The organism is Novosphingobium sediminicola, assembly GCF_014196525.1.
In the GTDB taxonomy this organism is placed as follows: Bacteria; Pseudomonadota; Alphaproteobacteria; order Sphingomonadales; family Sphingomonadaceae; genus Novosphingobium; species Novosphingobium sediminicola.
In genome coordinates, this window is record NZ_JACIDX010000017.1 from 52780 (window position 1) to 109572 (window position 56793).

The 56793-nt window shown below is 63.5% G+C and carries 51 protein-coding genes, 3 tRNA genes and 1 other RNA gene (2 of these 55 cut by a window edge); 37 read left to right on the forward strand and 18 right to left on the reverse strand.

What is annotated here, in order from left to right; all coding sequences use genetic code 11:
- The 3 genes from glmU to GGR38_RS19160 form a co-directional block, all read left to right on the forward strand.
- Positions 1–802, forward strand: the 3' portion of a protein-coding gene (gene glmU, locus GGR38_RS19150) for a bifunctional UDP-N-acetylglucosamine diphosphorylase/glucosamine-1-phosphate N-acetyltransferase GlmU (RefSeq protein ID WP_183627750.1). Its footprint begins 563 nt before the window's first position; 802 of the gene's 1365 nt are visible here — the last part of the coding sequence; its start codon lies off the left edge, out of view; it ends in the stop codon at positions 800–802.
- Positions 803–902: 100 nt separating this feature from the next.
- Positions 903–2726, forward strand: a complete 1824-nt coding sequence (gene glmS, locus GGR38_RS19155; RefSeq protein WP_183627851.1) for a glutamine--fructose-6-phosphate transaminase (isomerizing) — start codon at positions 903–905, stop codon at positions 2724–2726.
- Between the two features lie 143 nt (positions 2727–2869).
- The gene (locus GGR38_RS19160) at positions 2870–5260 is read left to right on the forward strand and encodes a putative bifunctional diguanylate cyclase/phosphodiesterase (RefSeq protein WP_183627751.1); all 2391 of its coding nucleotides are present in this window, start codon (positions 2870–2872) and stop codon (positions 5258–5260) included.
- 43 nt (positions 5261–5303) lie between these two features.
- Here GGR38_RS19160 and purQ read toward each other — a convergent pair whose 3' ends face one another.
- The 7 genes from purQ to purC form a co-directional block, all read right to left on the reverse strand.
- Positions 5304–5975, reverse strand: coding sequence for a phosphoribosylformylglycinamidine synthase subunit PurQ (purQ, locus tag GGR38_RS19165; protein WP_183627752.1), 672 nt, complete (start codon positions 5973–5975; stop codon positions 5304–5306).
- 3 nt (positions 5976–5978) lie between these two features.
- Positions 5979–6209: a phosphoribosylformylglycinamidine synthase subunit PurS gene (gene purS / locus GGR38_RS19170; protein ID WP_168604598.1), complete on the reverse strand. Its 231-nt coding sequence runs from the start codon at positions 6207–6209 to the stop codon at positions 5979–5981.
- A 146-nt stretch (positions 6210–6355) separates the two neighbouring features.
- Positions 6356–7780 carry an efflux transporter outer membrane subunit gene (locus tag GGR38_RS19175; RefSeq protein ID WP_183627753.1) on the reverse strand — a complete coding sequence of 475 codons (1425 nt, stop codon included), beginning with the start codon at positions 7778–7780 and terminating at the stop codon, positions 6356–6358.
- Positions 7777–10935, reverse strand: a complete 3159-nt coding sequence (locus tag GGR38_RS19180; protein WP_183627754.1) for an efflux RND transporter permease subunit — start codon at positions 10933–10935, stop codon at positions 7777–7779. The genes GGR38_RS19175 and GGR38_RS19180 overlap by 4 nt, the downstream gene beginning before the upstream one ends.
- An 18-nt stretch (positions 10936–10953) precedes the next feature.
- Positions 10954–12144, reverse strand: coding sequence for an efflux RND transporter periplasmic adaptor subunit (locus tag GGR38_RS19185; protein WP_246405036.1), 1191 nt, complete (start codon positions 12142–12144; stop codon positions 10954–10956).
- A gap of 160 nt (positions 12145–12304) precedes the next feature.
- The gene (locus tag GGR38_RS19190) at positions 12305–15262 is read right to left on the reverse strand and encodes a M16 family metallopeptidase (protein WP_183627756.1); all 2958 of its coding nucleotides are present in this window, start codon (positions 15260–15262) and stop codon (positions 12305–12307) included.
- A 236-nt stretch (positions 15263–15498) separates the two neighbouring features.
- The gene (purC, locus tag GGR38_RS19195) at positions 15499–16278 is read right to left on the reverse strand and encodes a phosphoribosylaminoimidazolesuccinocarboxamide synthase (protein ID WP_183627758.1); all 780 of its coding nucleotides are present in this window, start codon (positions 16276–16278) and stop codon (positions 15499–15501) included.
- Positions 16279–16588: 310 nt separating this feature from the next.
- On the opposite strand from purC, the gene GGR38_RS19200 reads away from it, so the two are divergent.
- From GGR38_RS19200 to GGR38_RS19250, 11 genes are read left to right on the forward strand one after another with little or no spacing between them, the layout of a single operon-like run.
- The gene (locus tag GGR38_RS19200; protein ID WP_281379461.1) at positions 16589–16879 is read left to right on the forward strand and encodes a TrbC/VirB2 family protein; all 291 of its coding nucleotides are present in this window, start codon (positions 16589–16591) and stop codon (positions 16877–16879) included.
- Positions 16876–17187, forward strand: a complete 312-nt coding sequence (locus GGR38_RS19205) for a VirB3 family type IV secretion system protein (RefSeq protein WP_183627760.1) — start codon at positions 16876–16878, stop codon at positions 17185–17187. The genes GGR38_RS19200 and GGR38_RS19205 overlap by 4 nt, the downstream gene beginning before the upstream one ends.
- The gene (locus GGR38_RS19210; protein ID WP_425497073.1) at positions 17160–19490 is read left to right on the forward strand and encodes a VirB4 family type IV secretion/conjugal transfer ATPase; all 2331 of its coding nucleotides are present in this window, start codon (positions 17160–17162) and stop codon (positions 19488–19490) included. Before GGR38_RS19205 ends, GGR38_RS19210 begins: the two co-directional genes overlap by 28 nt.
- A complete protein-coding gene (locus GGR38_RS19215; protein ID WP_183627764.1) occupies positions 19487–20662 on the forward strand; it encodes a TrbL/VirB6 family protein in 1176 nt (391 codons plus the stop codon). Before GGR38_RS19210 ends, GGR38_RS19215 begins: the two co-directional genes overlap by 4 nt.
- The gene (locus tag GGR38_RS19220) at positions 20659–21489 is read left to right on the forward strand and encodes a VirB8 family type IV secretion system protein (protein ID WP_183627766.1); all 831 of its coding nucleotides are present in this window, start codon (positions 20659–20661) and stop codon (positions 21487–21489) included. Before GGR38_RS19215 ends, GGR38_RS19220 begins: the two co-directional genes overlap by 4 nt.
- Entirely contained in the window at positions 21486–22160 is a 675-nt protein-coding gene (locus tag GGR38_RS19225; RefSeq protein WP_183627768.1) for a TrbG/VirB9 family P-type conjugative transfer protein, read from the forward strand. Before GGR38_RS19220 ends, GGR38_RS19225 begins: the two co-directional genes overlap by 4 nt.
- On the forward strand, positions 22157–23173 hold the full coding sequence (locus GGR38_RS19230; protein ID WP_183627770.1) for a TrbI/VirB10 family protein: 1017 nt from the start codon (positions 22157–22159) through the stop codon (positions 23171–23173). Before GGR38_RS19225 ends, GGR38_RS19230 begins: the two co-directional genes overlap by 4 nt.
- Positions 23173–24135 carry a P-type DNA transfer ATPase VirB11 gene (gene virB11, locus GGR38_RS19235; protein WP_183627772.1) on the forward strand — a complete coding sequence of 321 codons (963 nt, stop codon included), beginning with the start codon at positions 23173–23175 and terminating at the stop codon, positions 24133–24135. The genes GGR38_RS19230 and virB11 overlap by 1 nt, the downstream gene beginning before the upstream one ends.
- Positions 24132–24860 (forward strand): sulfotransferase family protein, encoded by a 729-nt coding sequence (locus GGR38_RS19240; RefSeq protein WP_183627774.1) that lies wholly within the window; start codon positions 24132–24134, stop codon positions 24858–24860. Before virB11 ends, GGR38_RS19240 begins: the two co-directional genes overlap by 4 nt.
- Positions 24861–24875: 15 nt before the next feature.
- Positions 24876–25463: a TetR family transcriptional regulator gene (locus GGR38_RS19245; RefSeq protein WP_183627775.1), complete on the forward strand. Its 588-nt coding sequence runs from the start codon at positions 24876–24878 to the stop codon at positions 25461–25463.
- A gap of 10 nt (positions 25464–25473) precedes the next feature.
- Positions 25474–26592, forward strand: coding sequence for an aminotransferase class I/II-fold pyridoxal phosphate-dependent enzyme (locus GGR38_RS19250; RefSeq protein ID WP_183627777.1), 1119 nt, complete (start codon positions 25474–25476; stop codon positions 26590–26592).
- A gap of 262 nt (positions 26593–26854) precedes the next feature.
- On the opposite strand, the gene accC is transcribed toward GGR38_RS19250, so the two are convergent.
- The 5 genes from accC to GGR38_RS19275 form a co-directional block, all read right to left on the reverse strand.
- Complete coding sequence (gene accC, locus GGR38_RS19255; protein WP_183627779.1) at positions 26855–28198, reverse strand: acetyl-CoA carboxylase biotin carboxylase subunit; 1344 nt, start codon at positions 28196–28198, stop codon at positions 26855–26857.
- Positions 28199–28205: 7 nt separating this feature from the next.
- On the reverse strand, positions 28206–28712 hold the full coding sequence (accB, locus tag GGR38_RS19260; RefSeq protein WP_246405039.1) for an acetyl-CoA carboxylase biotin carboxyl carrier protein: 507 nt from the start codon (positions 28710–28712) through the stop codon (positions 28206–28208).
- Positions 28713–28859: 147 nt separating this feature from the next.
- Positions 28860–29294, reverse strand: a complete 435-nt coding sequence (gene aroQ, locus GGR38_RS19265; RefSeq protein ID WP_183627781.1) for a type II 3-dehydroquinate dehydratase — start codon at positions 29292–29294, stop codon at positions 28860–28862.
- 95 nt (positions 29295–29389) lie between these two features.
- On the reverse strand, positions 29390–29680 hold the full coding sequence (locus tag GGR38_RS19270; RefSeq protein WP_183627783.1) for a 3TM-type holin: 291 nt from the start codon (positions 29678–29680) through the stop codon (positions 29390–29392).
- A 117-nt stretch (positions 29681–29797) separates the two neighbouring features.
- Positions 29798–29874: transfer RNA gene (locus tag GGR38_RS19275), tRNA-Pro, on the reverse strand.
- 298 nt (positions 29875–30172) lie between these two features.
- Here GGR38_RS19275 and yajC point away from each other — a divergent pair.
- The 3 genes from yajC to secF all read left to right on the forward strand — a co-directional run bounded on the left by yajC (position 30173) and on the right by secF (position 33168).
- A complete protein-coding gene (gene yajC / locus GGR38_RS19280; protein ID WP_343059175.1) occupies positions 30173–30508 on the forward strand; it encodes a preprotein translocase subunit YajC in 336 nt (111 codons plus the stop codon).
- A 113-nt stretch (positions 30509–30621) separates the two neighbouring features.
- Positions 30622–32196: a protein translocase subunit SecD gene (gene secD, locus GGR38_RS19285; protein WP_183627785.1), complete on the forward strand. Its 1575-nt coding sequence runs from the start codon at positions 30622–30624 to the stop codon at positions 32194–32196.
- A 15-nt stretch (positions 32197–32211) separates the two neighbouring features.
- Complete coding sequence (gene secF, locus GGR38_RS19290; RefSeq protein WP_183627787.1) at positions 32212–33168, forward strand: protein translocase subunit SecF; 957 nt, start codon at positions 32212–32214, stop codon at positions 33166–33168.
- A 51-nt stretch (positions 33169–33219) separates the two neighbouring features.
- Here the strand turns inward: secF and GGR38_RS19295 are convergent, their stop codons facing one another.
- Entirely contained in the window at positions 33220–34398 is a 1179-nt protein-coding gene (locus GGR38_RS19295) for a glycosyltransferase (RefSeq protein WP_343059176.1), read from the reverse strand.
- Between the two features lie 10 nt (positions 34399–34408).
- The gene (locus GGR38_RS19300) at positions 34409–34981 is read right to left on the reverse strand and encodes a helix-turn-helix domain-containing protein (RefSeq protein ID WP_172341450.1); all 573 of its coding nucleotides are present in this window, start codon (positions 34979–34981) and stop codon (positions 34409–34411) included.
- 108 nt (positions 34982–35089) lie between these two features.
- On the opposite strand from GGR38_RS19300, the gene GGR38_RS19305 reads away from it, so the two are divergent.
- Positions 35090–35563 carry a DUF6456 domain-containing protein gene (locus tag GGR38_RS19305; RefSeq protein WP_183627789.1) on the forward strand — a complete coding sequence of 158 codons (474 nt, stop codon included), beginning with the start codon at positions 35090–35092 and terminating at the stop codon, positions 35561–35563.
- Between the two features lie 225 nt (positions 35564–35788).
- Here the strand turns inward: GGR38_RS19305 and GGR38_RS19310 are convergent, their stop codons facing one another.
- Positions 35789–37582 (reverse strand): ABC-F family ATP-binding cassette domain-containing protein, encoded by a 1794-nt coding sequence (locus tag GGR38_RS19310; RefSeq protein WP_183627796.1) that lies wholly within the window; start codon positions 37580–37582, stop codon positions 35789–35791.
- Positions 37583–37725: 143 nt separating this feature from the next.
- Between GGR38_RS19310 and GGR38_RS19315 the strand changes: the two genes are divergently transcribed.
- The 3 genes from GGR38_RS19315 (at position 37726) to GGR38_RS19325 (ending at position 40217) form a co-directional block, all read left to right on the forward strand.
- Positions 37726–38055 (forward strand): PepSY domain-containing protein, encoded by a 330-nt coding sequence (locus tag GGR38_RS19315; protein WP_425497072.1) that lies wholly within the window; start codon positions 37726–37728, stop codon positions 38053–38055.
- A gap of 83 nt (positions 38056–38138) precedes the next feature.
- Entirely contained in the window at positions 38139–38807 is a 669-nt protein-coding gene (locus GGR38_RS19320; protein ID WP_172341453.1) for a response regulator transcription factor, read from the forward strand.
- Between the two features lie 93 nt (positions 38808–38900).
- Positions 38901–40217 (forward strand): sensor histidine kinase, encoded by a 1317-nt coding sequence (locus GGR38_RS19325; RefSeq protein ID WP_183627864.1) that lies wholly within the window; start codon positions 38901–38903, stop codon positions 40215–40217.
- Positions 40218–40293: 76 nt separating this feature from the next.
- Here GGR38_RS19325 and GGR38_RS19330 read toward each other — a convergent pair whose 3' ends face one another.
- Positions 40294–40614, reverse strand: a complete 321-nt coding sequence (locus GGR38_RS19330; RefSeq protein WP_172341454.1) for a chorismate mutase — start codon at positions 40612–40614, stop codon at positions 40294–40296.
- A gap of 74 nt (positions 40615–40688) precedes the next feature.
- Between GGR38_RS19330 and GGR38_RS19335 the strand changes: the two genes are divergently transcribed.
- The 9 genes from GGR38_RS19335 (at position 40689) to GGR38_RS19375 (ending at position 51165) form a co-directional block, all read left to right on the forward strand.
- A complete protein-coding gene (locus tag GGR38_RS19335; RefSeq protein WP_183627798.1) occupies positions 40689–41720 on the forward strand; it encodes a polyprenyl synthetase family protein in 1032 nt (343 codons plus the stop codon).
- A 253-nt stretch (positions 41721–41973) separates the two neighbouring features.
- Entirely contained in the window at positions 41974–44421 is a 2448-nt protein-coding gene (gene hrpB, locus GGR38_RS19340) for an ATP-dependent helicase HrpB (RefSeq protein ID WP_183627800.1), read from the forward strand.
- A gap of 33 nt (positions 44422–44454) precedes the next feature.
- Entirely contained in the window at positions 44455–44733 is a 279-nt protein-coding gene (locus tag GGR38_RS19345; protein ID WP_183627802.1) for an ETC complex I subunit, read from the forward strand.
- 48 nt (positions 44734–44781) lie between these two features.
- Positions 44782–44874, forward strand: an RNA gene (ffs, locus tag GGR38_RS19350) — signal recognition particle sRNA small type.
- A 323-nt stretch (positions 44875–45197) separates the two neighbouring features.
- Positions 45198–46985 carry a DNA polymerase III subunit gamma/tau gene (locus GGR38_RS19355; protein WP_246405041.1) on the forward strand — a complete coding sequence of 596 codons (1788 nt, stop codon included), beginning with the start codon at positions 45198–45200 and terminating at the stop codon, positions 46983–46985.
- A complete protein-coding gene (locus GGR38_RS19360; RefSeq protein ID WP_183627806.1) occupies positions 46986–47321 on the forward strand; it encodes a YbaB/EbfC family nucleoid-associated protein in 336 nt (111 codons plus the stop codon). It abuts the gene before it with no gap.
- 35 nt (positions 47322–47356) lie between these two features.
- Positions 47357–48085: a trypsin-like peptidase domain-containing protein gene (locus tag GGR38_RS19365; protein WP_183627808.1), complete on the forward strand. Its 729-nt coding sequence runs from the start codon at positions 47357–47359 to the stop codon at positions 48083–48085.
- A 136-nt stretch (positions 48086–48221) separates the two neighbouring features.
- A complete protein-coding gene (gene lon / locus GGR38_RS19370; protein ID WP_183627810.1) occupies positions 48222–50663 on the forward strand; it encodes an endopeptidase La in 2442 nt (813 codons plus the stop codon).
- A 229-nt stretch (positions 50664–50892) separates the two neighbouring features.
- Complete coding sequence (locus tag GGR38_RS19375) at positions 50893–51165, forward strand: HU family DNA-binding protein (protein ID WP_183627812.1); 273 nt, start codon at positions 50893–50895, stop codon at positions 51163–51165.
- A 131-nt stretch (positions 51166–51296) separates the two neighbouring features.
- Here the strand turns inward: GGR38_RS19375 and rlmB are convergent, their stop codons facing one another.
- A complete protein-coding gene (gene rlmB / locus GGR38_RS19380) occupies positions 51297–52127 on the reverse strand; it encodes a 23S rRNA (guanosine(2251)-2'-O)-methyltransferase RlmB (RefSeq protein WP_183627814.1) in 831 nt (276 codons plus the stop codon).
- A 167-nt stretch (positions 52128–52294) separates the two neighbouring features.
- On the opposite strand from rlmB, the gene GGR38_RS19385 reads away from it, so the two are divergent.
- The 3 genes from GGR38_RS19385 (at position 52295) to GGR38_RS19395 (ending at position 52710) form a co-directional block, all read left to right on the forward strand.
- Positions 52295–52380 (forward strand) — tRNA-Tyr (locus GGR38_RS19385).
- Positions 52381–52403: 23 nt separating this feature from the next.
- Positions 52404–52550, forward strand: coding sequence for a hypothetical protein (locus GGR38_RS19390; protein ID WP_183627816.1), 147 nt, complete (start codon positions 52404–52406; stop codon positions 52548–52550).
- A gap of 74 nt (positions 52551–52624) precedes the next feature.
- A tRNA-Tyr gene (locus tag GGR38_RS19395) sits at positions 52625–52710 on the forward strand.
- 66 nt (positions 52711–52776) lie between these two features.
- Here the strand turns inward: GGR38_RS19395 and GGR38_RS19400 are convergent.
- Complete coding sequence (locus GGR38_RS19400; RefSeq protein WP_183627818.1) at positions 52777–53415, reverse strand: FKBP-type peptidyl-prolyl cis-trans isomerase; 639 nt, start codon at positions 53413–53415, stop codon at positions 52777–52779.
- Positions 53416–53570: 155 nt separating this feature from the next.
- Between GGR38_RS19400 and GGR38_RS19405 the strand changes: the two genes are divergently transcribed.
- The 4 genes from GGR38_RS19405 to GGR38_RS19420 form a co-directional block, all read left to right on the forward strand.
- Positions 53571–54596 (forward strand): sensor domain-containing diguanylate cyclase, encoded by a 1026-nt coding sequence (locus GGR38_RS19405; RefSeq protein ID WP_183627820.1) that lies wholly within the window; start codon positions 53571–53573, stop codon positions 54594–54596.
- Positions 54597–54726: 130 nt separating this feature from the next.
- Positions 54727–55998: an SAM-dependent methyltransferase gene (locus tag GGR38_RS19410; RefSeq protein ID WP_183627822.1), complete on the forward strand. Its 1272-nt coding sequence runs from the start codon at positions 54727–54729 to the stop codon at positions 55996–55998.
- Positions 55999–56121: 123 nt separating this feature from the next.
- Positions 56122–56442, forward strand: a complete 321-nt coding sequence (locus tag GGR38_RS19415; protein WP_183627824.1) for a hypothetical protein — start codon at positions 56122–56124, stop codon at positions 56440–56442.
- Between the two features lie 65 nt (positions 56443–56507).
- Positions 56508–56793: the 5' portion of a transferrin-binding protein-like solute binding protein gene (locus GGR38_RS19420; protein WP_183627826.1), read on the forward strand. It continues 542 nt past the right edge of the window; 286 of the gene's 828 nt are visible here — the first part of the coding sequence; the start codon lies at positions 56508–56510; its stop codon lies beyond the right edge, outside the window.

Here is a 56793-nt window from a genome sequence, read left to right on the forward strand (position 1 = left end):
GCTGGCGCGGGTGGGCAATGATAATGCGCAGGGCGAATATTACCTGCCCGATATTGTGAACATCGCGCTGGCCGATGGGGATCACGCCGCTGTGGTCGTGACCACCGACCCGGACGAGGTAGCCGGGATCAACAGCCGCGCCGAACTGGCCGATGCCGAGCGCCGCTGGCAGGACCGCCGCCGGGCGCAGGCCATGGCCGACGGCGCGACGCTGATCGCGCCCGAAACTGTGTGGTTCAGTTGGGACACGCAGATTGGCCGCGATGTGCTGATCGAGCCCAATGTAGTGTTTGGGCCGGGCGTTACTGTGGCCGATTATGTCACGATCCATGCCTTCAGCCATCTGGAAGGCGCAACCGTGGGCAGCAAGGCGCAGCTTGGCCCCTATGCCCGCCTGCGCCCCGGCGCGGATGTGCGCGCCAAGGCCAAGATCGGCAATTTCGTCGAAATCAAGAAAGCCGTTATCGGCGAGGGCGCCAAGGTCAACCACCTCTCCTATGTCGGCGACGCCGAAGTGGGGGCGGGCGCCAATCTGGGCGCGGGCACGATCACCTGCAATTATGACGGCTATTTCAAATACAAGACCGTGATTGGCGAACGCGCCTTCATCGGTTCAAACAGCGCGCTCATCGCCCCGGTGCGGATCGGCAAGGACGCCATCGTGGCCGCAGGCAGCGCGGTTTCGCGCGATGTGGGCGATGGCGAATTGCGGCTGGTGCGCGCCGAACAAATGGTCAAGCCCGGCTGGGCCGACCGTTTCCACGATGCGATGAAGAAGAAAAAGGCCGAAAAGCAGGGCTAAGCCCGCTTAATCGGACAGAAAGCGTTTGGCCCTTAATAGGGGCCGCAAGCAATGACCGGGCATGTCCCGGTCACGGATGGATAAAGGGGCGGCTGAACATATGTGCGGGATTATCGGCATTGTCGGCAAGGAAGAGGTGGCGGATCGTCTGGTCGATGGTTTGCGCCGGATGGAATATCGCGGCTATGACTCGGCGGGCGTTTGTACGGTGCATGACGGCGAATTGATCCGCCGCCGCGCGCCGGGCAAATTGCTCAATCTGGTCAAGGAACTGGCAGTTAATCCCGCGCCGGGCCTGGTGGGCATCGCCCATACGCGCTGGGCCACGCATGGCGCGCCCACGGCCGCCAATGCCCACCCCCATGCTACGGAAAAGCTGGCGCTGGTGCATAATGGCATCATCGAGAATTTCCGCCCTTTGCGCGAAATGTTGCAGGCCAAGGGGCGCGTGTTTGAATCGGAAACCGATACCGAGGTGGTGGCCCATCTGGTGTCGGATCTGGTCGAAGGCGGCCTTTCGCCGGTCGATGCGGTCAAGGCCGCGTTGCCGCAATTGCGCGGGGCTTTTGCGCTGGCGATTGCCTTCCGTGAATATCCCGACATGCTGATCGGCGCGCGTCTCGGCTCGCCGTTGGTGCTGGGTTATGGCGAGGGTGAGACGTTCCTCGGCTCGGACGCGCTGGCTCTGGCGCCTTTGACTCAGCGCATCACCTATCTGGAGGAAGGCGACTGGGTCGTCATTCGCCGCGAAGGGGTGGAGATTTTCGACAAGGACAACAATCCTGTCACACGTCCGATCGTGGCCTCGGGCGCTTCGGCGGCAGCGGTGGAAAAGGGCAATTTCCGCCACTTCATGCAGAAGGAAATCTACGATCAGCCGACCGTGGTGGCCCAGACGCTGCAAAGCTATGTGCGCCGCGACGATGAGAGTGTGGCTCTGCCCCAGATCGACTTCGACCTGTCGGCCATCAAGCGCGTGACCATCGTGGCCTGCGGCACCTCGTTCTATGCGGGGCTGGTGGCCAAATATTGGTTTGAACATTTCGCCCGCCTGCCGGTGGACATCGATGTGGCGTCCGAATTCCGCTATCGCGATCCGGTGCTGGAGCCGGGCGGTCTGGCCATCTTCATCAGCCAGTCGGGCGAGACGGCCGATACGCTGGCCGCTCTGCGCCATTGCAAGGCCAATGGGCAGACCATCGCGGTGGTGGTCAATGTGCCTACGTCCTCGATGGCGCGTGAGGCAGACCTGTTGCTGCCCACACATGCCGGGCCGGAAATCGGCGTCGCCTCGACCAAGGCGTTTACGTGTCAGCTCGCCGTTTTGGCCGCTCTGGCCGCGCATCTGGCGGTAAAGCGTGGGCGCATGACGCGCGATGACGAGCGCGAGGTTGTGCGCAATCTGATCGAAACGCCCGCCGCGCTCAATGCCGCGCTGGCTTATGACGATGCGATTGCGGCCATGGCGCATCTGATCGCCCCGGCGCGCGACGTGCTCTATCTGGGCCGCGGACAGGATTATCCGCTGGCGCTGGAAGGCGCGCTCAAGCTGAAAGAAATCAGCTATATCCACGCCGAAGGCTATGCCAGCGGCGAGATGAAGCATGGCCCCATCGCCCTGATCGACGAGCATGTGCCGGTGATCGTGATCGCGCCCTCGGGCCCGCTGTTTGAAAAGACCGTTTCGAACATGCAGGAAGTGCGGGCACGCGGCGGCAAAATCGTGCTGATCTCGGATGCCGAAGGGCTGGCCGAGGCCGGTGAGGGTTGCATGGCCACCATCGAGATGCCGCAGGTTCACCCGCTGATCGCGCCGCTGGTCTATGCGGTGCCGGTGCAGTTGCTGGCCTATCACGTGGCCTGCGTTAAGGGTACGGACGTTGACCAGCCGCGCAATCTGGCAAAGTCGGTGACGGTGGAATAATTGACGCAATTACCGGGGCGGAGGCGGCAGAATATCTGTCTGTTTCCGCCCCGTTTTTATTAGAAAAACGGCAAAGTATTGACGCGCCGTTTACCACATCCATTACACATGGCGATAGGCATTGCAGCGTAGGTTTCACTGCAATGACTCACGCGATTTCCTCCCCCGCAATTGGCGAACTGAGCATCTGGTCGGTGCTGGGCCTTTCCGGCCAAGGCTCAGAGGAATGGGCGCGCCTGCGCGGGCTGCAATATTCCCAGCTTGCGCTGGTGGCGCGCGCCCGCATCTGGGCGCAAGCGCTGGCCGCGATTGTTTCGGTCCTGCTGTTTGCCCCCTATGTCAGCCATCCGATGATCGGTGGCTGGCTGGGCGCTTTGTGCGCTTCGTTAACCTATAGCGTGCGCAACGAAGGGCAATTGAGCGACGCCGACCGGCGCGGCATGTCCAGCAATGAATTCCGCCGCCAGGCTATGGGCACGATCATCAATGCGATGGTCTGGGCCTCGCCGCTGCTGTTTTTCCTGCCGCAGGCGCCGGTCCATCTGCGCTATGAATTCTGGACCGTGCTGGCGATGCTGATGACCGTTTCGGCGGTGATCGTGCCCACGGTGCCTTTGTCCACGCTGCTGTTTTCCACGATTGTCGGCTGCGGCTCGGTAGTGGGCTTTTTCACGCTGTTGCAACCGGGCATGGCGGGCGTGGCGGCGCTGTTCGTGGCCAGCATTGCGCTGGGCACGATCGAGGCTTCGCGCCATTTCCTTGCCTCGCGCCTTGCGGTGGCGGGCATGGCCGAACGCAACGAGGTGGTCAGCCTGCTGCTGCGCGAATTTGACGAGGATGAGGCCGACTGGCTGTGGCAGACCGATGCCCAGCGCCGGGTGCGCGCGGTGTCGGCCCGTTTTGCCGAAGCGATGGGCATGGCGCCCAGCGAGATCGAAGGCTCGGGCTTTCTCTCGCTGTTGCTGGGGCCGGGCGGCGATCCGCGCTCGGGCGAGGGACGCGGGATTGAGCGCGGCACGATCCCCGGCTTGATGGAGCTGGAAGAGAAGTTCAAGGCGCGCGAGAGCTTCTCGAACCTGCTGGTGCGGGTGATGGTGCAGGGCACGCGGCGCTACTGGTCGCTGTCGGGCGCGCCGCGTTTTGACGATGCTGGCGCTTTTATAGGCTTTCGCGGCGTTGCCTCGGATGTGACCGAGCAGCAGGAAACCAGCGAAAAGATCGCCTATCTGGCGCGTTATGACACGCTGACCGGCCTGCCCAATCGCATGATGGTGATCGATGCGCTGGAAAATGCGCTGGTGGCCGCGCGTGAGGGCGATGGGCAATGCGCCTTCCTGATGATCGACCTTGACCGGTTCAAGGCGGTCAATGACACGCTGGGCCATCCGGTGGGCGATCAGTTGCTCAGTCAGGTGGCCGAGCGTTTGAAAGTGTTGATGACGCCCAATTCGCTGTGCGGGCGGCTGGGCGGCGATGAATTTTGCGTGGTGCTGCGTCAGGCCAATGAGCGCACGCTGGTGGCCCGTCTGGCGCAGGCGATCATTGCCGATCTTTCCCAGCCCTATTTCGTCGACGGCCATGAATTGACGATCGGCGCCTCGGTCGGATCGGCCTTCGGCCCGGTCGATGGGGGCAGCGTGCCTGCGCTGATGCGCAATGCCGATTTCGCGCTCTATCGCGCCAAGCGCAACGGGCGCGGGATGCATTCGGCCTTTGACGAAGCGTTGCGCGCCGAGGCCGAGGCACGCGCATGGTTGGAAGAAGCCCTGCGCGCGGCGGTTGAGCGGCAGGAATTTGAGATGTTCTATCAGCCGGTGGTTGATGCCCGCAGCGAGCGTCTGGTGGGTTTCGAATCCCTGCTGCGCTGGAACAGCCCGGAACTTGGCCGGGTTTCGCCCGACCGCTTCCTCTCGCTGGCCGAAGACACACGCCTGAGCTTGCCGATTGGCGCATGGGTGTTGAAAGAAGCCTGCCATCAGGTTGCGCAATGGCCCGGAAACCTGCGCGTTTCGGTCAATGTTTCGGATAAGCAGGCGCTGGACCCGGCCTTTATCGACCATGTCGTCACTGCGCTGGCGGTCAGCAATCTGGCCCCGCAAAGGCTGGAAATCGAGGTGACCGAGAGCCTGTTTCAGCGCGATCCCGCGCTGGCGCGCGCGACAATCGAACGGCTGACGGCGCTGGGCTGCTCGGTAATTCTGGACGATTTCGGCGCGGGTCAGGCCTCGGTCGCGATCCTGTGCGAGATGCGTTTCGATGCGATCAAGCTGGACCGGGCGCTGATGAAGGGTGCGGCTTCGGGCAATGCGGAAAGCATGGCGATGATCCGTGCGGCCGTGGCGATTGCCGACAGTCTGGAAATGATCACCATCGCCAAGGGTGTCGAGACCCCGCAAGAGCTGGAAATCGCCTGCAAATTGGGTTGTCGTCGCCTTCAGGGGCTGGCCTATGGCGATGCGCGCGGGGTGGAGGAAGTGCAGGATCTGTTCGGCACGCGCCCTGTGCCTGTTGCCCAAGAAGAAAGGGCAGGCTGACCGTCTGGTCAACCCGCCCTTCTAAACGCTTCGGTCTGAGCGATCAGGCGCTCAGCAGCGCCTTGGTCACGCCTTCAAACAGCGCGCGACCGTCGATGCCGCCCTGCGCCGCTTCGATGAAGCGTTCCGGGTGGGGCATCATGCCCAGCACATTGCCGCCCTCGTTCAGCACGCCCGCGATGTTGCGGGCCGAGCCGTTGACTTCCTCGGCATAGCGGAACGCCACGCGGCCTTCGCCTTCGAGGCGGTCAAGCGTGGCATCGTCGGCAAAGAAATTGCCATCGTGATGCGCCACGGGGATCGTGATCGTCTGACCCTTGAGATAGCGATGCGTGAAGGCGCTGGTGTTGTTTTCCACCGTCAACTTCACTTCGCGGCAGACAAAGCGGATGCCGGCATTGCGCATCAGCGCGCCGGGCAGCAGGCCTGCCTCGGTCAACACCTGAAAGCCGTTGCACACGCCCAGCACCTTGACGCCGCGATTGGCCGCTTCGATCACGGCACGCATGATCGGGCTGCGGGCAGCCATCGCGCCGCTGCGCAGATAGTCGCCATAGGAGAAACCGCCGGGCAAGGCGATGAAGTCCAGACCTTCGGGCAGGGCGGCGTCGCCATGCCAAACGCGGTGAACCTCGCCGCCGCAGACCTGTTCGACGGCCACGGCCATGTCACGGTCGCAATTCGATCCGGGGAAGGTGATGACTGCCGAACGCATGGCTTACACCCTCTCGATGCGATAGTTCTCGATCACGAGATTGGCGAGCAGCTTCTGCGCCATTTCTTCAAGCGCTGCATCGCTGACCGTCTCGTCCACTTCCAGCTCGATCAAACGGCCGGCGCGGACGTCGGAAACGCCCGAAAAGCCAAGGCCTTCGATGGCATGGTGGATCGCGCGGCCCTGCGGATCGAGCACCCCGTTCTTGAGGCTGACGTAAACGCGCACTTTCATCGCTGGGCGGCCTTTCTGTTATGGCACCCGATCGGGTGCGATGCACCGATGATGCATCATGGTAGAATCGGCCCCGCCTATGGCGCGCAATGGCGCAAAAGCCAAGGGGTAGGGGGCATTTTTGGCCTCAAAAAGCCCCCATCCGCTTAACGCCGTGCAATTGCGGCGCTATCCCCGCCAATCGCGCGATAGAGGCCGACCAGATTGCTGGCCCGCGTATATTGCGCCGAGACCAGCGTCTTTTCCGAGGAATAGAGCGATTGCTGCGCGGTCAACGCATCGAGCCATGTGCCGATCCCGCCTTCATAGCGGCGATTGACCAGACGGTAATTGTCGGACGCCGCATCGCGCCCGGCGCGCACGGCCTCGATCTGCGCCTCAATCGTGCCGCGCCGCGCCAGCACATTGGCCACGTCGGCAAAGGCGCTCTGCACCGTCTTGCGATAGGTGGCCAGCGCCGCGTCGCGTTGGGCCTGGCTGACGCGATAGGACGCTTTGGCCGCCCCGCCCTTGAAGATCGGCCACGAGGCTGCCGATGTCAGACCCCATGCGAAATTCGCGGGCGAAAACAGGCTGGAGAGCGCGGTGGTGGCCACACCCGCCACGCCCGTCAGCGTGATCTTGGGATAGAGCGCCGCGCGCGCCGCATCGACATTGGCATAGGCCGAACGCAGCGAAAATTCCGCCTGCGCCACATCGGGGCGGCGCAGCAGGATCGAGCTATCCAGCCCCGCCGCGACCGGCGCCAGATGCGCGGCCGCATCGTCAATCGAGGCGGGCAGCAGATCGCCCGGCACATCATCGCCCACCAGCAGACGCAGCGCATTGAGATCCTGCGCCACCGCATTGGTCTGGGCCGCGACATCGGCCTGCGCTGTGCGCAGCGTCAGTTCCGCCTTGCGCTGATCGGCCAGCAGGCCAATCCCGCCATCCACCCGCCGCTTGGTCAGCGCCACGCTCTTTTCCGCGCTGGCCGCCGTATCCTGCGCCAGTTTCAGCAGGCTTCGATCCGCCGCATAGGTCAGCCAGCCATTGGCGACATTGGCGATCAGCGTCAGCCGCGTGGCGCGCGATCCGGCCTCGCTGGCCAGATAGGTGGCCTTGGCCGCCGCCGTCAGGCCGCGCACGCGTCCGAACAGATCGACCTCATAGCTGGCCAGAGTGCCGGTCGCGCTGGCGGAATCGCCCTTGGTGGTCGCCCCCGCCACGCGCGTGCCATCGCCGCCCGCATGGGTGAAACCGCCATTGGCGTCGATTTCCGGGAACAGCGCGCCGCGCTGCACCAGATATTGGTTCCGCGCCGTTTCGATATTGGCAAGCGCCACGGCAAGGTCCTGATTCTTTGCCAAAGCAAGATCAATCACCTTGACCAGACGCGCATCGGCCAAAACCTGCGCATAGGAATAAGACGGCAGCGCCGCATCGCCGGGCAGGACATAGGCCTCGCCCTTGGGCCATGCGGCGGGGATGGGCAGAGGCGCGGCATCAGCGGGCTGATCGGCGCGCGGACGCGCCTGCAACCCACCGGGCAAAGCCAAAACCAAAGCCGCAATCAGGGAAAGGTTCTTCATGCCACCACTCCATGATCGTCGGCTTTCTTGCGACGGAACTGACGGAAACCGCCGCGCACCAGCACAAAGAACAGCGGGATGAAGAAAATCGCCAGACCCGTTGCCGTCAACATGCCGCCGATCACCGAAGTGCCGATTGCGATGCGGGCATTGGCGCCCGCCCCGGTGGCAATGGCCAGCGGCAGCACGCCGAAGATGAACGCGCAGGACGTCATCAGAATAGGCCGCAACCGCATCCGCGCCGCATCCAGCACGGCCGTGATCGGGTCCTTGCCCGCCTTTTCGCCCTGTTCGGCAAATTCGATCATCAGGATCGCGTTCTTCGCCGCAAGACCCATCGTCGTCGTCAGGCCGATCTGCAGATAGACGTCATTCTGAAGCCCGCGCAGCGTGACCAGAGCGACCGCGCCCACCAGACCCACCGGAATGACCAGCAGCACGGCAAAGGGAATGCTCCAGCTTTCATACAGCGCGGCAAGGCAGAGGAACACCACCACCAGCGACACCGAATAGAGCAGCGGCGCCTGACCCGAGGACAGGCGTTCCTGATAGGAGGCGCCCGACCATGCGATCGACACATCGGGATATTGCGCGACCAGAGCCTCGAACGCATTCATCGCATCGCCCGAGGAATAGCCCTGCGAGGATTGGCCCGAGACTTCGAAATTGGGCGTGCCGGAGAAGCGATAGGTGGCGTTGGGGGCCTTGCTCCAGGTAAAGCTGGCGAAGGCCGAGAAGGGCACCATCTTGCCGCTGCTGTTGCGCACCTGCCATTGCGACAGATCCTCAGGGCGCGAGCGGAATTCAGCATCGCCCATTACATAGACGCGCTTCACACGCCCGCGATCCACGAAGTCATTGACATAACGCCCGCCCCAAGCGGCGGCCAGCGTGGTGTTCACATCCGAAGGCGCAACGCCGAGCGCGGTCAGCTTGGCCGTGTCGGTGGTGATCTTCAGCGTCGGCTGATCGGGCAGGCCGGTCAGGCGAACGTTCGAGAGCTGGGGCAGCGTGCGCGCCTCGGCCAGAATTTCGTCGCGCAGCTTGCCAAAGGCCTCGGCATCCATGCCGCCGCTGTTCAGCACCTCGGCGGTAAAGCCGGTGGCCTGACCAAGGCCGCGCACAATAGGCGGTTGCAGCGCATAGAATTCCAGATCGCGATAGCCGCCGCTGATCGCAGCGGTCGCGCGGCGGGTGATGGCTTCGGCCGAATTTTCCGTGCCCTTACGCTGGTCCCAATCGGTCAGCGAGACGAAACCGCGACCCGCGTTCTGGCCGCTGCCGCCGCCTTGCGCGCCGCCCGCCACGACCAGCACGGCGTCGATGTTCTTCTTGTCGTGCTGGAGGAAATATTTCTCGATCGCCAGCTGTGCTTCCTGCGTGCGCTCCAGCGTGGCGCCGGCGGGCAACTGGAAGCTGATCTGGGCCATGCCCTGATCTTCCGAAGGCAGGAAGCCCGTAGGCATCCGCACAAACAGCACGACCAGTGCCACCAGCACCACGCCATAGGCCAGAATGGGGATCCGCTTATGCGTCGCGGCCCAGCTCGCCTTGGGGTGATACCATTCGAGCAGACGCCCGAAATAGCGCTCGAACTTGACCCGCATCCAATGGCTGGCCCGCCCGATCAACGAGGTTTCATCCTCATCCTCCGGCCTTTGCAGGATCGTCGTGGTTAGCGCGGGCGAAAGCACCAGCGCCACCACCACCGAAAGCGCCATGGCCGAAACGATGGTCAGCGAGAACTGGCGATAGATCACGCCCGTCGAACCGCCAAAGAAAGCCATCGGCATGAACACCGCCGAGAGCACCAGCGCGATGGCGATCAGCGCGATGGAGATTTCCTTCATCGATTCAATGGTCGCCTCACGCGGGGTCATGCCCGGATTTTCGGCCATCAACCGCTCGACATTTTCCACCACCACAATGGCGTCATCGACCAGCAGGCCGATGGCCAGTACAAGACCGAACAGCGTCAGCGTGTTGATCGAATAGCCCGCCACCGCAAAGATCGCGAAAGTGCCCAGCATCACCACCGGCACCGCAATCGCCGGGATCAGCGTTGCGCGCCAGCTTTGCAGGAACACGAACATCACGATGACGACCAGCACAATGGCTTCGAACAGCGTTTCCACCACGTCGGCTACCGACTTGGAGATGAAGCGCGTCGAGTCATTGGCAAAGCCGTAGGTATAGCCCGCCGGGAAGCTCTTGGAGAGCTCAGCGAACTTGGCCTTGACCAGCTTGGCCGTGGCCAGAGCGTCCGCGCCCGGCGCCAGCGAAATGGCCAGCGCTGCCCCCGGATGGCCGTTGACGCGGCTGACCACGCCATAGGATTCCGAACCCAGTTCGATCCGCGCCACGTCCGACAGGCGCACCGTCGCGCCGCTGCTGGCGCTCTTCACCACGATCTGGGCAAATTCAGCCGGGCTGGTCAGACGCGACTGGGCCGTCACGGTGGCGTCCAGCATCTGACCCACAGGCGAGGGGACCGCGCCGATTTCGCCCGCCGCCACTTCTGCGTTCTGGGCGGTGATCGCGGTGATGATGTCGGAAGGCATCAACTGATTGGCGGCCAGCTTGTTCGGGTCCATCCAGACGCGCATCGCATATTGCGCGCCAAAACCGTTGGTCTGGCCAACGCCCTCGATGCGCCCGATCGGCTCCTGCAACCGGCTCGCCAGAAAGTCGGAGACGTCGATGTTGGTCGTGCGGTCATAGGTGTCGGCCACATAGGCCACGAGCAGGAAGTCGGGGTTCGACTTCGTCACGCGCACGCCCTGCTGCTGCACCACCGACGGCAGGCGCGAGAGGGCCTGCTGCACCTTGTTCTGGACCTGCACCTGGGCGATATCGGGGTTGGTGCCTTTTTCGAACGTGGCCGAAATCGACACCGAACCCGACGAACTGGAGGTGGACGAGAAATAGAGCAGCCCGTCAAGGCCGGTCAATTGCTGCTCGATCACCTGCGTGACGCTGGTTTCCAGAATGGCCGCCGACGCCCCCGGATAGGTGGTGTTGATGTTCACCTGAGGCGGGGCAATGTCCGGAAACTGCTGCACCGGCAGGGTCGAAACCCCGGCGATACCGGCCAGCATGATGATGATCGCAATCACCCATGCAAAGATCGGACGGTCAATAAAGATGCGCGACATGACGCTTTTTCCCGTCTCTTACTTTGCTGAGGGCTTTTGGGGTGAGGACTTGTCGTGGGCCTTGATGCCCTGCGGCGTGCTGTCTGGCACGGCGATCACGACCTGACCCGGACGGATCTTGCCAAGGCCCTGTGTGATCAGCTTGTCGCCGGGTTTCAGGCCATCGGTGACCACCCATTGATCGCCGATCGTGCGGTCGGCGGTCACCTTGCGGATTTCCGCCTTGTTGCCCGTGCCCAGCACCATCACCGTGGCGCCCCCGCGCGGATCGCGGCTCAATGCGCCCTGCGGCACCATCACGACCTTGCTCTGTTTGCCCTGCGACACGCGGGTGCGCACAAACAGGCCGGGCAGCAGCGTGCCATCGGGATTGGCGAATTTGGCGCGCAGCGCGACCGTTCCGGTGGTGGTGTCGACCGTCACTTCGGAAAATTCCAGAGTGCCCGGAATCGGATATTCGCTGCCGTCTTCAAGAATCAGCTTGACCTTGCCGACTTCCTTGATGCCGCCATCGGCAAATTCCTTGCGCAGCTTCATCAGGCTGGCGCTGCTCTGCTGAATATCGACATAGATCGGGTCCAGCGTCGAGATCACCGAAAGCGGATCGGTCTGGTTTGCCGTCACCAGCGCACCCTCGGTATAGAGCGAGCGGCCGATGCGGCCTGTGATCGGCGCGGGAACGGTGGTAAAGCGCAGGTTGACCTTGGCGCTGGCCAGAGCGGCGCGATATTGCGCGACCGAGGCGGCGCTGGTGCGCGCGGCGGCAGCGGCGTCGGTGTAGTCCTGCTGGGCCACGGCCTGATCCTGCGCCAATGGTTTGTAGCGGTCGGCCTTGACCTTGGCGGCCTCGGCGCTGGCCTGCGCGCTGACCAGATTGGCGGCGGCCTGATCGGCGGCGGCGCGATAGACGCTCGGGTCGATCTGATACAGCGGCTGGCCCTGATGCACCAGTTGGCCTTCGGTAAACAGGCGGCGCATCAGCACGCCCGACACCTGCGGGCGGACCTGACCCTGACGGAAGGGCGCGGTGCGGCCCGGCAGCTCGATTTCGAGCGGAACATCGGTCAGCGTGACCTGCGAAAAGCCGACCTGCGGGGTCTTTTTGTCGCGTTGCGGGGCGCCCGAACACGCGGACAGCGCCAGCGCAAGGCTGACAGCCAGCATGGCAGGCCCACCCGCAAGGGAGGCAAGGCGACGGCTATGAAACATGAAAGGCCCCCGGTACTGATACAATCGTTCTATAGCTTGCGGCTTTCCGGTCACACGCCGCAAACGTCAAGGGTGCCAAAGGAGCAGAATGTCGGAAAAAGGGTAATTATTTGTCGCAAGGCGTACGCTTTTTGGCTCACTTTCCCGCCATTCATGAAAATTATGACCCGGCTCCATCAGCGCGGGAAACAAAAACGCCCTCATGCGTTGTGACCGGCTGCGCTGTTTGAGACGGCCCTTGCGGAATGTCCGAAGGGGGGGCGGGAAGGACTGTGATCCGCACCGCATCACGCGCGCTCAGATAGCGCCGGGCAAGAGCCTGTACGGCCTCGGGCGTAACGGCGCGCAGCCTTTCGGCGGCATGGACCTGCCGCTCGATCTGATCCGGCTCGCTCTGCGCCAGCGCGACAATGCCCAGCCAGCCGCCATTGGTGTGGAGCGTGTTGTCGATGGTTTCCAGCAAGGGCTGGCGCGCGCGCAGCATCAGATCGTCCGAAGGCGGCGTTTTGGCCAGCGCCGCCACCGCCTCGTCAATCGCCTGCTTGGCCATATCCACGCTGCCCACATCGACCGAGGCGGACACCGCGAAAGTGCCGTAATCGCGCCACACGCGGCTCAGATCGCTGCTGGCGCTGGGCGAATAAGAACGGCCCAGTTTCTGGCGCAGCGTCTCGGTCAACTGGATACGTAGCACGCGCTGCAGCATGTTGAACACCTGCTTTTCCGCCGGGTCGCGATCATCGCGCGTGGGCCAGACGTCATAGATCAGCGCCTGATCCGCCGGCCCGGTATGGGTGAGCGCGCGATCCCCCCGCTGCGTGGTGAAGGGCCGCTTGCGCTGGTCATCATATTTGCGAAACTCGGCCTCGCGCGTCGGCAATGCGCCAAAGGTGCGCCCCACATCGGCAATCGCGGCCTCTTCGTCCAGATCGCCCACCAGGCCGATCTCGATGGCGCCATGTTGCAAACGCTCGGTGATGTCGCGCTTCAACTTGGCAAAGGTCAGGCCGCGATAGGCGCTGACGGGTTGCAGCGTAAAGCGCGGATCATTGTCCGACAGAATGCCCCCGATCGAGCTTTGCAGCGCGCTGCCCGGCGTGGCGCGCAGGCGCAGGAACATCGTGTTGGCATTCTGGTGAAAGATGTTCTCACCCTCCTGCCGATAGCCCGGATCGGTGATCAGCGCGGCCATCATCTGAAGCTGAAGCAGCAGATCCTTGGGCCGGGTGCCCGCCGAAGCGTTGAAACTGTCGCCCGTCGCCGTCAGGCCAAGGCTGACGATATGGCCCGCGGTCAGCGACTGCATCTCGTCCAGCGTATGTTTGCCAAGCCCGCCCGTACCCATCATCGCGGTCATTTCCACCGCCAGCGGATTGTCGCTGGTGGCCAGCATCTGGCCCCCGTCAATCGCCATATGCACCAGCACCGATTGCCGCGAAAGCGTGGTGCGCTTCAGGTTCAGCCGGACGCCATTGGCAAAGCGGATCTGGCGGATGCCGAAATTGGGCTCGCGCTTGTCCTCGACCACGCGGCCCGGCGCGCCGAAATCGGTATAGGCAAAGGGTGCGGGCGGCGGCTCCATGATCGTGGGCAGGGGGGTGGTCGACGCCTCGTTCCAGGCGGTGCGGATGGCCTCGGCCCCGCCTTCGGGCGCGCGCCGTCCGGTAAAGCGGATCAGCGGATTGTCGAGCGTGGCCATATCGGCCTTGACCGCAGCCAGCACGAGTTGTGGCGTCAGTCCCGCCGTCTGCGCCTTGAGGAAAGCCATGTTGGTCGCCGGATCGGAGGGGATCGCGCCCCCGCGCAACATGCCCAGCGCCGCATTGGCCAGCGCCACGCTGCCCTGTGTTTCGGCCCGCGCCGCCGCTGTTTCGGCCAGACTGTTCAGCACCGCCACCTGTTCGTCGATTTCGCGCTGGGTAAAGCCCTGCTCCATCGCGCGGCGCACTTCGGTGGTCGCGGCGGTCAGGGCACGGCGCCAGCGCCCGTCGATCGAATCGACGTTGATCGCCGTATCGCGTCCGGCGTGGAAAATATCATTTGTGCCGAATTGCGCGGCGCGGAAAGGCGGATCGAGCCGCCGCGCAAGCCGCTGGAGCCGCCGGTTGATGATCGCATAGCCCACCGTAGTGGCCAGACTTTTGCGGCGGTTGGCCCATGTGTCGGGCTCGTCGCGCCATGCGCTGCGCCGGGTGATGGTGATATGTTCGGACAGCGAAGGGTCGAGATAGACCGAATTGCGCCCGGTATCGGCCCCGTCAATTGGCCCTGCCGAAGGTTGCGGCGTGGCTGGGGATGGCGCCCAATCGCCAAAGCGGGCGCGGATTTCAGCCTCGACGGCGGCGACATCGAAATCGCCTACCATCACCAGCACCGCCTTTTCGGGCACATAATTGCGCCGCCAGAACGCGCGCAGCGTCTCGGCCGTGGCCCCGCCCAGCGTTTCCTCGGTGCCGATGGGGCTGCGTTGCAGATAGCGCGATTTGGGATCGACAAAGGCGTAGCGGTCCTGCGCCTCGCGATACTGCCAATTGTTGCGGTCGCGCTTTTCCGACAGGATCACGCCGCGCTCATTGCTCACGCTCTCGGGCGAAATGGTCAGTTCGCCCGCCGTTTCCCGCATCAGCATCAGCGCCGTGTCGATCAGATCGGGCGTGTTGCGAGGCAGGTCGAGATGATAGGTCGTCGTTTCATAGGTGGTGAAGGCGTTGGTATGCGCGCCAAAGGCCAGCCCCTTGCGTTCGAGCAGGCGCACCATCTCGCCCTGCGCCACATGGGTGCTGCCCTGAAACGCCATATGTTCGACGAAATGGGCAAAGCCGCGCTCACTTTCACCTTCGTCCAGCGAGCCGACATCAAAGCGCATCCGCACCGCGATTTCGTTCTTGGGCGTTTCATTGTGGCGCAGGATATAGCGCATCCCATTGGCCAGCCGCCCGAAGCGATAGGCCGGATCGGGCGTGATATCGCTCTTTTGAAATGTCCAGACCGCCGGGACGGCCTGATGCGCCGCGTGCGCCGCCGCCGGCCCTGTCCTTGCCTCGATATGCGAGGCGAGCGGCAGGAGCGCGACTCCCAAAAGGGCGGTCAGAACAAGGCGATGACGAGGCTGCTTCATGACGCCATGCTAAAAGGGATTGGCGTGCAGGGAAAGCGGACATTTGTCGCGGGCAAGGCCTGTCGGTGGCGCGCGCAAGGCGTATTTGTACTAATGCCGCTGTTGGGCGGAGATGGTCATGCGCCCTGCCGATAAGGCATATTGGTTTCCAGCCAAGCGCTGGGGCTGGGTGGCCGATTAACAAAGAGGCGCCTCCATCGCTGGAGACGCCTTTTTGTTTGGCTTGAGCGCCCGGCTTACTTGCCGCGCAGCTTGCGATGGTGGTTCAGGTCCAGCACCTCGCTCGGCCCGTCATTGTCGAGCAGGCCCAGACGGCGCGCGACTTCCTGATAGGCTTCTTCTTCGCCGCCCAGATCCTGACGGAAGCGGTCCTTGTCCAGCTTCTCGCCCGAGGTCATGTCCCACAGACGGCAGCCGTCGGGGCTGATTTCGTCGGCCAGGATCACGCGGCTGTAATCGCCATCCCAGATGCGGCCGAATTCGAGCTTGAAGTCGATCAGGCGGATGTTGATCGCCGCAAACATGCCGCACATGAAATCGTTGATGCGGATGGCCATGCTGGAAATGTCCTGCATTTCCTCGTTGCTGGCCCAGCCGAAGCAGGCGATGTGCTCTTCAGCGATCATCGGATCGCCCAGCGCATCGTCCTTGTAATAATATTCGATCAGCGTGTGGGGCAGCGGCTCACCCTCGGCAATGCCAAGGCGCTTGGAAATCGAACCCGCGGCCACATTGCGCACGACCACCTCGATCGGCACGATTTCGCACTGGCGCACCAGCTGTTCGCGCATGTTCAGGCGGCGGATGAAATGGGTCGGGATGCCGATATGGTTCAGGCGGGTGAACACATATTCGCTGATGCGATTGTTGATCACGCCCTTGCCGTTGATCGTGCCCTTTTTGAGCGCGTTGAAAGCGGTGGCATCATCCTTGAAATATTGGATGATCGTGCCCGGCTCGGGACCTTCGTAAAGGATCTTGGCCTTGCCTTCATAGATCTGACGGCGACGCGACATGGGCTTTCCCCTAATTCCTGACTGGATCGGCGATACATGCCTTTGGCGCCCAGCGCCGCCAAAAGGCAAGCCCCGGAATGCAGAACACACGGCAAAACTACCGCCAGACTCCGGGAAAGGGCGGGCCTTTAACCGAAGCGGGGCCCGGCATCAACCTTTGTCCGACATGCTTTGTCGAGATTGAAGGATATGTCTGGCGCATTTAGGTAAAAAATCGGATTGGAAACCGATGCAATCCGCGTTGCGCGGGGGGCGGCCCGTTTTTAGCCTCATGAGCATGAAACAGGATCTGCTCCCCTATTATCGCCGGATGGCCGGGCTTTTGATGGCGCTTTGGGCCGTTCCCACCTGGGCTCAGGCTTACGGCGTTACCGATCCGGCGGGCTCCGGCCCCATCGTCGGCGCGTTGCGCTGGGTTCAGGGGACGCTGATGGGCTCGGTGGCCACGGTGGCCGCCGTGGTCGCCGTGGCGGTGGTGGGCATGATGATGCTGACCGGGCGGATTAACTGGCGATACGGGGCCAGCGTGATCCTTGGCTGCTTCGTCCTGTTCGGCGCAGCCAGCATCGTGGCGGGCATCCAATCGGCGGCGGGTCAATGAGCGGGCGCGGACAGGGCGCGCAGACGACCCCTCTGGCGCGTGATACGCTGTTTGTGGGGCTTACCCGTCCCCAGATGTTTGCGGGCGTCACATGGTCCTTCTTCGTCCTCAATCTGGTGATTTCAACTGAGGCTTTCCTGCTGCTGCGCTCGATCTGGGTGATGGCGCTGGCGCTGGGCGTGCATGGGCTGGGGGCGCTTGCCTGCCTGCATGAACCGCGCCGGTTCGATCTCTGGATGACCCGCGCGATGCGCTGTCCGCGCGTGCGCCATTACCGGTTCTGGCAATGCAATTCCTATCGGCCGTAAAGGCGCCCGATTATGCCGGAGAGGCGGCGGCGGGCGCGCATCTGCCCTATTCGCATCTGGTCGATGATGCCACGCTGGCGCTGCGCGATGGATCACTGGCGCAGGTGATCAGGATCGACGGGTTGATGTTCGAAACCGCCGATGGCGATACGCTGAACTATCGCAAGGACATGCGCGAGGCGATGCTGCGCGCGATCGGCTCCTCGCGCTTTGCCCTCTATCACCACATCCTGCGCCGCCGGGTAGAGCCGGAACTGGAGGGAACTTTCCCTGACGCCTTCAGCGCGGGGCTGAATGCGGCATGGCGCGAAAGGCTGGCGGCGCGGCGGCTCTATGCCAATGACCTGTTCATCTCCGTGATCCGCCGCCCGGCGCGGGCGCGGCGCCTGTGGGGCCGCGCGCAGGGGCCGGAAATGGCTGGCGAATTACGCGCGCTGGAGGCGGCTGTGGAGCAGGTGCTGGCCGCGCTGGCCCCCTATGGCGCGCGGCGGCTGGGGGCCTATGACGCGGGCCATGGCGTGTGCAGCGAGCTGCTGGAATTTCTGGGTGCGCTGTTCCATGGTGATATGGCGCCGATGCTGTTGCCCCATGGCGATGTAGGGCATCATCTGCCCCGCGCCCGCGTCTCCTTTGGTCAGGATACGCTGCAAATGGGGCATGGCTTTGGCGCGATTGTCTCGATCAAGGACTATCCGGGCCAGACCACAGCGGGGATGCTCGACGACCTGCTGCGCCTGCCCTTTGCGATGAGCATCAGCCAGAGTTTTGCCTTTGTGGACCGGGGGGAGAGCCTTGGCCGGATGAACCGCGCGCTGCGCCGGATGCGCGCCGCCGATGATGAGGCGATCAGCCTGCGCGAGGAACTGACGCAGGCCAAGGATGAGGTGGCCGCAGGGCGCGCCGGCTTTGGCGAACACCACCTGAGCGTGCAGATTATGGGCGAGGACCAGCGCGAGGTGGATGCGGGCGTGGCCGAGGTGCTGGCGGCGCTGGGCGATCTGGGCATCGTGGCGGTGCGCGAGGATGTGGGGATGGAGCCAGCCTTCTGGGCTCAGTTTCCCGGCAATTTTGTCTATATCACCCGCCGCGCGCTGATCGGATCGGCCAATTTCGCCGCCTTTGCCAGCGGGCATAATTTTCCGCTGGGCCGCGCGCGGGGCAATCCGTGGGGCGATGCGGTGGCCCTGTTCGAAACCACGGCGGCGGGGCCTTATCATTTCAACTTTCACGCCGATGGCGATCTGGGCAATTTCACCGTGATCGGCCCCAGCGGCAGCGGCAAGACCGTCATCACCAATTTCCTGTTGGCGCAGGCCCGCCGCTTTGCCCCGCGCATCGTGCTGTTCGACAAAGATCGCAGCGGGGAAATCTTCATCCGCGCGATGGGCGGCGCCTATGAGGCCCTGCGGCCCGACCGGCCCTCGGGCCTCAATCCGCTGCGCCTGCCCGATACGGCGGGCAACCGGGCGTTTTTGCTCGATTGGCTGGGCTGCCTTGTGGGGGGGCTGCGCGATTCGGCGGAAATGGAGGTGATGCGACAGGCGGTGGAGGCAAACTATCTGGCCCCGCCCGAATTGCGGCGGCTCTGTCATTTTGCCGCTCTGCTGCGTGGCGGCGCGCGACCTACGCCCGATGATCTGGCGGCGCGGCTGCGGCCATGGTGGGGCGCGGGCGAAAACGCATGGCTGTTCGACAATGAGGGGGCGGACAGCCTCGATCTGACGCGCGATGTGGTCGGGATCGACATGACGCTGGTGCTGGACCATCCGGTTTTGCGCACGCCTTTGATGATGGCGCTGTTTCATCGTGTGGACGCCATGCTGGACGGCACGGCCGCGATCATCGTGGTGGATGAGGGGTGGAAGGCGCTGGACGATGACATCTTTGCCGGGCGGTTGCGCGACTGGTTGAAGACCATCCGCAAGCGGGGCGGCATTCTGGGCTTTGTCACGCAAAATGCCGAGGATGCCTTGGCCAGCCGGATCGCCGGGGCGATTGTTGAGCAGACCGCGACCCAGATCTTTACCGCCAACCCCAAGGCGCGGGCGTGCGATTATGTCGATGGCTTTGGCCTGACCCCGCATGAGTTCGAACTCGTGCGTGCGATGCCCGACGCGGCGCGCTGTTTTCTGGTGAAGCAGGGCGGGGAAAGCGTGGTCTTGCGCCTTGCGCTCAACGGCGGGGCGCGCTGGTTGATGGTGCTTTCGGGGCGTGAGGCGCATGTGCGGCGGCTGGATGCCATTCGGGCTGAGGTGGGGGATGATCCGACCCATTGGCTGCCGCGCCTGCTGGGGGACGGATGATGGGTGATTGCGGGGCTTTTGATCCTTCCGGGCCTTATGTGGGCGGGGTGTTGGCGTTGGCTGATTGCCGGGCGCTGGGGCTCGCTCAGGATGGCTGGCGGGTGCTTGGCCAAACCGGGGGCGACGGGGCTTGGTTGACGGCCGCCTTGACGATTGCGGTGGCGTTGATCGGCTATCGGCTGATGCTTGGGCAGGCGCGGGGGCGGGACGGGCTGATGCTGGCGCTGCGCATGGGGGTGGTGCTGGCGCTGACCACGCAATGGCCCGCGTGGGAGGCGGTGGCCTATCGCGTGGGGATCGAGGGGCCGGAGAGCATCGCGCTCTCGGTCATCGGCGCGGATGGTGCGCGCTATGGCATGGCGGCGCGGTTTGACGGGATCGCTGGCGATCTGGACGAGGCCCTGCGTGTGGATGGGGTTCAGACCGCCGAGGACAAGGTGCAACCGGGCGGCCATGTCCTGTCAAGCGAGGCGCGCGGGCAGGTGGCATGGGCCAGCGGTTGGCTGACGGGGGCGGCGCTGGCGGGGCTGATGGCGCCGCGTCTGGTGATCGCGCTGTTGCTGGGGCTGGGGCCGCTGTTTGTGGGCGCCCTGCTGCTGACGGGCGCGCAGGGGTTGTTTGTGGGCTGGCTGCGGGCCTGCGTGGGGGCGATGCTGGCTGCGGTGGCGGGGGCGATGGTGTTGGGGCTGGAACTGGCGGTGATCGGGCCGCAGGTGGCGGGGCTGCTTGGCGCTCTGGGCGGCGATGGGGCCAATGCCATAGCGGGGAGGATTGCCTCGGGGGCTGGGCTGTTTGCGGCTTTGCTGGGGGCGGTGGCTTTGGGGGTGATGCGGGCGGCATGGGCGATACGCTTGCCGCAGGGCGCGGTGGGGGAAACTTTGTCCTCCATCACCCATCGAGAAACAACGGCGCATGAGGCCAGCCGGCACCACACTAAGCAGGCCAGCCCCACTCGAGCACAACATATCGCGCAGGCCACGATGCGCAGCCTGCGCCGCGAGGAAATGCATATCGAACGGACGAGCGAGCGGACGGGCGCAGCATCGACGCTCTTGGGCGCACCTTTGGGGCAAAGCGGCGGCGCGGCGGGGCGGCGGATGCGCCGTGTTTCAGGCGCAGCACAAAATCGGGACAACGCGCCAGCAGCGCAAAACAGAAATGGCGCGGCATGAGCGAGGAAACGCGGATCGCCTATTATCAGCAGGCCGACAGTTGGGCGCGGCAACGTGATACGACCTATGCCCGATCAGCGCGGCGGGCGTGGATCGTGGCGGGCATCGCGGTGGGCGTGGCGGGGCTCGAGGCTCTGGCCATCATCGCGCTGGCGCCGATGAAAACCGTGGTGCCCTATACGTTGCTGGTCGACAGCCATACCGGCTTTACCCAGATGCTGGAGGGCACGCATCCCCAGACGGTGCGCCCCGATGCGGCGCTGACGCAATCGCTGCTCGCGCAATATGTCGTCGCGCGCGAGGCCTATGACGCCGCCACGATTGAGGAGCAATATCGCAAGGTTGCGCTGTGGTCTGCCGATGCGGCGCGGCGCGATTATCTGGCGCTGATGCAGGCGGACAATCCGCAGGGGCCGATCAGCCTCTATGGTCGGAGCAAGGCTCTGCGCGTGGGGGTGGAGAGCGTGACGTCGATGGGCGCGGGACAGGCGATGGTGCGCTATTGGGCGGATCGGGCGGATGGGCGCGATTATTGGGTGGCGCTGGTGCATTACCGCTTTTCCGGCGCGCCGCAGCGGATCGAGGATCGGTGGATCAACCCGCTGGGCTTTCAGGTTTTCGCCTATCGCCGGGATCAGGAGGCGCCGCCGGTTGCGCCAGTTGCCGCGCCGGTTGCGCCGCGGCCCGTGGCCTTGGCCCCTGCGGAAATGGCGCGGGATGTTGCGCCCACGGCGACACAGGTGGCGCAGCCGCGGCCCTATCCTTTCCGCAATCCCCGACGCGCCCTGTCGCCCCAGATCGTTCAGCCGGGCGGGGGTGAGCCATGATGCGGCGGCCGTGTGTCCTGCTGCTCGCTCTAGCCCTGATGGCGCCCGCGCCTGCGATGGCCGAAATCACGCCGCGCGCGGGCGGCGGCGATCCCCATGTGCAGACCGTGCCCTATGACCCGGATGAAGTTGTGGCGCTGCGCGTGGCGAATGGCTTTGCGCTGACGGTGCGCTTTGGCGCGGATGAGCGGATCGAAACGGTGACGCTGGGCGATGGCGCGGGATGGGTGGTGCAGACCAACAAGCGGGCCGACAGCCTGATCATCAAGCCGGTTGGCTATGCGCCGACCACCAATCTGACGGTGCTGAGCGATGCGCGGGCCTATAATTTCACCCTTTATGGCGCGGCGCCGGGTGAAGGGGTTCAGCCCTATCTCCTCAGCTTTACCTATCCCGCGCCGGTGACGGCGGGGCCGGTGACGGCGGGGCGCTATCGGCTGAACGGAGATCGGGCGCTTTGGCCGGTGGAGATTGGCGATGATGGTGCGGTGACGCGGATGCGCTGGGCGCAGGGGTCGGCGATGCCCGCCGTCTATGGCGTGGGAGCAGGGGGGCGGGCGCTGGTCAATGGCGCGATGCGTGATGGGTTCTATGTGGTTGAAGGGGTCTATGCGCGGCTGACCTTCATCGCGGGCCATGCGCGGGCCGAGGGGCGGAGGATCGCGCCATGAGCGGGCGCGACATCCGCCCAAAGGTGGCTCCGCCGCGCGATATGCTGCCCCTGCCGGTGATGCTGGGGGTAGCGGGCGCGCTGGGGCTGGGCCTGTTCGTGTGGATGGAGGGGCAAAGGAAAGCGCCGCCCGATCCGCAGGCGCAGGTTATGCTGAGCGTGCCGCCGCCGCCTTTGGGACTGCCGGTTGATCGGGCTCCGGTGGTGGGGCCGCGCCCGGTGGTGTTGCGGCGGACCGCGCCATCGCTTCCGCCTGCTTTGCCGCCGGTCGCCTATTTTCCTCCCGCGGCGGCTTTCCCGGCGCCTGTCTATGCGCCGCCCGCGCCGGTTCGCCCATTGGCCAATCGGGATTCTGCGCTGGTGATCGACAATACGGCGGGCGCGGGGGCGGCGGTTCAGGGCGCAAAGCCCGAAAGTTCCGCACCGGTCGATGACACCGCCCATGCCACCATGATCCGCAGCCGCGCCAGCACGATTCCCCAGGGGACGATTATGGCCGCCACGCTGGAAACGCCGCTCAATTCCGACCGGCCCGGTTTGGCCCGCGCAATCATCAGCGCCGATGTGCGCGGGTTTGACGGCACGCGCGTGCTGATCCCGCGCGGCAGCCGGTTGATCGGCGAGTTCAAGGCCGACAGCAGCGCGGGCAAGCGGCGGGTGATGGTGGTGTGGAACCGGCTGATCCGGCCCGATGGGGTGGCGATCCGGATCGCCTCGCCCGCCACGGATGCGATGGGCGGGGCGGGTGTTGCCGGGCGGGTGGATACCCATGCCATCGAAAGGCTGGGCAGCGCAGTGCTGCAATCGGCGTTGACGCTGGGGGTCAATGTCGCCACGGCCGAGGTCAGCCGGGGCGGCACCTCGGTCTATCTGGGCGGCGCGGGGCAAAGTCTGGGGCAGCAATTGGTGCCTTCGGTTAATCGCCCTGCCACGGTGAAGGTAAGCGAGGGGGCGGTGATTGCGGTGCTGGTCGCGCATGATCTGGATTTCGCCGGAACGCCGGGGGTGCGCTGATGCTGACGGCATGGCTGGCGCCGTTTGCGCCCTTTCTGGCACAGGGGGATGTGACCGATATTTTCGTCAACCGGCCCGGAGAGATCTGGGTGGAACGAATGGGCGGGGGGATGGAATGCCATGTCCTGCCCGAGGTGGATGAGGCGCGGCTGTGGCTGATCGCGCGGGGTGTGGCGGGGATCAGCCATCAGGGGATCAGCCGCGAGCATCCGCTGATGGCCGCTACCTTGCCCGGTGGCGCGCGGGTTCAGGTGGTGGCCCCGCCCGCCGCGCGCGCAGGGATGGCGATTGCGATCCGCAAGCATGTGGTGGTCGATCTGGGGCTGGACGATCTGGGCGCGCAGGGGATGTTTGACGGGGCGCAGTTTCGGCAGGGGATGGCGCCGCCTGCGCCTGTGCCAACGCCGGTGGATGGGCAGGGGATGGGCGACTATCTGGCCGCGATGGTGCGTGAGAGGCGCAACATTCTGATTTCGGGCGGAACATCGAGCGGAAAGACAACTTTGCTCAACGCCCTGATCCGGGAAATTCCGCGTGGGGAGCGGTTGGTGACGATTGAGGATACGCCCGAATTGAGTGTGCCTCATACCAACGCAGTGGGCCTGCTGGCAGTGCGCGGCGCGATGGGGGAGGCGCAGGTGGGGGTGGAGGATCTGTTGCAGGCATCGCTGCGTATGCGGCCAGACCGGATCATGCTGGGCGAGTTGCGGGGGCGGGAGGCCTATAGTTTCCTGCGCGCGGTCAACACCGGCCATCCCGGTTCGATGACCACAATCCATGCTGACAGCCCGGAGGGCGCGATTGAGCAATTGGCGCTGATCGTGCTGCAGGCCGGTTTGGGTCTGGGGCGGGGGGATATTGTGAATTATGCGCGATCAGTGGTCGATGTGGTGGTGCAGATGGAGCGGCGCGATGGCGTGCGGCGGGTCAGCAGGATTGTCACAACGCGGGGGCAGGGATGAGCCGCATCGACCTGTTCATTGCAGGCGGGCAGAAATGCGGGACGACCAGCCTGCACGCCTATCTGGCGGAACATCCGGGGTTCTGTGCCGGGCCGAAGGAATTGCATTTCTTTGACGACGAGGGCGTGGATTGGGCGCGGCACGACTATGCCGCCTATGAGGCGCGGTTTGACGGACCGGGGATGCGCGTCGATGCCACGCCGATCTATGGTTTCTGGCCCGGCGCGCTGGAGCGGATCGCGCGATACAATCCGGCGGCGCGGCTGATTTTTCTGCGGCGCGATCCGGTGGAGCGGGCATGGTCGCAATGGTGCATGGAATATGCGCGGGGGGATGAGGCGATGCCATTCGCCCGCGCCATCCGCGAAGAACGCAGCCGGATCGCGACGGGAGAGACGGGGATGCGCCATCATTCCTATGTCGAGCGGGGCGCCTATGGGATGCAGGCGGCGCGGGCCATGGCGCTGTTTCCCCGGCGGCAATTGCTGTTTATCGAAAGCGCGGAATTGGCGCGCGATCATGCGGGCGTGTTGGCGCGGGTAGCGGCTTTTGTCGGGGTGGGGCCGTTTGGCGCGGTGTCGCCTTTGCGGCGTAATGCGCGGGCGGATGTGGATTATCCCGCCTCGCCCGATGCAGCGGATCGGGCCTACATTATGGAGAGGCTGTCCCATGATCGTGTGTTGTTTGAAAGGTTGACCGGGATTGGCGGCGCGCGCGCGGTTTGATAGGGCTGGCCGTGCATGGCCGAAGACACCCCAGCCCAAACCCGCGCGCGCCTGTTGCTGGCGGCTGAAACGCTTGTTGTGGGCGAGGGTGTTCATGCCCTTTCCGTGCGGCGGATTGCCGGGGCGGCGGGGGCCAATTCGGCGTTGATCCGCTATCATTTCGGGGGCACAGACGGGTTGCTGCGCGAATTGGCGCTGCGCAATGGGGCGATGATTGCCGAGGAGCGAGCCGACTGGCTGGCGCGCGGTGATGGGTTTGAGGCCAGCGTCGATGCGCTGATCCAGCCTTTATGGGCTCAAGCGGCTATGAGCGGGGATTATCGCGCCATCGTGGTTCTGGATGAGATTTTTTCGCGCGCCGTGCCTGCGCTGCATGACGAGATATGGGCGATGTTTGCCGATGGCGTGGCGCAGGTAAAGGCGCGATTGGCTGCTGCTTTGCCGGGGGTGGATGAGGCGACGTTGGGCTGGCGGATTCGGTTCGTTACGGCCGCCGCATTGGATGTGCCGCCGCGCGATGCAAGGCGCGAGGGGCGCGAAAGCCGGGATGAAAGGCTGATGCAGTTTCGCCGCTTTGCGCTGCACGCCCTGGGGGATTTGTGAGCGGGGATCTATGAGCCAGACGACGATTTTTGAAGTGATGTCGGGGCTTTGCCGCGAACTGGGCGCGATCAATCTGGGGCAGGGTTTTCCGGATATGGAGGAGCCGCCAGAGGTGATCGGCGCGGCGCAGCGGGCCTTGGTGGAGCGCAGCAACCAATATCCGCCGATGCGCGGCCTGCCCGAATTGCGCGGGGCGGTGGCGGGAATGTATGGCGTTTCGGCGGCGGAGGTGATCGTGACCTCGGGCGCGACCGAGGCACTGGCCAGTGCGATTTTGGCGCTGGTGCGGCCCGGTGACGAGGTGATCTGCGTTCAACCCTTGTATGACGCCTATTTGCCGCTGGTGGCGCGGGCGGGGGGCGTGGCGCGGCTGGTTAATCTGCGGCCTCCGGCGTGGAGCCTCGATCTGGACGAACTGGCGGAGGCGATTACAGATAAGACGCGGCTGATTATCCTCAACACACCCAATAACCCTACCGGCACGGTGCTGGATCGCGCGACGCTGGAGGGGATCGGCGCACTGGCGCAGCGGCATGGGATCTATGTGCTGTCGGACGAGGTGTGGGAGGCGACGGTGCTGGATGGCAGCAAGCCGCTTTCGGTGCTGGATATTCCGTCCCTGCGCGAAAGGTCGGTGAAGGTTGGCTCGGCGGGCAAGATCTTTTCGTTGACCGGGTGGAAGATCGGTTGGGCCGTGGCCGCGCCCGAACTGGCCGAGCGCGTTGCGGCCAGCCATCAGTTCATCACCTTTACAACCCCCACCCCGCTGCAATGGGCGGTGGCCGAGGGACTGGCGCTGGGCGAGGCTTGGTTTGCCGCGCACCGCGCACGCTATGTCGAGAGCAAGGCGCGGCTTGTGAGCGGGCTGACGCAGGCCGGGTTCTGTGTGTTGCCTTGTGCGGGGACGTGGTTTGTGACGGTTGATCTGGCGGCTTCGGGTCTGCCTGCGCAGGATGAGCTTTTGGCGCAGCGCTTGGTCCGCGAGGCGGGGGTGGGGTCGATCCCGGTGTCGGCCTTCTATGCCGATCGGCCTGAACGGGGCTATCTGCGCCTGTGTCATGCCAAGCGGGGCGAGACGTTGGATCAGGCGGTGGAGAGATTGGCGGGATTTAGAGCGGGGTTTGTTTAGGTAAGGGTGCCTCCGGCGGGCAAAGGGCGGGGCCCTTTGCAATCCCGTTACTGTCTAGGTTGCGCCAACGGATCAACATTGCCCGAGATGGCCGCGCTGCAGGCTATTGAACCGCTTCGCGCAATCAGCGCGATGCCCGCAAACCAAACGCCTCATTAAAGGGATTGCAAAGGGTCGAGACCCTTTGCCCGCCGGAGGCACAAAAAAGACCGGCGAGAAGTCTCCTCCCCACCGGCCTCTTCTTCCGATAACTCAAAGAATATCAGCGATTAGCCAACCATTCCTCAAGCCATTTGATCGTGTAATTGCCGGTCTTGAAGTCATCCACGTCCAGCAGCGCCTGATGGAGCGGGATGTTCGTCTTCGGCCCGGTGATCGCCATTTCCTCAAGCGCGCGCTTGAGGCGAAGGATCGCGCCCTCGCGGGTGCGGCCATAGACGATCAGCTTGGCGATCATCGAATCGTAGTAGGGCGGAATGCGATAGCCGGCATAGAGCCCGCTATCGACGCGCACATGCAGGCCGCCCGCCGCGTGGAAATTCTCCACCAGCCCCGGCGATGGAGCGAAGGTGAAGGGATCTTCGGCGTTGATGCGGCATTCGATGGCATGGCCACGGAATTCCAGCTCGTCTTGCTTCACCGACAGCGGCAGGCCATCGGCGATGCGGATCTGTTCACGCACGAGATCGACGCCGGTGATCGCTTCGGTAACGGGATGTTCCACCTGCAGGCGGGTGTTCATCTCGATGAAGTAGAACTCACCGTTTTCCCAGAGGAATTCGATCGTGCCCGCGCCGCGATAGCCCATGTCGGCCATGGCCTTGGCCACGATACCGCCCATGCGTTCGCGTTCTTCTGAACCGATGACCGGCGAGGGGGCTTCTTCCAGCACCTTCTGGTGGCGGCGCTGCAGCGAGCAGTCGCGTTCGCCCAGATGGATCGCCTGGCCATTGCCGTCGCCAAACACTTGAAATTCGATGTGGCGCGGGTTGCCCAGATACTTCTCGATATAGACCGTGGCGTCGCCAAAGGCGGCCTTGGCCTCGCTGCCTGCCTGCTGCATCAGCGTTTCGAGCTCGTCCGGTCCGGTGCAGACCTTCATGCCGCGTCCGCCGCCGCCGCTGGCCGCCTTGATGATGACCGGATAGCCAACATCTTCCGCGATCAGCTTGGCGTCCTCGATTTCCGAGACCGCGCCGTCAGAGCCCGGCACCAGCGGCAGACCGAGCGCGCCAGCGGTGCGCTTGGCCTCGACCTTGTCGCCCATGGTGCGGATATGTTCGGGCTTGGGCCCGATCCAGATCAGGCCATGCGCCTCGACGATTTCGGCAAAGCGGGCGTTTTCCGACAGGAAGCCGTAGCCCGGGTGGATCGCATCGGCGCCGGTGATTTCCGCCGCGCTGATGATCGCCGCCACGTTCAGATAGCTGTCCTTGGCCGCGGGCGGGCCGATGCAGACCGCATGGTCGGCCAGCCGCACATGCATCGCATCGGCATCCGCCGTCGAATGCACAGCCACCGTTTCGATGCCCATTTCCCGCGCCGCGCGATGGATGCGCAGAGCGATTTCGCCGCGATTGGCGATCAGGATGCGTTTGATGGCCATAATTCTATCAGCCGATCACAACCAGCGGCTGGTCAAATTCGACCGGCTGCCCGTTTTCGATGCTGATCGCCTTGATCGTGCCGGCCACAGGCGCGGTGATCGGGTTCATCACCTTCATCGCTTCAACGATCAGCAGGGTTTCGCCTGCCTTGACCGCCTTGCCGATGGAGATGAAATCGGGCGCGCCGGGTTCGGGCGCCAGATAGGCGGTGCCGACCATCGGCGATTTGACCTGCGTGCCTTCGACCACGGCAGGAGCGGCCGGAGCCGGGGCCGCCGCCGCAGCAGCCGCAACGGGCGCAGCTGCAGGAGCCAGAGGCAGCGCGGGCGCATAGGCAGGAGCCGCAGGCGCAACAGTGATGTTGCGCGCAACGCGGATCTTGCGGCCGCCATCGGCCACTTCGATTTCGGTCAGGCCCGTATCGCCCAGCAGAACCGCCAGTTCGCGCACCAGCGCTGCATCGACGTTCATGCCGGATTGGATGTCGCGGCCCGTTTCAGTTTTGTCGCCCATGAAATACCCCTTGGCGATGGATTATCAGGCTTGGCCCCTATCCCTCTGGCAAAGGACAGGCAAGGGGAAAGCGGTTGTTTACCACCGCCAAGCCACAGGTAAGCCCGGAATTCCGACGATTTTACCGCTATTTTACGGCATCACCGCTTACACGATCAGCGCCGCATCCAGCGCGATCAGATAGGATTTCGCGCCAAAACCGGCGATGGTGCCCTTGGCTGCCATGCCGATATAGCTTTTATGGCGAAATTCCTCGCGCGTGTGGGGGTTGGACAGGTGGACCTCGATCACGGGCAACTGGATCGCCTTGATCGCGTCATGCAGCGCAACCGACGTATGTGTATACGCGCCTGCATTGAGCAGCACCGCCTTGGCGCCGGTGGCGCGGGCCTCGTGCAGCCAGTCGACCAGATCGCCTTCATGGTTCGACTGGCGGCAATCCACGGCAACGCCAAGCTCCGCCGCCCGCGCGGCCAGGCTGGCGTCAATATCGGCCAGCGTGTCGCGGCCATAGATTTCCGGCTCACGCGTGCCCAGCAGATTGAGATTGGGACCGTTGAGGACGAAGATGGTCGTTGCCATGGAAATGTCTGCCTGAAACTGTTTGCGTTGCAGGCGTCATACTATGTCGCGTGAAGCGGGCAAGGTTCAGCGGTCGGTTCCCGCCACTTTACTGGTTAGCGGTCCGTTCCGGCCACTTTGCCCCATTGGCGCGCGGCGGTATAACCCAGATATCCGGTGCCGAACAAAGCATAGAGCCCATCGGGCAGGCTGTTGAGCCAAAGCTTGACGCCATTGGTGATAGCCGTCGCCACCGGTGCGCTGATCGCCGAGAGCAGGCCCATCGGCAGGCTGAGCAGGATCATGCCATACATGAGATAGAGAAAGCTGGGCCGGGCGCGACTTATATAGCGGTCGTGACAGGCTGCTTCGATCTGGGCGGCGGGGGCATCGGCTGATTCGGGCATGGTTGCTCTCCTGTTAAGGAGGGTGATAACCAAATCGGTTTTCGTAGGAAAATTGCACCAGCTTCGGGCAACAAAAAAAGCGACCGCCCGATGGGCAATCGCCTTTTTGAAACCAATTGGTCGGGACGAGAGGATTCGAACCTCCGACCCCCACACCCCCAGTGTGATGCGCTACCAGGCTGCGCTACGTCCCGACCTTGGTTGTTTCCGGTGGGGCGTTGCCCTGCCGGAGGCGCGCCTATAGGAGGGCTTATTCGGCATGGCAATCATCTTTTTGCATTTTTCTGGCAATTTTTTTGCCTTGCTGATGAGGGTTTGAATCAAAACCCAGGCATTCCGGGCATTATGGCCGCACACTTCCCGTTACATTGATATGATCCGGATAAGCTGCTAGGCGCTCGGTCACTTCGGGGGAGGCGCGAGAAGGCGGGATTTGTCCTGTCCGCTTGGCCAGATCCCATTCCTGTTATTCCTGCGCAAGGGTGTTTTCCCGTGTCGATCCAAACGCTTTCGCTTCTTTCCGCCGCCGCCGCCGGTGGCCAGCCCCCCGCTTGGCTGCAGTTCCTGCCGCTGGTGCTGATGGGCATTGTCATGTGGTTCCTGTTCCTGCGCCCGCAGATGGCCCAGCAAAAGGCCCAGAAGGCCAAGCTGGAAGGCATCAAGAAGAACGACATGGTGATTACCGCCGGTGGCCTGCTGGCCAAGGTGGTCAAGGCCGACGACGATTATCTCGAACTGGAAATCGCCCCCAACACCCGCGTGCGCGCGGTGCGGGCGACGATTTCGGACGTGGTGATGCCCGGCACCGGCAAGCCCGCCAACGACTGACATCATAGGCGCCCCGTGCTTGAACGTGCATCGGGGCGTTCTTATGTGCGCTGCTCTGGCCCGCGCCCAATCCATGGGCGGGCCGCTTTTCATTTCTAGAGCCGGATGAACCCATGCTCGATTTTCCCCGCTGGAAACAGCTTTGGTACTGGGCGCTTACGCTGCTTTGCGTGGCCGCCGCCGTGCCTTCGATAGTGTCATGGGCCGGGGGCAACTGGCCCTCCTCGCTGCCCAATCCCAAGATCAACCTTGGCCTCGACCTTGCCGGCGGCAGCCACCTGTTGCTCGAAGCCAATGCCGATCAGGTGGTTTCGCAGCGCCTTGAAGGCAAGGAAGAAGAAGTGCGCGCCGCCCTGAAGAAGGCCGGCAACGTGCATTATGGCGACATTTCCACCAAGGGCGGTGTGCTGTCCTTTATGGTGGCCAGCAACGCCGAGGTCGATGCCGCGCGCGAAGTGCTGGTGCCGCTGACCACGGGCGCGGGGCTTTCGGGCAAGCGTGACTGGGACATTCAGGTGGTCGACACCACCCGTTTCGTGCTGACGCCGACCAAGGAAGGCATTGCCGACGCCATTGACAAGGCGATGGAAACCGCCACCGAAGTGGTGCGCAAGCGTATCGACGCCATGGGCACGCGCGAACCGACCATCATCCGTCAGGGTGCAGATCGCATCGTGGTGCAGGTTCCCGGCCTGTCCGATCCGGCGGCTTTGAAGGCCCTGCTGGGCCAGACCGCCAAGCTGGAATTCAAGCTGGTGGATCAGAACGGCATGGCGGGCGGCGTTGCGGCCCCAGGCGATGAAATTGTGCCCTTTGCCAATGGGCAGGGCGCGATTGCGGTCAAGCGCCTGGGCGGCATCAAGGGCGATCGCCTGACCAATGCCACGCAGAGCTTCAGCCAGCACAACGAGGCGGTCGTTTCGATCACCTTCGACAATCAGGGCGGCGAACAATTCGCCCGCCTGACCAGCCAGAATGTCGGCAAGCCTTTTGCGATCATTCTGGACGGCAAGGTACTCTCGGCCCCCAACATCAACGAACCGATCATGGGCGGCAGCGCCCAGATTTCGGGCAGCTTTACCGTGGAAAGCGCGAACCAACTGGCGATTGCACTGCGTTCGGGCGCGCTGCCGGTGGACCTGAAGGTGGTTGAGGAACGCACGGTCGGTCCCGACCTTGGCGCCGATTCGATCCACAAGGGCATGATCGCCATGGTGGTCGGCACGGCGCTGGTGGTGATCTTCATGGCCGTCACCTATGGCCGCTTCGGCATCTATGCCAATACGGCGGTGATCCTCAACGTGCTTATGATCCTTGGCATCATGGCGGTGTTCAACACCACGCTGACGCTGCCCGGCATCGCCGGTTTCGTGCTGACCATCGGCGCGGCGGTCGACGCCAACGTGCTGATCAACGAGCGCATCCGCGAAGAGCGGCGGCGCGGGCGCAAGGTCGTGCAATCGGTCGAGCTGGGCTATAAAGAGGCAAGCCGCACCATCTTTGACGCCAACATCACCCATATCATTGCGGCGGTGTTGATGTTCGAATTCGGCTCCGGCCCGATCAAGGGTTTTGCCGTGGTGTTGATGATCGGTATTGCGACCTCGGTGTTCACCGCCGTTTTCCTCACCCGCATGTGGGTGGCGGGCTGGCTGCGCCGCGCGCGCCCGTCCGACCTGCATATCTGATAGGGGTGATTTTCCATGCGTTTGCTTAAACTCGTCCCTGACAACACCAATCTCCACTTTTTGAAGTGGCAGTGGCCGACCACGATCATCTCTGTCCTGCTGATGCTGGGCAGTTGGACGCTGATGTTCACCCACGGGCTGAACATGGGCGTGGACTTTGTGGGCGGCCAGATGATCCGCGTGACCTTTACGCAAAGCCCGACCGCGCCGATCGCGCAATTGCGCGGCGAGGTCGAAACACTGGGCTATGGCGAACCGATCATCCAGACCTTTGGCAAGCCCAACGAGATCTCGATCCGCCTGCGCCTGCCCGAAGGGTCGGACAAGGATGCGGCTCTGGCCGATGCGATGGCCAAGAAGATTACCGCCAACATCAAGCAGAACCATGCCGACGCGCGCGTCGATGGGGTCGATTCGGTGTCGGGCAAGGTCTCGAAGGAATTGGGCTGGACCGCGTTCAAGGCGCTGGGCTTTGCCAGCCTCGCGATCTCGATCTTCATCTGGTATCGCTTTGAATGGCAATTCGGCGTCGGCGCTCTGGTCAGCCTTGTACATGACGTTTCGCTGGTGCTGGGCCTGTTTGCTGTGACACAGATGGAGTTCGACCTGACCATCGTGGCGGCGATCCTGACGGTGATCGGCTATTCACTCAACGATACGATCGTGGTCTATGACCGCATCCGCGAGAACCTGAAGAAGTTCCGCAAGATGCCGCTGGAAGAATTGCTCGACTTGTCGGTGAATGAAACGCTGGCGCGCACCGTGGTGACCTCGGGCACGATGCTGATCACGCTGATCGCGCTGCTGCTGCTGGGGCCCAAGGTGATCTTCGGCTTCTCGGCGGCGCTGATCCTGGGGATTTTCGTCTGCACCTATTCCTCGATCTATGCCGCAGCCCCGATGCTGATCTGGCTCAAGGTCAACCCGACCAGCTTTGTGCCGGGTGAGGGGAGCAAGGATGAGGCGCCTTAAATAAATTTGCCTACGGCGGGCAAAGGGTCGAGACCCTTTGCCCGCCGTAGGCTAAATCGCTTCCTGCCAAATTTCCCTCAATTTCATCGCATTGGCTTCCCAGCTAAACCCCGCCACCTGCGCAGCTACATCTGCCTGATCAATCGGCGCGGCCAGCAATTCCCGAGCCGCCGTTGCAATGGCGTGAGGTGTGCGCAAGGCAATCCGGCCCGCCGCCGGAGAAGTGATGACCTCGCGCCCGCCGCCAATATCCGGGATGATCAGAGGCGCCCCGCAGGCCATCGCCTCGATCCAGACATTGGCCAATCCCTCGCGTTCGGATGGCAGCACAACGGCGTCGGCGGCGCTCATCAGCAGGGGCAGGGCGTCATGGCTGACCTGTCCGAGAAAATGAACGCGGGCGGCAAAAGGTTCGGCAACCTGACGCAGGACGGTTTCATAAGCACCGGTACCGGCCAGCGCCAGATGCGCATCGGGCAATTCCTCCAAAGCGCCAATGGCCAGCGCCTGCCCCTTGATGGCGATCAGCGCGCCGGGGCACACCAGCAATGGCGCGCCATCGGGAATCGTCAGGCCGAGCTTTTCCGGCAACGCGCCACGCGCCTGCGCCCGAGGCGTGGGCGTAAACCGCTCCCGGTCCAGCCCGGTGTAATGCACGCGCAGCTTGGCCTTATCCATCCCCAGCGCCACCATGTCGCGCCCAAGAGCGCCCGAGACGGTCAACAGCGCCGACGCCTGATCCGCCGCCGCCAGCATCTGCGCCAGCGCCGCCGGTCGCCCGCCCCAGTAATGGATGTCCGATCCCCGCGCCTTGATCGTCAGCGGCAGGCCTAATTCGCGCGCGATGATCGCGGCGGCGGGGCCATCGGGAAAGAAAAACTGCGCATCGACCAGATCAAAGGGCTTTTCGGCATGGAGGTGCCGCACCAGAGGCAGCACTGCGCGTGTAATCCGCGCCGGATTGCTATCGCTCCCGATCATCGGGATCAGCGTGAAACGCGGATGCAAGACTGTGAGCCCGCCCAATTCCGATTGCGCAGGGCATTGCGCCCAATCCCGATAGGGCTGGCGCAGGCTGAGCGGAAAAGGAGGCAGGCCGATGGGGTTGATCATCGTCAGATCAACCCCGCCCAGCCGGTGAAGTGCCGCCATCTGATTGGCGACGAATTTGCCGAACCCCCCGCGCACGGGCGAGGGGAACAGGGTGGAAATGGAAAGGACGCGCATCATGCGCGGGTGATTACAGCTTCCTCACTAACATTTCGGCAACAGCCAGCCATGGCGGACTGTCGATCACCAACTGGCGATGGCCGATGCCGGGAGGCAGCAGCGCGATCCGATGCTCGTCGCGATCGATCAGGCGGCCAAAAACGAATCGCCCTCCCGGACGCGGAGCAAGCACGTCACGGTTAACCAGTTTGGAGAAACTCTCCGGCTGCATCTGGCGCAGCCAGATCTGGTCGCCGCTGCGGTAATCGCCCGCGCCGGTTTCCACCGACATGGCCATTTGCGTGCCTTCGCCCACCAATTCGGATGGCAGGATGGCATCGCGCGGTGTGGTCAATGCCTCGGCCCCGACATCGGTCAGGCGAGCGACCATTTTGGCCTGTTCGGCAGCATCGCCGCGCACCAAAAGCTCCGGATCAACCTCAAGTGCGAGGGCAATCCGGTTCATCCAGATGAGCGAAAGATTGCGCGTGCCGGTTTCCAGCCTGCCAATCGTCTGCGCCGTTGTGGGCGGTGAACAACGCGCGGCCACATCGGCCAGCGTCATGCCCTTTTGTCTGCGAATATCACGTATGCGGTTAATCATGACTAGCCGACCCCTCGAACCAATCCGGTTTTTTCACTTTCCTACAATTCGCCCGGTTTGGCAAACTCTTTGCAGGGAATGGCGGAACAAACCTAAGGAGATAGTACTATGAATCGTCAACTTGTCGAACGGGAATTAACCGCACAGGGGGCGGGACGCGGAAAATCTCGCCGATTGGGGCGCAGCGTGACGGTTAATTTGTGCGAATCGCCCCTCACATGGCTCCATGCGCGCGGTCATCTGACCGATCACGAATATGATGCGGGCGAGCGGCTGCGCGCCGATTGGGAAATGGCGCAGCTCAGCCCCAATATTTCAATGCGCTGGGACCCCGTCACTATCCGGGGCAGCCGTCATGAGCGCGATCTTAACCCCACCGAGCGCCAGATTGCCGCCAAGGCCCGTTTCGACGGTGCGCTTGCGGAGGCGGGTAAGGGCCTCTCCGACATCCTCTGGCGTGTCGTCTGCGCGGGCGACAGTCTGCCCGTAGCCGAAAAGGCGCTCGAATGGCCTGCGCGGTCGGGCAAGCTGGTGTTGAAGCTGGCGCTTGACCGGGTGGCGGGGTTCTATCGGATCGGGTGAGGGGGGAGGGGCTTTTGTGCCTCCGGCGGGCAAAGGGTCTCGACCCTTTGCAATCCCGTTACTGTATTCGTTGTGCTTATGATCAACCTTGTGCAACCTTGCCGCGCCGCAGGCTTTTAAACCGCTTCGCGGAACAGCGCATTCTAGCAATCTAAGCGCCAAATTAACGGGATCGCAAAGGGACCCAAGTCCCTTTGCCCGCCGGAGGCAAAAACCTCCCGCCCTTTATCCCTCCACCATCTCCGCCAATTCCAGCCAACGCTCCTCGGAGGCATCCTTTTCCGCGCGGGCCTTGTCCAGCGCCGCTGTCAATTGAGCAAAGCGCGCCGGGTTCTGGGTATAGAGATCCCCATCCGCCAACGCCTCCTCCAGCTTGGCAATCTCGCCGTCCAGCGCCTCGATCCGCGCGGGCAGCAGGTCGTAATCGCGCTGGTCTTTATAGCTCAGCTTGACCTTATTGCGCGCCGGCATGACCACGGGCGCGGCCTCGGCTTTGTCCGCCACAGCCGCCTTCTTGGCCGCCGGAGCATTGCGCTGCTGGCGCTGCTTTTCCCAATCGGCATAGCCGCCCGCGACGATATCCACCCGGCCCGAACCATCCAGCCCCAGCGTGACCGTACAGGTGCGATCCAGAAAGTCGCGGTCGTGCGATACGATCAGCACCGTGCCGTCATAATCGGCGATCACTTCCTGAAGCAGGTCGAGCGTTTCCAGATCGAGGTCGTTGGTCGGTTCGTCCAGTACCAAAAGATTGGAAGTTCGCGCAAATTCGCGCGCCAACAGCAAGCGCGACCGCTCGCCGCCCGACAGTGTACCCACCCGCGCCTCGATCAGGCCGGGGTCGAACAGGAAGTCCTTGAGATAGCCCTGAACATGCTTCTTCTCGCCGCGCACATCGACCCAGTCGCCGCCCTCGGCCAGCACATCGCGAATGCGCTTTTCCGGGCTCAAAAGGCTGCGCTGCTGGTCAATCATCACGCCCGACAGCGTCTGGGCCAGCTTGACCGTGCCGATGTCCGGCTCCAATTCTCCGGTCAGCATTTTAAGCAAGGTGGTCTTGCCCGCACCATTGCCGCCGACAAGGCCGATCCGGTCGCCGCGCTGGATGCGCAGGGAGAAATCACGGATGATCGTGCGGTCGCCGAATTTCTTCGACACATTCTCGGCCACGATCACCGATTTGGTTTTTACATCGTCGCTGGCCAGCTTCATCTTGGCCGCGCCCTGCACCGACAGCATCGAGGCGCGCTGCGCCCGCATCTGATAGAGCTTTTCCAAACGCCCCTGATTGCGCTTGCGCCGCGCTGTGACGCCCCGCGAAAGCCAGTGCGTTTCCAGCTTCAGCTTGGCGTCCAGCTTTTCGGTCGCCCGCGCCTCATTGGCGTAAACCTCCTCTTCCCACGCCTCATAGCCGCCAAAGCCTACCTCGCGCCGCCGCATAGACCCGCGATCCAGCCAGAGCGTCGCCCGCGTCAGGCGCGTCAAAAAGGTGCGGTCATGGCTGATGACCACGAAGGCGCCGGTATAACGCTGCAACCAGCTTTCCAGCCAGTCGATCGCCGCCAGATCCATATGGTTGGTCGGTTCGTCCAGCAGCAGCAGGTCCGGCTCGCTGGCCAGCGCGCGACAGATCGCCGCCCGGCGCCGCTCGCCGCCCGAGGCGCTGGCAGCCTCACGCATCAGGTCGATGCCCAACTGGCTGGCGATGGATTCCACCTCATATTGGGGCGGGGCGTCCGGCCCCTCCAGGCAATAGTCAAGCAGGCGCGGGCATCCGGCAAAATCCGGGTCCTGTTCCAGCACGACCACCTTGGTGCCCGGCTGGATGCTGCGATTGCCCTTGTCCGCGTCCAGCGTCCCCGCAATCAGGCGCAGCAGCGTGGTCTTGCCCGCACCATTGCGCCCGATCAGCGCGAGCCGATCACGCGGGCCGATGAAAATGTCGAGGTCGCGAAAAAGCCAGCCCGATCCCTGGATCAGGCTCAGTCCTTCCCAGCTGAGAATAGGTGCAACTGCCATGGGCGCGCGTTAGGCAGTGCCCGACGGGAAGGCAAGCAATTCGCGTCTTTTTATCGCCCCCTCTTGCCTTCTATGGCTGGCTGAACAATCGCTATGTTCTCTATTCACATCGCGTTCAATCGCAAACGGATAACCCGCATTTCATGTTCACACGGCTCACCTCTATGATGATGATGGCCCCTCTGGCGCTCTGGGCGGTGGTGTCGGCGCTGGCTTTGCCGCCTGTGCCGATGGCCCATGCCGGGCCGGGCGAGGCGCAGGGCGAGGCCCGCCGTGAAATGCGCGCGGGCAATGTGCGCTCGCTGCGTGAAATTGAAACGCATGTTTTGCCGATGATGGCGGGCGCGCAATATCTGGGCCCCGAATACGACCCGTTGGCCATGGCCTATCGCCTGAAATTCGTGAAGGACGGGCGCGTGGTCTTTGTCGATGTCGATGCGCGTTCCGGGGAAATCCTGCGCCAGCGGCGCTGATCCCTGCTCCCTTGCGCTTGACGCGGCGCGGCCTCGCGCCCATCTCCCTTTGTTAATCCGACCTAATAATAAGGAAGTGCCAGATGCGGATCCTGATCGTCGAGGATGAACCCACGCTGGGCCGCCAGCTGAAAACCACGCTGGAGCAGACCGGCTATGCGGTCGATCTGTCCACCGATGGCGAGGATGGCCATTTCATGGGCAGCACCGAGGATTATGACGCGGTGATCCTTGACCTTGGCCTGCCCGAAATCGACGGGCTGACCGTCTTGTCGATGTGGCGCAAAGAGGGGCGCAAGTTCCCCGTTCTGGTGCTGACGGCGCGCGATTCGTGGTCGGACAAGGTGGCGGGCCTTGATGGCGGCGCCGACGATTATCTGGCCAAGCCGTTTCAGACCGAGGAACTGATCGCCCGCCTGCGCGCGCTGATCCGCCGCGCTTCGGGCAATTCCTCGTCCGAGCTGATCGCGGGCGATGTGCGTCTCGATACGCGTTCGGGCCGTGTCACGCTGGCGGGCGAGCCGGTGAAGCTGACGGCACAGGAATATAAGCTGCTGTCCTATCTGCTCCATCACAAGGGCAAGGTGGTGTCGCGCACCGAGTTGATCGAACATATTTACGATCAGGATTTCGACCGCGATTCAAACACTATCGAGGTGTTTGTTACGCGCATTCGCAAGAAGCTGGGCGCCGATGTGATCACCACGATCCGCGGGCTGGGCTACAGCCTTGACGAGCCTGCGCGCGGATAAACAGCCATGGCCAGCGCCCAAGCGCCGGAAACAGCAAAGAGCGATACGCGCAAGGTTGACGGGATAAAATACACCGGCAGCCTTGCGCGGCGCATGATGCTGATCGCGGTGGGCTGGATCTTGGTGCTGCTGTTGGCGGGCGGTCTGGCGCTGGACCGGGCGATGACCGCGATGGTCACGCGCAATTTCGACGAACAGCTCGGCTATATGCTGACCGGCATGATCGGCAGCGCCGAAATCGGCCCCGATGGCGAGGTGTTCTTCAACCGTCCCCTTGGCGATCAGCGCTTCCTTGAACCGAACAGCGGCCTCTATTGGCAGATCAGCGGCAAGGGGCATGAGGATTTTCCCAGCCGCTCGCTCTGGGACCGCACGCTGAAGATCTCGGCCGATCATCAGGACACGCAGGCCCATATCTTCGATTCGAGCCAGTTTTCCGGCGAGCCTCTGCGGATCATGGAGCGCTCGATCATTCTGCCGGGCAGCAATACGACATGGTGGTTCGTGGTGGCCGAGAGCCGACATGAACTGGACGCGCAGATCCGCCGTATCCGCACGATCCTGATTGACAGCTTTCTCGTGCTGGGCCTTGGCCTTGTGCTGATGGCCGCGATCCAGAGCTGGTATGGCCTATCGCCGCTGCGCCGCGTGCGTCTGGCCATTGCCCATATGCGCAGCACCGGGGCCAACCGGGTCAGCGATCCGCTGCCGGTCGAGGTGCAGCCGCTGGTGCAGGAATTGAACGACCTGCTCTCGCATAACGAACGTCAGGCCGAAGAGGCGCGCACCCATGCGGGCAATCTGGCCCATGCGCTTAAAACGCCGCTGACGGTGTTGCTCAACGCGGCGCAGGCCAAGGAGCCCGATCTGGCCGAATCGGTGGCGCGCGAAACGGCGGTTATGCGCCGACAGGTCGAACACCACCTTGCCCGCGCGCGCGCCGTAGGGCGGCGCGGGGCGGGGCAGGCGCGCACGCCGGTGTGGGATGCGGCCAAATCGGTGATGCGCGCGGTCGAGCGACTCTATCCCGATGCGCGTTTCGATCTGGACGGATCGCATGACGCACAGGTCGCCATCGAGCGGCAGGATCTGGACGATCTGCTGGGCAATCTGATCGAAAACGCAGCTAAATACGGCGGAGGCAGCGTCTTTGTCACCGTCGATGCGGGCGATAAGGGCGAGCTGGTCGAAATCTGGGTCGAGGACGACGGCATGGGCATCCCCGAGGTTGAGCGCACCCGCATTTTCGACCGCGGCGCCCGGCTGGATACGGGCAAGCCGGGGACCGGGTTGGGGCTGGCGATTGTCCGCGATGTGGCGGAAATCTACGGCGGAAATGTCGATCTGGACGAAAGTGAGGATTTGGGCGGGTTGTTGGTGAAGTTGCGATTGCCCAGGGCGAGGGGATAGTTGGGGAAGAGGTGCCTCCGACGGGCAAAGGGACCGAGTCCCTTTGCCCGTCGGAGGCATCTTTAACCCCTAACCCTTACTCGCCCAATTTGGCCTTCTCATGATGCCGGATGACTTCATCAATGATGAAGCGCAGGAATTTCTCCCCGAAATCAGGGTCGAGCTGCGCGTCCTCGGCCAGTTTGCGCAGGCGTGCGATCTGGCGCTCTTCACGGCCGGGGTCGCTGGCGGGCAGGGTGTGGGTGGCTTTATATTCGCCCACGGCCTTGGTGATACGGAATCGTTCGGCCAGAATGTGAATCAGCGCGGCATCGATATTATCGATGCTGGACCGAAAGGAGGCCAGAACCGGATCGGTGGTGGCAACAAGGCTGCCCTGATGTGACGTTTCAACCATAAAGCGCCGCTAGCATGAGACAATGGTCGATTCCAGCCTTGCCTTTGCGCAGGATGCGGCGCAATGCGGGCCCGATGACTGCCCAACCCGTTTCCTTGACTGAACTTGGGGTGCCCATGGACGCGCCCCAGCCCTCGATCGACCCTTTGCTGGCGCTGACGGCCAAGGGGATGGACGAGGTGAACGCCGTGATTCTGAGCCGGATGGAAAGCGAGATCCCGCTGATCCCGCAGCTTGCCGGGCATCTGATTTCGAGCGGTGGCAAGCGTCTGCGCCCGATGCTGACGGTCGCGGCGGCGGAACTGGTGGGTTATACCGGCGGCGCGCAATATGCGCTGGCTGCGGCGGTTGAGTTCATTCACACCGCCACGCTGCTGCATGACGATGTTGTCGATGGCTCGGACCTGCGCCGGGGCAAGGCGGCGGCCAATATTATTTACGGCAATCCGGCCACGGTGCTGGTGGGCGACTATCTGTTCAGCCGCTCGTTTGAACTGATGGTTGAGGCTGGGTCGCTGCGGGTGCTGGATATTCTCAGCCGTGCATCCTCGATCATTGCCGAGGGCGAGGTCGATCAGTTGACCGCCCAGCGCAAAATCGAGACCAGCGAGGAACACTACCTCTCGATCATCGCCGCCAAGACTGCCGCGCTCTTCGCCGCCGCCTGCCGTATTTCAGCGGTTGTGGCCGGGCGCAGCGATGCTGAGGAGCAGGCGCTCGACGACTATGGCCGCTACCTTGGCGTGGCGTTCCAGTTGGTGGACGATGCCATCGATTACGACTCCGAAGCCGCCGAAATGGGCAAGGGCAAGGGCGACGATTTCCGCGACGGCAAGATGACCCTGCCGGTCATCCTCGCCTATGCCGCCGGCACCGAGGACGAAAAGCAGTTCTGGCGCGACGCCATCGCCGGTTTCCGCGCCGAGGATGAGGATCTGGCCGAAGCCATCGCCATCATCGCCCGCCACGGCACCGTCGAGGCTACTCGTCAGCGCGCGGCCGATTATGCACAGAAGGCGATTGATGCGTTGAGCATTTTCCCTGCCGGCGAGATGCGTTCGGCGTTGGAAGAGGCTGCGCTGTTTTCGGTGGCGCGGCGGTATTAAGAGGTAGTTGGCCTCCGGCGGGCAAAGGGTCTTGACCCTTTGCAATCCCGATACTGTATATGTTGGGCTATAGGTTCAGCCTTGCGCGACCTTGCAGCGCAGCAGGCTATTAAACCGCTTCGCGGAACAGTGCCTCGATGCAAACATCGCGCAACCCCATAACGGGATTGCAAAGGGACCCCGCCCTTTGCCCGCCGGAGGCATCTAAAAGCCCGACTTCCCTTTTCCCCTAAAATCCATATGACGCAAACCCGTGCCAGACCTCCCCATTCATACCGTCCTGCCTGAACTCCTGAAGGCCCTGCGCGATCGCCCCAATGCTGTGCTGATCGCGCCGCCCGGTGCGGGCAAGACGACGAGCGTGGCGCCTGCGTTGATCCGCGAGCCGTGGTGCGATGGCAAGGTGATCCTGCTTTCGCCCCGGCGCGTTGCCGCCCGCGCGGCGGCCGAGCGTATGGCCGAGATGATGGGCGAGAGGACGGGTCAGACAGTGGGCTATCTGACCCGTCTGGACAGCAAGCAGTCGGCTGCAACGCGCATTCTGGTCGTGACGGAGGCGATTTTCGTTGCCACCATTCTTGCCGACCCGGAGCTTGGCGGCATTTCCGCAGTTCTGTTCGACGAGGCACACGAGCGCAATCTTGACAGTGACTTAGGCCTCGCTCTTGCGGTAGAGTGTCAGCAGGTTCTGCGCGAGGATCTGCGTATCATCCCCATGTCGGCCACGATTGACGGCGAGCGTTTCGCCGCTTTGCTCGGGCCCGATACGCCGGTGATCGAGAGCGAGGGGCGGGCATGGCCGCTGACTATCCGCTGGCTGGGCGCGCGAGCCGAAGCGCGCATCGACGAGCAGATGGCCAGCGCCATCCTGACCGCGTGGCGCGAGGAAGAGGGCGACATTCTGGCCTTCCTGCCCGGCGTTGGCGAAATCTCCCGCGTGGCGGAAAAGCTGGAGGAGCGGTTGAAGAATGTGCCGATCCTGCCCCTGCACGGCCAATGCGAGCCGCAGGACCAGCGCGCCGCAATCCGCCGCGATTCGGATGGCCGCCGCCGTATCGTGCTGGCCACCAGCATTGCCGAGACTTCGCTGACGCTCGATGGCGTGTCGGTGGTGGTCGATTGCGGCCTGTCGCGCCGACCGGAATATGACAAGGCGGCGGGCGTTACGCGTTTGATCACCACGCGATCCTCGCAGGCCGCCGCCGCCCAACGCGCGGGCCGCGCCGCGCGTCAAGGGCCGGGCGTGGCCTATCGTCTGTGGGAGGAGGCCGCCCATGCCGGTCGCCCTGCCTTCGATCCGCCCGAAATGCTGACCAGCGATCTGGCGCCTTTCACGCTGGCGCTGGCGCAATGGGGGGCGCTTGATCCGGGCGCGATGGCGTGGATCGATGCGCCCCCTGCGGCGGCCCTTTCGGCCGCGCGGGCCAAATTGGTCAGCCTTGGCGCGCTGGATGGCGACCGGATCACCGATCATGGCCGCGCGATGGCCAGCCTGCCGATGGGGCCGGAACAGGCGCACATGCTGCTCTATGGCGCGGCGCGCGGGGCGGGGGAGACGGCGGCTATGCTGGCCTTTTTGCTTCAAGAGCGCGCGCTGGGCGGGCGGGGCGAGGATCTGCTGACGCGGCTGGATCGCTGGCGCACGGATCGCTCGGCCAAGGGCGATGCGGCGCGGCAAATGGCGAAACAATGGGCGCGGCGGGCCGAAAAGCTGGTCACGCGCTTCCCAGGCGAGGCGCCGCCTGCGGGGGTGCTGCTGGCCGAAGGGTTCCCCGACAATCTGGCCAAGCGGCGTGATGTCAGCGGCGAGGAATGGCTGGCGGCGGGGGGCAGGGGGCTGGTGCTCGATGGCCTGTCCTCGTTGGCCCGCGCCGAATATTTGGCCGTGGGCGAGGCGCAAGGCAGCGCTAAAGGCGCGCGGATCACCGGCGCGATTGCCTTGACCGAGGCGGAAGTGCTGGAACATCTGGCCCATCGGATCGAGCGGCGCTCCACCCTGCGCTGGGTGGCCGATGAGCGGCGGGTCGAGGCTTTGCTCGAACGGCGACTGGGCGCCTTTGTATTTATGCGGGGCAGCGATCCCAAGCCTGATCCCGCCGCAATCACGGCTTTCCTTTGCGAGCGGATCAGGGCCGATGGGCTGGGCCTGCTGCCTTTGGGGCGTGCTAGCCTCGCCCTGCTCAAGCGAGCACGTTTTGCCGGGGTGGAGGCGTTGAGCGAGGATGCCTTGCTGGCCGATCTGGAGGATTGGGCGGGGCCGCAATTGAAACGGCGGTTGGATACGGTGGAACCGGGCGCGCTGCATCAGGCGCTGCTCGACCGTTTAGGCTGGGATGGGAAGCAGACGCTCGACCGGCTTGTGCCCGGTGAATTTCGCAGCCCGGCGGGCAGCACCCATCCCATCGACTATGACGACGCAGGCGGGCCGTCGGTCGAGGTGCGCGTGCAGGCGCTGTTTGGCCTTGAGCGCCATCCCACCTTCGGCAATCCGCCCCAACCCTTGCGGCTTTTGCTCACCTCGCCGGGGGGCAAGCCGATCCAGACCACGATGGATCTGCCCGGATTTTGGCGCGGATCGTGGCGCGATGTGGTCAAAGATATGAAGGGGCGATACCCCAAACACCGCTGGCCTGACGAACCTTGGGCGGAAGACCCCAGCCTGAAGACGAAAAACGCGTTTCAGGCCCAACGTCGCACTTGATTTATGGCGCGATTCGCTGGCATGGCAGCGCTTATGACCGCACGTATCTTTCAGCGCCCGAAGAACGCCATGCAGTCCGGCAAGGCCCTGCTGGACCAGTGGATCCTCGAATTCGCGCCCAACGAAGCCCGCCGCCCCGACCCCCTGATGGGCTGGCCCGGCAGCGCCGACACGCAAAATCAGGTGAACCTCAAGTTCGCCTCGCTGGATGAAGCGAAAGCCTATGCCGACAAGCATGGCATCCTCGCCACCATCCACGCTACCCCGCCGCGCCGCCTTAAGCTGCAGGCTTACGCGGATAATTTCCGCTAAGCATCAAAGGGGCTTGCCTTTCGCGGCAAGCCTCGCCATAGGCCGCTCCGGGAGTCGGTCGGACGTTGCGTCCGCCAACCTGGTCAGGTCCGGAAGGAAGCAGCCACAACGGAAATGCCGCGGGTCGGCCGGCTCCTACGTTACAAAGAACCAGCTTTCGGGCTGGTTTTTTTGTTTGTGCGGCGGGATTATGCCTCCGGCGGGTGCTTTATGCCTCTGGCGGGCAAAGGGTCTCGACCCTTTGCAATCCCATGACTGGGGTGGTGCTTGGTTTGCGACCATGCGGTTTTGCGCGAAGCGCTTTATTTATAGCCTCCGGCGGTGCGGCGTTGCGCTTCGTTACATTGGGGCGCGACAAAGACAGTAATGGGAGCGCGAGGGTCTAGGCCCTCGCATTTATCCCTTCTTCTTTCCCTGCAACCCATTCGACAAACCTTTCCCCAAGCCCTAGTTAGACAGACATGATGACTGATTCCTCTGACATGTTCGGCGGCGACGATGACGGCGATGATCTGCCGTGGGACGATGACGCGCCAGAAGCGCAGCCCAGCGCGGCGGAACTGGAAGACGCGGGGCAGGAAAGCATGTTTGGCGCGCCCGATCCGGCGCCCACCTCCGCGCCCGTGGTTTCGGCTCAGCCCTATCGTGTGCTGGCGCGCAAGTATCGCTCGCAGACTTTTGCCGAGCTGATCGGTCAGGACGCGATGGTTCAGACGCTGGCCAATGCGATCAAGCGTGATCGATTGGCCCATGCGTTTTTGATGACCGGCATTCGCGGGGTGGGCAAGACATCCACCGCGCGCCTGATTGCCAAGGCGCTCAATTGCGTGGGGGCCGATGGCAAGGGCGGCCCGACGATCTCGCCCTGCGGCGTGTGCGAGCCCTGCGTGGCGATTGCCGAAGGGCGGCATATCGACGTGATCGAGATGGACGCGGCCAGCCATACCGGCGTGGACGACGTGCGCGAGATCATTGAGGCGGTGCGCTATGCGGCGGTTTCGGCGCGCTACAAGATCTATATCATCGACGAAGTTCACATGTTGTCGCGCAATGCTTTCAATGCATTGCTCAAGACACTTGAGGAACCGCCTGCGCATGTGAAATTCCTTTTCGCGACCACCGAGGTCGACAAATTGCCGATCACCGTCCTGTCGCGGTGTCAGCGCTTTGACCTAAAACGCATCCCGGCCAAATTGCTGGCAGAGCATTTCGGCGCGATCTGCGAAAAGGAAGGTGTGGCCATCGAGGCCGAAGCGCTCGGCATGATTGCCGAGGCGGCCGAAGGTTCGGCGCGCGACGGGCTGTCGATCCTCGATCAGGCGATTGCCCATGCTGATCTGGCCAGCGATTCCGACCATACCAATGTCACCGCCGAGAGCGTGCGCGAGATGTTGGGGCTGGCCGACAAGAGTGTGCAGCGCAAACTGTTCGCCGCCTTGTTGAATGGCGATGGCGGCGCTTTGCTCGATCTGGTGTCGGCACAATTCGCTTTGGGGGTTGAACCTATCGCCCTAATGCGCAGCGCGATGGAAATCACCCACCGCATCACCGTGGCGCAGGTCGGGCGCGGCGAGGTCAAGGCCGTTTCCGAGGATGAGCGCAAGGCCATCGAGGATTGGGCCAAGCGTTTGCCCCCCGGTCAGTTGCACCGTCTCTGGCAATTGCTGATCAAGGGGCATGACGAGGTCAAGACCGCGCCCGCGCCCTTGGTGGCGGCGGAAATGGCGCTGCTGCGTTGCCTTCACGCAGCCGATATGCCCGATCCGGGGCAATTGGTGAAAAAGCTGGAAGGTCTGGCCGCGCAGGCCGTGGCCATGCCGGCGCGCGCTCCGGGCGAACCGGCGCAGGCCCCTGCCGCTCCGGCGATGAACTGGCGCGAATTGGTCGAGCATGTCGAGCATTACTCGATCCCGATGGGGGCGATGATGCGCGGACAGGTGCGCGTGGTGGAACTTTCCCCCGCGCGGCTGGTTTTCGAGCAGGCTCCGGGCTTCGCCATGAATATCGTCGAGGACCTGCGCAAGATCCTGCGCGAGGTGACCGGCGATCTGTGGGAGGTTGAGCAGCGCGGCGAAGGCGGCGAACCGACCTTGATGGAGGTTGAAGCCAAGGCCCGCGAGGCGCAGGTCAGCCAGCGCCAGCAATCGCCCCTGATGCAGGCCGCATTGGCCGCTTTTCCGGGGGCGCAGGATATTACCGATGAAGGACAGTCTGGCGGTTTTCAGCGCCGCCAGTCCTATGGGAGCCGTTAAATGAAGTCGATGGAAGAAATGATCAAGGCCGCCCAGCAGGCCGCCGAAACGATCCAGAAACAGATGAATGAAACCCAGTCGAAGCTGGACGCGATGGAAGTTGAAGGCAGCGCGGGGGGCGGTCTGGTCAAGATCCGCGCCAGCGCCAAGGGCCGCGTGATCGGCGTCTCGGTTGATGACAGCCTGCTGGTGCCTGCCGACAAGGGCATTCTGGAGGACCTGATCGCGGCCGCGTTTAACGATGCGCGCGCCAAGGCCGATGAAGTTGCCGGGGCCGAACTGGCCAAGGCGCAGAGCGGCATGGGTCTGCCGCCGGGCTTCAAGCTGCCGTTCTGATCATGAAAATGCAAATGGGGCTGTGGCGTGGCGCCATGGCCCTCATGCTGATTATGGGCGCGCCGGTTGCGCAGGCCGAAGAGGCTGCCCCGGCCCCCGATCCGATCACCGCGACCTGTCATCCCGCCTTTACCGTCGATGGCGCGACGCTGTCGGCCGGAACTGCCTTTGTGCTGGACATGACCGAGCCGCCCAGCGCGAGCAACCCGCTGGCACCGCGCCCTTCCGCGCTGTTTCTGGTGACGGCGCTGCATCTGTTCGGGCCGAATGGCGGACTGGCCGCGCAAATCGAATCCGAACATTTGCCCGACCATGTGAAGATGGACGCCTGTATCGGCGGCGATGGCCAGCATTGGACCGCGCGGCGCACGCTGGCGATTGCCGGGGCGGTGCCGATGGCCTTGCCATTTCGTGATGTGGCCGCCTTTGCCGCTGATCCGGCCGGGTTGAAGGACGCTACCCGCCTGAAGCTGGCCGAAAAGGGTCCGGTGGCGGGCGATGAGGTTTGGGTGGTGGCCTCGATGGGCGGGGATGGGCGCATTCGGCGCTATGGCGCGCGGGTGACCTATAATGGGCCTGATGCGCTGCAATATGCCTTTGTCGATAACACGCTGGCGCTTGCGGCCAGCAGCGGGGCGGCGGTGGTCGATGGGGCGGGCCGGGTGCTTGGGCTGCATCTGGGCGGGGCCAAGGATCGCGGCGATCTGTTGGGCATGGCGGTGCCGCTTGAGCGTTTGCGCAAGCTGATTGGCGAGGCGAAATAGGCGCCTGTCTCTGTGGGCAAATTGCAGGATGGCGCGATTGCGGCCTTTTTCCCCATTGCGCCGCGCGCATCTGCTCCCCATATCCTCAAAAACAACGCAGGGCCGCCGTTCTTAGGTGCAGCCTGAATGGAAGATTATGACTGACGAGAACACTCCCTCGAATGTGATTGCGCCGCTGCCCCAGTTGCTGCCGATGCTGCCGCTGCGCGATATTGTGGTTTTTCCCGGCATGGTTGTGCCGCTGTTTGTGGGCCGCGAAAAATCGGTGGCCGCGCTCGAAGCAGCCATGGCGGGCGACAAGGACATCTTCCTGCTGGCCCAGCTTGATCCGGGCTGCGATGATCCCCATGCCGACGATCTTTATGATGTTGGCGTGGTGGCCACGGTCCTGCAATTGCTGAAATTGCCTGATGGCACGGTGCGCGTGCTGGTCGAAGGCACGCGGCGCGCGCGGATGGTGGGTCTGAGCGAAGAGGACGAGATGCTGCGCGCCGAACTGGCGCCGGTGGAAAGCGGCACGGCCGAAGGGCCCGAAGTCGCCGCCATGATGCGCAGCGTGGTCGATCAGTTTGGCGAATATGCCAAGCTGAACAAGAAGCTCTCGCAGGATGCAGGCGACCAGCTGTCCGAAATCGAGGACGCTTCGGCTCTGGCCGATCAGATCGCCAGCCATATCAGCGCCAAGGTGGCGGACAAGCAGGCTTTGCTGTCGGAAACCGATCCGTTGAAGCGACTGGAAATGGTCTATGGCTTCATGGAAGGTGAACTGGGCGTTTTGCAGGTTGAGCGCCGGATCCGTGGTCGCGTAAAGCGCCAGATGGAAAAGACCCAGCGCGAATATTACCTCAACGAACAGTTGAAGGCGATCCAGAGCGAGCTGGGCGGCGGTGATGAGAGCGGGGCGAATGAGATCGCCGAGCTTCAGGAGCGCATCAACAAGCTCAAGCTGAGCAAGGAAGCGCGGACCAAGGCCGAGACCGAGCTGAAGAAGCTCAAGACGATGCAGCCGATGAGCGCCGAGGCGACCGTCGTGCGCAATTATCTCGACGTGCTGCTAGGCCTGCCCTGGGGCAAGAAGAGCAAGCTGAAGAAGGACATTGGCGCGGCGCAGGCCGTGCTCGATGCCGATCACTATGCGCTCGACAAGGTCAAGGACCGGATCATCGAATATCTGGCGGTTCAGGCGCGGACGAACAAGCTGAAGGGGCCGATCCTGTGCCTCGTCGGCCCGCCGGGCGTGGGCAAGACCTCGCTGGGCAAGAGCATCGCCAAGGCTTGCGGGCGCGAATTCATCCGCCAATCGCTGGGCGGCGTGCGCGATGAGGCCGAGATCCGGGGGCATCGCCGCACCTATATCGGCTCCATGCCGGGCAAGATCGTGGCCAATTTGAAGAAGGCGGGCACGGGCAATCCGCTGTTCCTGCTGGACGAGATCGACAAGCTGGGTCAGGATTTCCGCGGCGATCCCGCCTCGGCGCTGCTCGAAGTGCTGGATCCGGAACAGAATTCCAAGTTCCAGGACCACTATCTGGAGCTGGACATCGACCTGTCGGACATCATGTTCGTCTGCACGGCCAACAGCCTGAACCTGCCCCAGCCTTTGCTGGACCGTATGGAGATCATCCGTCTGGAGGGTTACACCGAGGACGAGAAGGTCGAGATTGCCGAGCGCCATCTGGTGGCCAAGCAGGTTGAGGCGCATGGGTTGAAGAAGGGTGAGTTCACCCTGACGCAGCCCGCGCTGCGCGATCTGATCCGCTATTACACCCGCGAGGCGGGCGTGCGCACGCTGGAGCGTGAGATCGCCCGGTTGGCGCGCAAGACCTTGCGCAAGATCCTGGAAGGCAAGGAAAAGGGCGTGACGATCACGCCGGAAAACCTGGCCGATTTTGCCGGTGTCCGCAAATATCGTCACGGCGTGTCGGATGAGGAAAATCAGATCGGCTCGGTGACGGGTCTGGCCTGGACCGAGGTGGGCGGCGAATTGCTGACCATCGAAAGCGTGACCGTGCCGGGCAAGGGCGCGGTCAAGACCACGGGCAAGCTGGGCGAGGTGATGAGCGAGAGCGTGCAGATGGCGTTCTCGTTCGTAAAGGCGCGCGCGCCCGCCTATGGCATCAAGCCGTCGATCTTCAACCGCAAGGATCTGCACATCCACCTGCCCGAAGGCGCCGTGCCCAAGGATGGGCCGAGCGCGGGCATCGGCATGGTGACCGCGATGGTTTCCACGCTGACGGGCATTGCGGTGCGCGCCGATGTGGCGATGACCGGCGAGGTCACGCTGCGCGGGCGGGTGCTGGCGATCGGGGGCCTCAAGGAAAAGCTGCTGGCCGCGCTGCGCGGCGGCATCAAGACCGTGCTGATCCCCGAGGAAAACGCCAAGGATCTGGCCGAGATCCCCGCCAACATCCGCGAGGGTCTGGAGATCGTGCCGGTGTCTCATGTGGATCAGGTGCTGGCGCGCGCGCTGGTTGAGGTGCCGCAGGCCATCGAATGGACCGAGGCCGACGATCTGGCAAGCCAACCCGGTGCGACGCCCGCAGGCGGGGCTGCGCCTTCGACCGCCACGGCGCATTGATTTTGCTGCAATGCCGCGACTCGGGTTTACGCCCTTGTCGCGGATTGCCCTTGGGGCGCGACGGGTCGAGTTTAGACTTCCATTCGTCGAAAAACCCCCGATTTTCGGGGATAATTGCGGGCTTTTAACCGCATTTCGCTTTGACAGGGGCATGAAAAATCGCTCAATTCCGCCCGCTGTCGAGGCGACTCAAACAGATATTCTCAACGTCCTTTCCGGGGGTACCCAAATGAATAAGAACGAACTGATCGGCGCGGTTGCCGAAGCCAGCGGCCTTACCCGCAATGATGCGACCAAGGCTGTCGAAGGCGTGTTCGAATCGATCACTGCTGCTCTGAAGGCCGGCGATGAAGTCCGTCTGGTCGGTTTTGGCACTTTCTCGGTGGCCAAGCGCAAGGCCTCGACCGGTCGCAACCCCCGCACCGGCGAACCTTTGGCGATCTCGGCTTCGGCTCAGCCCAAGTTCAAGGCTGGCAAGGGCCTGAAGGACGCGGTGAACTGATCACCCGTTTTTGACTGCTGAATGGCTGAAACGCCTCGCAGCCATAAGCAGAAAGAAAAACGCCGCCTCGGATCATCCGGGCGGCGTTTTTGTTTGGGGCCGGGAAGGGGGCTTTAAAGGCCCCCTTTGCCTTATTCGCCGCTTTCGCGCGTGGCCACGGCATAGAGCGCGATGGCGGCCGCATTCGACACGTTGAGCGATTCCATCGCCTCGCTGATCGGCAGGCGGGCCAGAGCGTCGCAATGCTGGGTGATGTTGTGGCGCATGCCTTCGCCCTCGGCGCCCAGCACCAGCGCGACAGGTCCGGCGCTCATCGCTTGCGACAGCGTGGCCTTGGCCTCACCGGCCAGACCGATGCGCCAATAGCCCGCCTCCGCCATTTCTTCGAGCGCGCGGGCCAGATTGACCACGCGGACCCATGGAACAACCTCCAGAGCGCCGCTGGCCGATTTGGCGAGCACACCCGATTCGGGCGGCGCATGGCGGTCCTGCGTGACGATGGCGGCGGCATTGAACGCGGCGGCCGAGCGCATGATCGCGCCGACATTATGCGGATCGGTCACCTGATCGAGCACCACGATCGGGCGCGAGGGATCGCCGTCCAGCACATCATCGAGGAACACATCCTCAAGCGCATCGCATTCCAGCACCAGCCCCTGATGCGGTGCATCGCGCGCGACAAGGCGGCCAAGATCGGCAGCCTGCGCATATTCGATAGTGAAATCAGCAGGAAGCTCGCCATCCAGATTCGCAATGGCCTCACGCGTTGCCCACAATTTGCGGTGGCGGCGGTCGGGGTTCTTCAAGGCGGCCTCAACCGCGTGATGGCCCCACAGGCGCACTGCGCCCTTGCTGGCCCGGCCCGAGCCGCGCCCGCCCTGCATGCGCCCTGCGCGGCCCCGCATGGCCTTGCCCTTTCCGCGCCCGCCCTGTTGGGTGTCGTCGTCGCTGTGGCGGCTCATGAATTGTCCTTTCTGGCAAAAATTTCTCCGCCTTTGCCAATTCGAGTGTTGACAGGCAAGGGCAAGATCCTCATAGGCCCGGTCCTCGGCTGAACGGCTCCACACAAATGGGGCCATTCGGGGGGAGACCCCCAAGCTGGATAGCCTCGCAAGAGGCCTGACGGTGTGGACAGGTGGCCGAGTGGTTAATGGCAGCAGACTGTAAATCTGCCCGCGAGAGCGTACGCTAGTTCGAATCTAGCCCTGTCCACCACCGTTGCAGTTTTTTCCAGACACATGATCGTGATCGGCCCCAAGGGGCTTGGCCGCTGCCCGGGTTTTGCCGCCATACCTGTCGCGGCATTCGGCAGACAATTTATCCACAATGATTTCTGCCTGTTGACAGATGTGATCAACACCCCCATAGGCGCGGACCTCGGCTGAACGGCTCCATCCAAATGGGGCCGTTCGGGGGGAGACCCCCAAGCTCGAATGCCTTGAAAAAGGCATAACGGTGTGGACAGGTGGCCGAGTGGTTAATGGCAGCAGACTGTAAATCTGCCCGCGAGAGCGTACGCTAGTTCGAATCTAGCCCTGTCCACCACCGTTTCCTTTAAATAGCTGCAAGGTTGCGCCCGACCACGGGCCCGGCGCAACGCTCGACTTGGCCTTATTGCTGCGGCTTGCCGGCAGGAGCAGGCGCGGTTGCGGGTTCCGATGCTGCGGGCGCGGATGCGGCGGCGCGGGCCTTGCGCATGGTCTCGATCTCGGCGCCGGTCTTGTAATCAAGCAGCTCGACCTGAAACACCAGATCGGAATTGGCCGGGATCGGGCCTGCGGCCTGCGCGCCATAGCCCATGGCCGCCGGGATGCAGAAACGCGCGACGCCGCCCTTGGGCACCATCTGAAGCCCTTGCGAAAAACCGGGGATTACGCCTGCGACGGGAAAGGTCGCCTGCATCCCCTGATCGAACACCGCGCCCGTGGCGGCCAGATAGCCGATATAATTGACCAGCACGTAATCCTCTTCGGCCGGGACCGGGCCGGTCGCGGGGCGCAGCATGGTGAAGCTGACGCCCGAAGAGGTCTTGGTGCCGCACAGCCGCTGGGCCGGGGGCAGGATCGGGTTGAGCGGCAGGGGGATGATGCCATTGTTCGCGCCGAGCGCCGGTTTGGCCGCAGCCGCCGTTTTTGCCGCCGCAGGCTTGCGTGCCGGGGCGGCAGCATGAGCGGGCGCGATCAGGGAAAGGGCCGCCAGAGAATACAGGGGCAGGGCGAGGGGCGACAGAGCGCGAGACAGTTGCTTCATGGCGGCAAGGTATAGGCAGGATGGAGCGCCCCGATCAAGTCGATGGCAATTATCCCACAACTCAGCATTTTGCCTGATGCCAAATGCGTGGATTTTGGCATGGTGCGGGCCTAAACAGGGCCATCGCAAGGCTCGCATCTGAAAGAGGATCTGCCATGTCGGACGCATTGCTGGGTCAGATTTCCGAAACGGTCGCAAGCGCGCAGACGGTCGAACAGCTCACGCGCCCCTTGCTGACCATGCTCGAACTGGTGACGGGGCTGGAAAGCACCTATCTGACCCGGATCGACGAGACGGCAGGCGTCCAGAGCATCCTCTATGCACGCAACAGCAAGGTGATGCAGATCCCCGAGGGGCTCAGTGTGCCGTGGGGCGACACTTTGTGCAAACGTGCGCTGGACGCCGGACAGCCCTTTACCGACGATGTGGCGGGGTGCTGGGGCGATTCGGATGCGGCGCGCGCGCTGGGCATATGCACCTATGCCTCCACCCCCGTTCGAATGGAGGACGGCAGCCTGTTCGGCACGCTATGCGCCGCCAGCTCGGAGAAGCGCCCGATCACACAAGAGGGGCGTCAGGTGCTGTTGCTGTTCGGCACCCTGATCCAGCAGCATATTCAGCGCGAAAACCTGCTGGAAAAGCTTCAGAGGGCCAATCGCGAGCTTGAGGGCTTTTCCTTCACCGATACGCTGACCGGCCTGCCCAACCGCCGCTTCATCTTTCAGGAGCTGGGCCGTCTGTTCAGTCTGGCCCAGCGCGAAGGGCGGAGGGTAACCGTGGCCTTTATCGACCTGGATGGGTTCAAACAGATCAACGACACCTATGGCCATGAAACCGGCGATGCTTTCCTGATCGAGGTCGGGCGGCGGCTGGCTGCAGGCATGCGGGGCAGCGATCTGCTGGGGCGGCTTGGCGGCGATGAATTCGTGCTGGCGGGGCTCGGCCCGGCGCAGGGGCAGGACAGCGAACTGACCGTGGCGGCGATGCGGCGGCGGCTGGCTGCGCTGGTCGAGGGGCATTACGATCTGCCCTGCTGCGCGATGGACTATCCCGGCGCCAGTCTTGGCATCATCAGCGCCGATCCGCGCCAGACCACCGTCGATCAGGCGCTTCAGGACGCCGACGCCGCCATGTATCTGGAAAAGCGCCAGCGTCGCGAGGCTCGCGCCCAACCGGCCTGAGAGAGCCTTCCGCATAAGACATTAGTATATTTTCGTGTTTTTTCGTCCCGCCGTTAAGTGTTTTTGGCGCAGGTGAGGAACCGAAGCCGCGTCTGCGGCATTGGTTAGCGACGGGACGAAAGGATGAGATATGTGGCTGCTTGACCGCTTCCTCCGCCGTGCGATCCGCACCGGGCCTTTGCAGATCACCGATGCGGATGGAAAGGTTCACCTTTACGGTTCGGGGCAGGGCGCGCCCCTATGTCTGCGCTTTACCGACAAGCGCACGGCGCTGCATATCGCCCGCCACCCTTCGCTGGGCGCGGGCGAGGCTTATATGCGCGGCTGGATGGTGGTCGAGCCGCCCCATGATATCCGCGACCTGGTGCTGATGATCGGCGCCGAGGCCAAGGCGGCCAAGACCCATATGGACGCGCCGGGGCGGTTCAGCCGGATGATCGACCGTGCGGCATGGCGTCTCGATCAGTTCAACGACCGCCGCCGCTCCAGCCGCAATGTGCGCCACCATTACGACCTGACACGCCAATTCTACGAAATGTTCCTCGACGAGGACCGGCAATATACGATGGCCTATTTCTCTGCGCCTCAGGTGGGGCTGGAACAGGCGCAGATGGAAAAGAAGGCGCTGATTGCGGCCAAATTGCATTTGCCCGCCGATGCACGCGGGATGCGGGTGCTGGATATCGGTTGCGGCTGGGGTGGGCTGGGGCTTTACCTCAACCGCCATTACGGCTGCGAGGTGCTGGGCATTTCGCTGGCCCCCGATCAGGTCGCCTTTGCTCAGGAGCGCGCCCAGGCCGCAGGCGTTGCCGACAAGGTGCAGTTCCGCCTCGTCGATTACCGCGATCTGACCGAGACATTCGACCGGATCACCAGCGTGGGCATGATAGAGCATGTCGGCGCGCGCCATTTCGACGAATATTTCGGCCATACGTTCGACCGGCTGGCCGATGATGGCGTGATGCTGACCCACACGATAGGGCGCGCAGGCGGGCCCGGTTTCACCGATGCGTGGACGCGCAAATATATCTTCCCCGGCGGCTATATCCCGGCGATGAGCGAGTTGATCGGCGCCATAGAGCGGACCGGGTGGAAAACCGGCGACATCGAAGTGCTGCGCTATCACTATGCCGATACGCTGGCCGAATGGTATCGGCGCACCACGCTGCATGCCGACCGGATCGCGGCCATGTATGACGAGGAATTGCTACGCATGTGGCAATTCTATCTGGTCGGGGCCGAGCAGGCATTCCGTCAGGGCAATATGGTCAATTTCCATATCCAGAACGTGAAGCGGCAGGACGCCTTGCCGATGACCCGCGATTACATCGCCACCGAAATGCGCCGCCTTTTGTCCAAAGAGGCCCCTCCTGTCTGGCATCTGGCGCCCAAGGTCGCTTGAGAACAGGCGTAACGCTGGCAAAGCCAGGGCTGATCGGAACTTGATCGGTTTACGATGCTTTTTTGTTAATTTTCGGTTCAGGTTTTCTTGACAAATCCCGGTGTGCGGATAGTCCGCGCAGCAATGTTTTGTCACAACCTGAAATACGCTGCGCTTAAATCAGCCCTGTGCTTTGCCCTGGTTGCGGCGGCCAGCCATGCCTGTGCTGCGCCGGACAATGTGCAGCAGATGACGGCGGCGCAATTGTTTCAGGTCGCCGATGAATGGAGCAAATCGGGCCAATTCGCCTTTGCGGAAAAGGCTTATCGCCTGTTGGCGCAAAATCCCGAGGCGGAACTGCGGCTGATCCTAGATGAAAAGCCCGATGCGGCAGGGGTGAGGCTGGAACTGGCGCGGATCGAGGCGATGGATGGGCACCCCACGCGCGATCTGAGGGCGGCGTAAACAGCGCCTCGTCCGGTCCTGCGGCGACCTATACCAAGTTCAACGATCTGAGCGGCCCGCAGACCATGAAAGCGGCTGGCCTGCTCTATAACGTGCGCCTTATCAACAACGCTGTCACGCTGACGGTCGAAGCCTCCGACCCGGCCATTGCGACTGCCAATTATAATGCCACCACCGGCTCGGTCTCGCTGACCGGAACGCAGGGGCGCAGTTCCGACTTCACTTCGGCCGATATTGTCAGCCAGACCAGCGCATCCACCACCTATCAAAAAGGTGTGGGCTCGATTGTCAATCAGCCCACACTGGCAAGTGAGAGGTTGTCCGTGAACACGCCCAGCGTGGGCGGGGTGG

Excerpts from the sequence above, each read along its gene's own strand:
- GGR38_RS19335 (WP_183627798.1), top strand. The coding sequence starts at position 40,689 with ATGACTGCCCAACCCGTTTCCTTGACTGAACTTGGGGTGCCCATGGAC.
- GGR38_RS19345 (WP_183627802.1), top strand. The coding sequence starts at position 44,455 with ATGACCGCACGTATCTTTCAGCGCCCGAAGAACGCCATGCAGTCCGGC.
- accB (WP_246405039.1), bottom strand. The coding sequence starts at position 28,712 with ATGGGCGACAAAACTGAAACGGGCCGCGACATCCAATCCGGCATGAAC.
- GGR38_RS19310 (WP_183627796.1), bottom strand. The coding sequence starts at position 37,582 with ATGGCAGTTGCACCTATTCTCAGCTGGGAAGGACTGAGCCTGATCCAG.
- GGR38_RS19180 (WP_183627754.1), bottom strand. The coding sequence starts at position 10,935 with ATGTCGCGCATCTTTATTGACCGTCCGATCTTTGCATGGGTGATTGCG.
- purS (WP_168604598.1), bottom strand. The coding sequence starts at position 6,209 with ATGAAAGTGCGCGTTTACGTCAGCCTCAAGAACGGGGTGCTCGATCCG.
- virB11 (WP_183627772.1), top strand. The coding sequence starts at position 23,173 with ATGCTGACGGCATGGCTGGCGCCGTTTGCGCCCTTTCTGGCACAGGGG.
- GGR38_RS19205 (WP_183627760.1), top strand. The coding sequence starts at position 16,876 with ATGAGCGGGCGCGGACAGGGCGCGCAGACGACCCCTCTGGCGCGTGAT.
- glmS (WP_183627851.1), top strand. The coding sequence starts at position 903 with ATGTGCGGGATTATCGGCATTGTCGGCAAGGAAGAGGTGGCGGATCGT.
- GGR38_RS19250 (WP_183627777.1), top strand. The coding sequence starts at position 25,474 with ATGAGCCAGACGACGATTTTTGAAGTGATGTCGGGGCTTTGCCGCGAA.
- GGR38_RS19305 (WP_183627789.1), top strand. The coding sequence starts at position 35,090 with ATGAATCGTCAACTTGTCGAACGGGAATTAACCGCACAGGGGGCGGGA.
- GGR38_RS19190 (WP_183627756.1), bottom strand. The coding sequence starts at position 15,262 with ATGAAGCAGCCTCGTCATCGCCTTGTTCTGACCGCCCTTTTGGGAGTC.
- accC (WP_183627779.1), bottom strand. The coding sequence starts at position 28,198 with ATGGCCATCAAACGCATCCTGATCGCCAATCGCGGCGAAATCGCTCTG.
- GGR38_RS19355 (WP_246405041.1), top strand. The coding sequence starts at position 45,198 with ATGACTGATTCCTCTGACATGTTCGGCGGCGACGATGACGGCGATGAT.
- GGR38_RS19215 (WP_183627764.1), top strand. The coding sequence starts at position 19,487 with ATGATGGGTGATTGCGGGGCTTTTGATCCTTCCGGGCCTTATGTGGGC.
- GGR38_RS19270 (WP_183627783.1), bottom strand. The coding sequence starts at position 29,680 with ATGCCCGAATCAGCCGATGCCCCCGCCGCCCAGATCGAAGCAGCCTGT.
- GGR38_RS19315 (WP_425497072.1), top strand. The coding sequence starts at position 37,726 with ATGTTCACACGGCTCACCTCTATGATGATGATGGCCCCTCTGGCGCTC.
- GGR38_RS19245 (WP_183627775.1), top strand. The coding sequence starts at position 24,876 with ATGGCCGAAGACACCCCAGCCCAAACCCGCGCGCGCCTGTTGCTGGCG.
- GGR38_RS19220 (WP_183627766.1), top strand. The coding sequence starts at position 20,659 with ATGAGCGAGGAAACGCGGATCGCCTATTATCAGCAGGCCGACAGTTGG.
- purQ (WP_183627752.1), bottom strand. The coding sequence starts at position 5,975 with ATGCGTTCGGCAGTCATCACCTTCCCCGGATCGAATTGCGACCGTGAC.
- GGR38_RS19230 (WP_183627770.1), top strand. The coding sequence starts at position 22,157 with ATGAGCGGGCGCGACATCCGCCCAAAGGTGGCTCCGCCGCGCGATATG.
- GGR38_RS19185 (WP_246405036.1), bottom strand. The coding sequence starts at position 12,144 with ATGTTTCATAGCCGTCGCCTTGCCTCCCTTGCGGGTGGGCCTGCCATG.
- GGR38_RS19390 (WP_183627816.1), top strand. The coding sequence starts at position 52,404 with ATGATCGTGATCGGCCCCAAGGGGCTTGGCCGCTGCCCGGGTTTTGCC.
- GGR38_RS19415 (WP_183627824.1), top strand. The coding sequence starts at position 56,122 with ATGTTTTGTCACAACCTGAAATACGCTGCGCTTAAATCAGCCCTGTGC.
- GGR38_RS19175 (WP_183627753.1), bottom strand. The coding sequence starts at position 7,780 with ATGAAGAACCTTTCCCTGATTGCGGCTTTGGTTTTGGCTTTGCCCGGT.
- aroQ (WP_183627781.1), bottom strand. The coding sequence starts at position 29,294 with ATGGCAACGACCATCTTCGTCCTCAACGGTCCCAATCTCAATCTGCTG.
- GGR38_RS19410 (WP_183627822.1), top strand. The coding sequence starts at position 54,727 with ATGTGGCTGCTTGACCGCTTCCTCCGCCGTGCGATCCGCACCGGGCCT.
- rlmB (WP_183627814.1), bottom strand. The coding sequence starts at position 52,127 with ATGAGCCGCCACAGCGACGACGACACCCAACAGGGCGGGCGCGGAAAG.
- GGR38_RS19365 (WP_183627808.1), top strand. The coding sequence starts at position 47,357 with ATGGCCCTCATGCTGATTATGGGCGCGCCGGTTGCGCAGGCCGAAGAG.
- GGR38_RS19360 (WP_183627806.1), top strand. The coding sequence starts at position 46,986 with ATGAAGTCGATGGAAGAAATGATCAAGGCCGCCCAGCAGGCCGCCGAA.
- GGR38_RS19400 (WP_183627818.1), bottom strand. The coding sequence starts at position 53,415 with ATGAAGCAACTGTCTCGCGCTCTGTCGCCCCTCGCCCTGCCCCTGTAT.
- GGR38_RS19160 (WP_183627751.1), top strand. The coding sequence starts at position 2,870 with ATGACTCACGCGATTTCCTCCCCCGCAATTGGCGAACTGAGCATCTGG.
- secD (WP_183627785.1), top strand. The coding sequence starts at position 30,622 with ATGCTCGATTTTCCCCGCTGGAAACAGCTTTGGTACTGGGCGCTTACG.
- GGR38_RS19330 (WP_172341454.1), bottom strand. The coding sequence starts at position 40,614 with ATGGTTGAAACGTCACATCAGGGCAGCCTTGTTGCCACCACCGATCCG.
- GGR38_RS19325 (WP_183627864.1), top strand. The coding sequence starts at position 38,901 with ATGATGCTGATCGCGGTGGGCTGGATCTTGGTGCTGCTGTTGGCGGGC.
- GGR38_RS19240 (WP_183627774.1), top strand. The coding sequence starts at position 24,132 with ATGAGCCGCATCGACCTGTTCATTGCAGGCGGGCAGAAATGCGGGACG.
- GGR38_RS19320 (WP_172341453.1), top strand. The coding sequence starts at position 38,139 with ATGCGGATCCTGATCGTCGAGGATGAACCCACGCTGGGCCGCCAGCTG.
- lon (WP_183627810.1), top strand. The coding sequence starts at position 48,222 with ATGACTGACGAGAACACTCCCTCGAATGTGATTGCGCCGCTGCCCCAG.
- purC (WP_183627758.1), bottom strand. The coding sequence starts at position 16,278 with ATGTCGCGTCGCCGTCAGATCTATGAAGGCAAGGCCAAGATCCTTTAC.
- secF (WP_183627787.1), top strand. The coding sequence starts at position 32,212 with ATGCGTTTGCTTAAACTCGTCCCTGACAACACCAATCTCCACTTTTTG.
- GGR38_RS19295 (WP_343059176.1), bottom strand. The coding sequence starts at position 34,398 with ATGATGCGCGTCCTTTCCATTTCCACCCTGTTCCCCTCGCCCGTGCGC.
- GGR38_RS19225 (WP_183627768.1), top strand. The coding sequence starts at position 21,486 with ATGATGCGGCGGCCGTGTGTCCTGCTGCTCGCTCTAGCCCTGATGGCG.
- GGR38_RS19405 (WP_183627820.1), top strand. The coding sequence starts at position 53,571 with ATGTCGGACGCATTGCTGGGTCAGATTTCCGAAACGGTCGCAAGCGCG.
- GGR38_RS19200 (WP_281379461.1), top strand. The coding sequence starts at position 16,589 with ATGGCCGGGCTTTTGATGGCGCTTTGGGCCGTTCCCACCTGGGCTCAG.
- GGR38_RS19375 (WP_183627812.1), top strand. The coding sequence starts at position 50,893 with ATGAATAAGAACGAACTGATCGGCGCGGTTGCCGAAGCCAGCGGCCTT.
- GGR38_RS19300 (WP_172341450.1), bottom strand. The coding sequence starts at position 34,981 with ATGATTAACCGCATACGTGATATTCGCAGACAAAAGGGCATGACGCTG.